The following is a 56751-nucleotide window of genomic DNA, read 5'->3' as shown; positions in this document are numbered from 1 at the left end:
ACGTGGCATCTGTAGGGGTGGCGTCAGGCCCAGCACCTCCTGGAATAGCGCGTGGGCAGCCGCTAGTTGAGTGGCGATATCATCCTGCCTGAGAGTATCCCTGGAGACCGGCGGCTCGGGCGCCTGTACGGCAAAATGGGTCACCGCACCCGACACATCTGGCATCTGCACCGCTTCCACTATCGACAAGGCAGGTTCGCGTGTCAGCGTATGACAAACACCCGCTTCCTGAGAAGGCTGTGCCAGGGCGGGAACAGCACTCACCAGCAAGGCGGCGAACGTCAACCAGCGGCGCTGGGTCGTCCACACGGCCTGCCTACCCATGGTTCGACGGTGCAAACAGCGAGGAAAGCCCCACGCCATGGGACGCTTTGACAAGCACATGATCACCTGGCTGCAGGTGCTTCACGAGGTCCGCCTTGAGCGCCTTGACCTCCGAGTAGTGATAAACGCCCTCTTCTTCACCGCCCAACGTCGCCAACAGCGTTTGGCTCAGCGGGCCACATAGCAGCACACGCCGTGTGGCCAAGGCGGCAATCAACGGCGACAACTCACGGTGCAGCACTTCTGCCTCCTCGCCCAGCTCCAGCATGTCGCCCATGATCAACAGCTTACTTTCCCCCTTGACCGGCAAGGCAGCAAAGGCTTCCAGCGCCATACGCATGGAAAGCGGGTTGGCATTGTAGGCTTCATCATGCAGAGTGATGTGCATCCCCTGGTAGTGCAGAGGAGTGACGGCACCTCGGCCCGGGACTGCCTGAAAAGTGCGCAACCGCTCGATGACCTTCGACAAAGGCAGCCGGTCATGCTGGGCGACGGCCAATATGGCGAGGGCATTCAACATCATATGGCGCCCTGCCGCGGCCAGCTCGACGGTATATGCATTGCCATCGATACAGACTTGTCCGACCTGCCCCTGATATTCCAGCAGTCGAACATCCGCTTCCTCATGCTCTCCAAAACTGATCACCGTCAAGCGGTAATGTCGTGCTTGCCCTGCAAGGTACGCGAAATGGGCACTGTCGCGATAGAGAATCGCCACTCCACCGGGCGCCATGCTCCTGAAGATGCGCGCTTTCTTTCGAGCAATTTCATCGAGAGAGTGGTGATAGACAAGATGCGACGCGGCAATGTTGGTGATGATGGCAAGGTCAGGCCGCGCCAGCGCTGTATTGACCGCCATGGAGCCAATGGCCATCTCGACGGCCCAATAGTTTGCCGTTTGCGGCATGGACGCCAGATTCCAGGCCACCCCGATGGGCAAGTTGGCACTCCCTCGACTCTGCCCCACGGGGCCGTCATCCAAAGCGTGTGCCAACATCGCTACCACGGTGGTCTTGCCCGCGCTTCCCGTGACTCCGACCACTCGCCCACGAAACTGGCGGCGCTGATGTTGCCCAATGGCGAGCACCGCGGCCCTGACATCCTCTACCTGCAGAATGGGCACCCCAAGCGCTTGGTAAACCTCGCCTTGTTCACATATGATGGCCGAGGCCCCCTGCTCCACCAGCACTTTTATGGCGGCTTCCGTAAAAAAGCCTTTATCAGCCCTGCCTCTCGCCACCACGAGATGACCTGGCTCGAAAAACGATTGTTTGCAACATAGCCCTGTGGCCTGCCAGCCCATTGGCGGCATCACATGCCAGCGCCCCTTGGTCATCGATGCCAGTGGTTCGGCCTCCAGCTTGCCCTCGCCCACCCTGAAACTCGCCTGCCGACCATGGCCAAGCAATTGCTGATAAGCCACCAAGCCAGAGAGATAGTGCTCGACATCGTCGATGCGCACGCGGAAGCCATGATGACGGATGAAAAAGGCATCTTGAACGGTATGCGGTGCCTTGAAGAACATGGCCACTTCCGGCCAGAAGAATCCATTCTGCAAGTAGTTCGCGCGGCTATGCAGCGCGTGATAGAACGCATCGATGTCCAGGCCATCGAGCACATCGGCAAGCTCCGGCATCTGCTCCAGCGTGAGCAGTGTCTTGTGGAACGCCATGGAGAGTTCCAGCAATGTCGGGAAAGTGGTGATCCGGTCGCGAATGAAGTCGATGTAACCTGCTACGTTGCGTACCGCAAATTCAAAATAGCGGCGCTCGGGGCGGTACATCACCAGCTCGTTGGTACAGTAGGCCAGCCAGTGATCGTGGGCCTGCTCATGACCGTTGTCGATAAAATAGTCAAAGGCTTTGACGACACACGCCAGCCACTGAGGGTTGCGGGTTTGGCCATATAGCCGCATGAGCGCAAAGGCTGCCTCGCCATCGTAATAGATGATCCGAGACTTTTCCTTGAGTGATAAATCTGGCGCATTCAGCACGTGCACGAAGCTGCCATTGGCTTCCTGCATGCGGACGATCCCCAGTGCCAGCGCATCGGCCAGCCCGACATAGCGGTCATCGTCCATCACCTGCCGATACTTGACCAACGCCAGGATAGCCACTGCATTGGCGCCCAGCTTGATGATGTTGCCCGTATCGACCACATAGGCCGCGCCATCACGCTGGAGGATATCGTGGGCACACAAACTTTCCACCGCACGCCCTATCTGGTCACGCAGCTGGCCTAGCGCTTCGTCGTCGAGCAGCCGTTGAGCAACGCAGCTTTCATAGCCTTCCAACAGTGCGTAGGTGCTGCTGGCATGGCGCAGTATGTTGTAGGTATCAATCTCACGATTGAAACAGGGAAAGTAGCCGTACACGTAGCGGCCATTCGCCTTGACCTGCCTACCCAGAAAGCGCGTCGAGCGGCCAATCAGTTCGGCGGTGGAGGCAGGTGTCAACGGCGGGGTTTCACGCCGCCCCCAGCAGCGGGGCTGCGTGCTCAGGGTATGGTGGCTCGGCGGTTCACTGCTGAATTCCAGGAACACCCCAGCCGTCGCAAAGCTCCATACCCTCATCTCATCGGCAAAGCTTGGCATCTGACTGGAGCCGTGGCGGGCTTTGAAGTAACGCTCCAGATGGGCCTGATTGATTTGCGCATGGCCCACCTGGTGCCCACCATAAAGGCAGGCATTGGCATTCAGCTCCATTTCACTGAGCAGCAGTCGGGGTTCGCGCTTGCCTTCAAACGCCAAACCGCTGCGAAAGTAGCTGCGTTTGTAGCGTTTGAGCTCTTGCTTGAGAGCAGCCCAGTGCCATGCCCGCACGGCAAAAGGCCACTCGATACGGCATCCGGTCAACGGATGCTCGAACTTGCCCTGCAGCCTGACCACGGCTTGTGTCAACGCAGGCACCACGGATGCCCAGTTGCCCGCTTCGAGTTCGTCGGTAGCCACCGTCACGGTAACTACCTGCGCACGTGAGTAACCATCACTCGCAGAGATCAGCAGGAGCGATGCAAACGATGCCTCGCGGGCGTGTCGGCTTTGCCAGAGCGGCATGGCTGTGTGGCCCATCACCTCTAGCGCCTTGGAAAAATCCATGCTTTGAGGGGCGCAGGTCATCGCGGCTGGCTGCACTGAATCCTTCGGCATGTCAGGGCTCTTCAAGGGCGTTGGACGCGCAGCATTGGCAGCGGAGTAGCACTGCTTCAATCCACGCTATTGGGAGCGTACTCCGTGGTGGGGGCCAGCTTGAGGATCAGTTGCAAGCGGTCACGCACCGACAGCTTTCTGAAAATGGCGCTGAGATGCGCCTTGACCGTGCGTTCCGTGATATCCAGCTGGCGAGCCGCCTCTTTATTGGTTGCCCCGCTGGCAATGGCCAAGGCAACGCCACGCTCTCGTTCGGTCAAGAGACTCAGATACTCGCTGTGCGCATAGCGCGAAGGCTCTACACGCTGTTGTAACGCCTTGAACGCTCCTCCCAAGACTTTCGACAGCAGTGATTGCCCTACCCAGACCCCCTGGTTGGCAACCACCACGGCCACCTGCTGCAGTACTTCGGAAGAAGCCAATGTATGTACATAGCCACGGGCACCCAAATCGAGTGCATGTAGCGCTTCTCGATCATCAGGCGCGTAGCTCATGACCACCACCACCGCCTCCAGATTGGCCAAGCGGGTCACTTGCTCTGGCCAACCCTCGACGCTGGTGGACAACCATACGATGTCATGGGCAGAGACACGCTGCACCACACTTTCCAGGGTCAGTTGCGCCGTGCCGGGAAATGCTTTTTTCCAGCGCGCTTTCAAACCGCCCTCTGTTGTTATGAACCAGTGTTTCATCAGCGCTCCCCCATGGAATCTCGCCACGCTCTCAAAACAGGTTTCAGCATGAACTGCATGACCGTGCGCTTACCGGTGACGATATCCACCTGAGCGGTCATCCCCGGTATGACCTGTAGCCGTTCGGCGACGCTTTCGTTTTCCAGGCTACGTACGCGAACCAGATAAAAAGTATTACCCTCATCATCGGTAATGGTGTCGGCACTGATATGCTCGAGTTCCGCCTGCAGGCCGCCATAAATCGCATAGTCGTAAGCCGTCAACTTGATGGTGGCGGGTTGTCCTGGGTGCAGGAAGGCAATGTCCTGCGGGGCAATACGCGCTTCCACCAGCAGTTGATCGTCACTGGGCACGATTTCCACGACTTCCTGCCCCGGCTGAGCAACACCGCCAATCGTATTGATGTGGATGCGCTGTACGATGCCATCTACCGGTGAGCGAATCTCAGTGAGCCGGACGCGATCCTGCAAACCGGTGCCTGACTGCTGCAATGCATTCAGATCACCCAGCGCCTGGGCCAGATCATTACGCCACTCGCTGCGACGCTCGGCCCCCAGCTCCCTCAGCTGGGTTTCGGCCTCTTCCACGGCAGCTTGCAAGCGTGATACCGAGGCATCTGCCTGACTGCGCTCGCCCGTGGCACGCGATACTTCCCGCTGCAAACGCAGCACCTCTACTTCCGATACCGCACCGGATGCCAGCAAAGGACGTGTCAGGTTCAGTTCCTGGCTGGCCATGTTCGCTTCGCGCTGGGCCGTATCTCGTCTTGCCTGCGCTTCACGAAGCTCCTCGCGACGCTGCCGGATACGGTCGTTGAGCACGTTTTCCTGTTCGCGCAGTTCTTCGCGGCGGCTGTCGTACACTTCGCGCTCTTGCATGACGATATTGGGTACTTCCTGGCGAAGCTCCTCGGAGGGCTCGAAAGGCGAGTTGGTGGCCAACGCCCTGAGACGCTCGGCACGAGCCTCCAGCGCAAAACGCTGGGCGCGGTTTTCCCTGAAATCCGAGACGAAGCGAGTCGGGTCGATCTGCATCAGCACGTCGCCAGCGCTGACCAGCTGCCCCTCGCGAATCATGATCTGATTGACCACCCCGCCATCGAAGGATTGGATACGCTGGAGCTGGCTGGCGGGAATGACGCGGCCCGTGCCACGGGTGACTTCATCGATGGCGGCGAAGTAGGACCACACCAGTAGCGCCACGATGGTCAACAGTACCGTGTAGAGAAACACCCGTGCTCGAATGGGCTCTTGCTGCATACGCGCCCAGTCGGTATCGCTTGCCCAATCCCGGTTGAGGTGAGCAGACGTGACCCGTTTGGCAAACAGTCGATCCATGAAAGGGCGAAACGGCTTTTGGCCTTTTTCGGAAAAACGGCCGATCGCGTCGAATCCTTTCTGTTCGGAGGTGGGAGCAGGTTTGCGTGCCATCAGGAAGCCCTCCCGATCTGACCTTGGCGCAAGGCCTCCACCACGGTATCGCGGGGGCCATCGGCCACCACTTTGCCCGCATCCATGACGATGATGCGATCGACCAGCGACAGCAACGATGTACGGTGCGTGACCACCAGAATGGTCTTGCCTGCCGATATCTGGGTCAGGTTCGCTTTGAAAGCTTCTTCACTGGCGTTGTCCATGGAGCTTGTGGGCTCGTCCAACAGCAAAATGGGCGGGTCCTGCACCAGCGCTCGGGCAATGGCCACCGACTGCTTTTGCCCGCCGGACAATGCCTGACCACGCTCGCCCACCTGCAAATCCACCCCATGAGGGTGGCCATTCACCAGTGCCTCCAGCCCGGCGAGCTCCAGCGCCCTGAGCAACGCTTCGTCATCCACGCGGTCATTCCCACCACCGGCCACGATGTTGTCGCGCAAAGAGCCCGAGAACAGACTGACATCCTGCGGCACATACCCTATGTGGCGGCGCAGGTGAAGCGGATCCAGCTGGCGAATATCGACGTTGTCGACCAGCACGGCCCCTGCCGTCGGCTGATAGAACCCCATGATCAGCTTGTTGAGAGATGATTTGCCACAGCCGATACGCCCCAGCAACGCCACCTTCTCCCCCGCCTTGATGTGGATCGACACCTCGCGCAGGGCATCGCGCTCTTCGTTGGGGTAACGCAGAGTGACTTTCTCGAGACGAATATTGCCCTCGAAGCTGGGCTTTTCGACGTAGGATTTACCCTCATGACGCTCGCTTTTCTTGTCCATGACATTATTGAGCGACTCGAGCGCCGTGGAAGATTGGTGGTACTGAGCCAGCAGCGCAGCCGCTTGGCTAATCGGTGCCATGGCCCTCGAAGAGAGCATGTAAGCGGCAATCAAGCCGCCCTGGGTCAGGTTGCCTTGAATGATCTGGTAAACGCCGACGATGATCACGCACACCGCAATGCTGTGCTGCGCCCACTGCGCCACGTTCGACACCGACGTACTGACCATTTTCAGCTGACTGCCGGTTTTGGCCAGAAATGCCGTGGCTTTCTCCCACTGACGCTGAATACGGCTTTCGGCTCGCAGGGCCTTGACGTTTTCGAGTTGGGAAATCGACTCTACCAACAGCGAGTTACGCTGTGCACCCACCTCCCACGTGGTCTGCGACAACTCGTGCAACTTGCCCTGAGCAGCCAGCGCGTAAAGCAGCACGAAGACGATGCCCACCAACACCGGCAGCACCAGCCAGGGGTTGATCAGCGCAATGATCGCCGCAAACATCAGCACGAACGGCAAATCGACGATGCCTAGAATGGTCGCGGAACCAATGAAAGCCCGCACCGACTCGAAGGATTGAAGCGTCGAGGTAAACGAGCCGGTGGACGCAGGCCGTTCCTCGAGCCGCAGCCCTAGCGATTTCGCCATAATGGATGATGAGAGTTTGACATCCGCACGGCTTGCCGCCAGATCAACGAAGCTGCTGCGCATCAGTCGCAGCGCCAAGTCGAAACACAAGACGATAAAAATACCGACAGCCAATACCCACAGGGTCTCGGTTGCCTGATTGGGTACGACACGGTCATACACGTTGAGCACGAAAAGCGGCATGGCCACCGCGAACAAGTTAATGGCCAGCGAACCCAACACGATGTCTCGGTATAGACGACGATTTTCGCGGATAACGCCCCAGAACCAGTGCTGGTCGCGACGCTTCTTGCTATTGACGCTTGGCTCTGAAGCATTGTCCGTCAGAAACTTCGGACGCACATAAATGGCATCGCCACTGTAACCCGCGTGAAGCTCCGCCAGCGGTATCTCGACCTCTGACTCTGCCAACTCAGGAAACAGAACGCGTGCTTTTTGCTGCTTGAGGTCAATGGCCAACAAGACGCATGCCCGCCCAGGTTCGAGCAGCAGTACGGCGGGTAGCAGCGCAGGATTGAGTGCCGAAAGACGACTTTTGACGATACGCGCCGTCAGCCCGGCCCTGGAAGCCGCACGCCCAAATACCGACGGCGTCAGCTTGCCTTGCTCCAGAGGAAGCCCTGCCCGCAATGCTTCGGCAGACACTTCATGCTGATGAAAGGAGGCAATCGCCTTGAGGCACTCCAGCAATTCATCGCCATTTGGCTGTTCACTGGACAGTGAGTTTACTGCGTCCGTCGTCGTTACCTTCGCTTGTGTCACACAGACCTCATATCCTCAGGTGAAGCGTCTACTGCTCATGAAAAGCACGCCAGGGTGGCCACTGAAACCAACCCGCCGCTTGCTGGCAGCGGGCATATCACTGGTTTTCAGTAGCCGGTGGCGGCTAGCCGTTGGTCACGAAGGCATCGGCGTAACCGAGGCCACGCAGGGTTTGCTGCAGTTGCTGGGCATCACTCATGGAAGCGACCGGCCCCAGCTGAACCCGAAAGTTGCCTGATGATGCATATACTCGCGACTGGCTGGTCAACTGCTCACCCAGCTGTGCGCTGAGCAGCTCGGCACGCTCAGCCACCCCCAGGGAGGCTACCTGAATGTACAGGTTACCCACGCTGGGCGCTGTGCTGACCGTCGGCATCGTCGGTTCGGCCCAGACGCTCTCTTGAACCTCTGCTTGCAGAGCGGGTTCACTCGAGGTGTAAGCCGTTTGCGGCGTGGTGGTATTCATCGGTAACCCGCTGATGCCACGGGTGAAGTCTTCCAGCGTAAACCCGCGTGGCCCTTCGGTACCGCACGCCATCTCGGGATTCTGCGCCATGCCTTCGTAGCCAAGTTCTGCCAGGCTGGGGATGTCGTCACGGGCGACCTCCAGCGTTTGCATCAGTTGGCCCATGGCAGCCAACGTGCGGGCTTGCGCCAGCGTCAGGTCAAACTCAGCATTGGCGTAGGCCCGGCTGGCCTCGAAGAACTCGTTTTCGCTGTCCAGCACATCCAGCAGGGTACGCTGCCCAATGTCGAACTGCTGCTGATAGGCACCCCGAACTCGGTCGATGGACTGACGATGGTCATTCAAATAGCGCAGCTGTTCACCAATGCGCTGGGTATCGTTGTAAGCAATTTGCGTGGTCTGACGCACGTTGGTACAGGCGACTTCGCGCTGGTTGACCGCCTGCTCGATACGTGTAGTGGCCGCATCGAAGGCAGCACTGTCAGAACCACCGCGGTAAAGATTCATGCTCGCGACCAGCTGAATGCTGTGCTCGTCGCGGCGCCCTGAAATGGCGTCGTCCTGATTATTGGTGCCGGTACGCCCCTGGATATCCAGACGCGGCATGAACGCAGCACGCTCTGCGCTCTGCACGGCACGCTGGGCAGCAATGTTCTCGATGGCCGCATGGAATTCAGGGTTACCCAGGAACGCCATCTGGATCGCTTGCCCCACATCGGCAGGCAAATCAGCCGCCAGCGAGGGCGCAGGCGTCATGTTTTGAGGCGGCAGTTGGCCGACCAGGCGCTGATAGCGCGCCGTCACGTCATGAAGGTTGGAGGCTTCGGTCATCAGGTTGGACTCGGCAAGCGCCAGACGACCACTGATTTGCGCCAGGTCTACCCCTCTACCCGCACCCGAAAGAGCGCGCTCTTCGATCTGCGAAAACACGCGGCGGTGTTCACGGTAGTTATCCTGCGCCAAACGCACCATTTCACGGAAACGCATGACATCCAGATACGCTTGGAACGTTTCCAACGCAATATTTTCACTGGCCCCCAGCAGCTCGAAATAGGCAATCAGTCGCGTACGATCCAGACGCTCCACTTCACTACGCGTCGCGAAGCCATCGAAGACCATCTGGGTCAGGGTCAGCTCGGCGAAGTCACTGTTGTAACTGCCCCGGCCATCGTTCTGCTGGTCCCTGCGACCGACCCCCGCCGAGACATCGATGGAAGGCAGATAATTGCCTTGGGCAACACGCACATCGCTGCCTGTCGCGCTGAAATTGGCCCACGCGGCATTGACTTGGGGGTTACTGACGATGCTTTGCTGAATGGTGCTGACCACATCTGTCGAGCCCGGCGCGTACAGCGTGGAAGGCAGGTTTTGAGCCAGTGCAGGCAGCGGCAGGCAACTGAGCGTTGCCACGGCTGCGGGGAGCAAGCCGCGTTGTAGAAAAGTGGGTGTTGTGAGTGTTGTCGCGTTGTTCTTCATGGCCATGGATCCCTTATGAACGTTTCTCGCTGCAGATGAGCAAGTAGCCTTTCCTTTGCAACAACGCGAACACTTTGCATTGTCACCCCCTTGGCTGCTTACCCGCCGACACTGACTCATCTATCGCGTTTTACTTTTGCCGCGCTCAATTGGCTAAGTACTGTCTAGCAAGAACGCCTTAGCAAATTGATATTAGCTTAAATTAATCGCCTGAGCGCCAGTGGCAAGCCATAAAAACAAAAGTCACAAAAATTTACAATAAAGTGCTGAAAAAAACGTTCAGCCCGTCTCGAGAGGCGCTTTTCTGGGCCATTGCTGGAAAGCCAGGCCCATCAATATCAGCAACAGGCCAATCAGCGTCGAGCCCAGCAGCGGCTCGCCTACCACGACATAAAGCAGCATCAGTGATACCGGTGGAGAGAGGAATATCAGCGTAGATACCTTGGCGGTTCGAGAAATTTTATGGATTGCCAACTGCCAAAGCACGAAGGCAATGCCCATCTCGAATAGTCCCACGTAAACCCCGGATGCCAGTGCCACCATGCCATGCCACTGAAAGCCAGGCCCCAAAAGTAACAGAACGGTTAAAACAGGTAACCCGACACTGAAATTTTGCCACTGCCCTACCAATGGCGGACGTACATCCCGCGCATTCAGCAACCAGTACAGTGCCCACAACAACGTTGACGCAAGGGCCAGCGCAACCCCTAACGCATCTTCGAACGCAACGTTCAATACGTGGCCTCGGGTCGCAATCACCCATACGCCCGCATAGGCAATGAGCCCTGCCACAATGTCTCTACGCGTCAACCGATGTCCTAGCAAGGGGACTGCCAAAAACGCCATGGCCAATGCCCAGGTGTAGTTCAAGGCCATGGCCTCTTGTCCCGGCAGGCGGTCGTAGGCTGCAAACAACACCAGATAATATGCTACGGGGTTCATCAGCCCCGCCCACAGGGCCGTACGCCATCCATGCCTGAGCGCCTGGAGCATGTGCCCCTGAACGGCCACCAGCCCCCCCATCAGCAGCCACGACACCAGCGCCGCCAGCCACATCAGCTCTATCGGGCTCATCCAGGAGAGCGCCAGCTTGAAGGCAGTCGCGACCGTTGACCATAGCGCCACGGCCCCCAGCCCATACAGGATGGCTGTTCTGTCCTGACTCATCGGTCTATGTGCCCAAGATCACGCTCGGGGTCGATATGATCACGCACCTGCTGCTTGAGGGTCTTGATGTCTGGAAAGCCGCCGTCACGTTTACGCTCCCAAAGCAGCGTATCATCGCACCAGATTTCAAAGCTGCCGCCATGGGAAGGCACCAACGCCACCTGATCGAGCTGCTCACCAAAGGTAGAAAGTAACTCTTGAGCGTACCAGCCGCTGCGCAGCAGCCATTGGCACTGGGTGCAGTAGCGAATCCGGATCTGCGGCATGACGTACTCCTTATCGGTCGATTCCCAGGCAAGCTAAATTATCGTGTTGCTTACGCTATGATGTTGATCAACCATTCTGTCATCTTATATTAGCAACTGCCAAGGAACCCCCATGGCCCAGCCGGATGTTACACAAACGCGTCTCTATGAGTGGCTGACGGGCGATGATGATAGCCGCATGTGCGCCGATATTCCTGACGGCGCCTGCCAAGAGCAGCCGCGCAATTTTTTTCATCATTTGTGGGCGGCATTGGGCAACAAGCTGGCGGATGAACTTTCCAGCGCGCGGCTGGTGCTGCCCTGGTTGATGGGCATTATTGGTGCGCCGGTCTGGATGGTGGGCATGCTGGTCCCCATCCGCGAGGCTGGTGCGCTGCTACCTCAGCTTTTCGTGGCAGGATTTATCCGCTTGAAACCTCAGCGCAAGTGGGTATGGGTCACCGGAGCGCTGCTTCAAGCCTTGGCCGCACTGTGCCTCGCGCTACTGGCGCTCTGGGGCAGCGGAACAGTGGGCGGATTTCTGGTGCTGGCGGTACTGGTGGTGCTGTCATTGGCGAGGGGGCTTTCGTCGATCGCCACCAAGGACGTATTGGGTAAGACCATTGCCAAGCGCCGGCGAGGGACCCTGATGGGTTGGAGTGGCAGCGTAGCAGGGGCCGCCACGCTGGCGGCGGGCGGTGTGTTGCTGTGGTTCGGTGATCGCCCAGGTAACGTGGCGCTGGCCCTGCTGCTATGTGTCGCGGCGGCGGGATGGTTGCTCAACGCGTTCAGCGCCGCGCGCATCAAGGAAATGCCGGGCGCCGTAGAAGGCGGTCAAAATGCCTGGGACAGCATCAAGCTCGGGGTCACCCTGATGCGCGAGGACCGTACCTTCCTGCACTTCAACCTGGCCAGAGCGCTGCTGCTCTCCAGTGCGCTCGCCCTGCCCTATCTGGCCTTGCTGGGTCAACAGCAGAGCGGCAGTGAGCTGGGCGGGCTAGGCATCATGGTGGTGGTGTCAGGGTTGTCAGCAATGATTGCCAGCCCCATCTGGGGTAAACGTGCGGACCACTCCAGCCGCCGCGTCATGCGTGATGCTGCCATCGGTACCGCACTGTGTTGCTGCCTAGGCGCGGGCATTGCCTGGCTACCGGGCGAGTGGACCCGCAGCGTACTGCCCTACGCCTGCGTTTATGCCCTGCTGATGATCATTCACCATGGGGTTCGCCTGGGCCGCAAAACCTACCTGGTCGATATAGCCAGTCAGGACAACCGAGCACTCTATGTGGCGCTGTCCAACACTTTCACAGGAGTGCTCATGCTGGCAGTGGGTGGCCTGATTGGCGGGCTGGCACAGTGGCTTGGCAGCAGCCTTCTGCTGCTGGTGCTGGCGGTCACTGCATTGGGTGCCATGGTAAGCGCTCAGCGCCTTCCAGAAGCAGAGTGATCTTCAAGGATTGCAAACCCGTGCAACGCTCGCCATGATGGGCGGGAATCACGGCGTAACGTGGTTTTTTTGCTATCCTAGCTGTAATCAGTGGTAAGTGGCATCGCCTACCCTGCCTATAACGAGCCTCGCGCTGACGAACAGCGACACGGCTAGAATGACGAGAAGCAACAGGAATCCATTGATGAAACGATCTCCCTTGATCAGCCCGGAGTTACTCGAACGCATTGTTGATGCTTCTGAAGATGGCATTGTCGTTGCAGAGCAGGAAGGTGACGAAAACATTCTGATTTACGTCAACAAGGGCTTCGAGCGTCTGACCGGCTACAGTGCAGACGAAATCCTTTATCGAGATTGTCGTTTCCTGCAGAACGAAGACCGCGACCAGGATGCCCTCGCGTCGATTCGTGATGCCCTGCAGGATGGCCGCCCCTCTCGCGAAGTGCTGCGCAACTATCGCAAGGACGGCACGATGTTCTGGAACGAGCTATCGATTACGCCCGTTTACGATGAGGCCGACAACCTGATGTACTTCATCGGCGTGCAGAAAGATGTCACCGAACGGGTCGAAGCCCAACTGGCCCTGGCGGCGTTGAAAAAGCAGCAGGAGCTGGCCGAATAGCGTCTATTGCCATTCCGCATTTGACAGCGATTGGTCACCTTGCTCGGCAGCTCGCAATTTTTAACGGCGGTCAATGCAAGTTGTACTTGAACTTCGCCTCAACTGACGTTATATAGCGCCTAGGCGCTTGTTTAGCGTTAGGTGCTTCCATTTGTCATGGCTCCTGGACAGCAAAAGGAGCCATGGTTGAAGGAAGCCGTTGTGATGCCGGTGCGCCGGCTTGGGTTGGAGGGCATACCATGAGCCGTGACCCCTTGAATCGCGAGACTTACACCAACGACGGGCTGGACGCTGACGACTTCGACAACCTTGACGCGGTCAACGACGACCAGTATGCCAAGAGCAAGCCCAGCAAAGCCGATACCCTGCGCGCTCGGCGCCAGGTAGAGGCCTGGTTAGAAGAACGACGCCTGCAACGCGCCATCGAAGATGACTGGGACGAAGAAGAGTAGCGCCTTACGGGCAGATGCTCTGTCGTTCGAACAAGGGGCAATCATTGGATTGCCCCTTTTCATTTAATTCAGCGCGTAATGGATTCAGGATAGCCTGGGTAGCCACCCAAACCTGCTTGTGGGAGGCCAATTCATTGGGCGACGGCCTGGGCAGGCACCGGTGCCTGAATCGTCGCGATCTAAAGCTCCCTCCCACAACAACCCCCTCCCGCAGCAGTGAGTGCCTCCAGGCCAGCCTGTGGGAGGCCAATTTCATTGGGCGACTGTCTGGGCAGGCACTGGTACCTGAATCGTCGCGAGCTAAAGCCCCCTCCCACAACAGCAAAGTGGCTGGGGTGGGGTCTGTGGATTCAGGATAGCCTGAGTAGCCACCCCAACCTGCCTGTGGGAGGCCAATTCATTGGGCGATTGCCTGGGCAGGCACCGGTGCCTGAATCGTCGCGAGCTAAAGCTCCCTCCCACAACAACCCCCTCCCGCAGCAGTGAGTGCCTCCAGGCCAGCCTGTGGGAGGCCAATTTCATTGGGCGACTGTCTGGGCAGGCACTGGTACCTGAATCGTCGCGAGCTAAAGCCCCCTCCCACAACAGCAAAGTGGCTGGGGTGGGGTCTGTGGATTCAGGATAGCCTGAGTAGCCACCCCAACCTGCCTGTGGGAGGCCAATTCATTGGGCGATTGCCTGGGCAGGCACCGGTGCCTGAATCGTCGCGAGCTAAAGCTCCCTCCCACAACAACCCCCTCCCGCAGCAGTGAGTGCCTCCAGGCCAGCCTGTGGGAGGCCAATTTCATTGGGCGACTGTCTGGGCAGGCACTGGTACCTGAATCGTCGCGAGCTAAAGCTCCCTCCCACAGCAGTGAGCGCCTCCAGGCCAGCCTGTGGGAGGCCAATTGATTCACGCCCGTCTGCATAGAATTTTTCATTTCCACACGTTTTTTCGTTTCATACTGCTCACCTGACTCAGTACCGTGCGGCTGGCCTTTAGCCGCGCTGGGCACTATCATCTGTACACCAAGCCAGCACCGCTGGCCCCGCTTTTACCACAACCTAACGGATTTCCATGGCGCAATACGTATTCACCATGAATCGGGTTGGCAAAGTCGTGCCGCCCAAGAAGCAAATTCTCAAGGATATCTCGCTATCGTTTTTCCCGGGGGCCAAGATTGGCGTACTGGGCTTGAACGGCGCCGGTAAATCCACGCTGCTGCGCATCATGGCCGGTGTCGATAAAGAGTTTGAAGGTGAAGCTCGTCCGATGCCCGGCATCAACGTGGGCTACTTGCCCCAAGAGCCGCAGTTGGACGACGAGAAAAACGTCCGGGATACCGTCGAGGAAGCGCTGGGTGCCCTCAAGGAAGCTCAGCAGAAACTGGATGCCGTGTACGCCGCGTACGCAGAACCGGATGCAGACTTCGATGCCCTCGCCAGCGAACAGGCGCGGCTCGAAAACATCATCGAAGCCGCCGACGCCCATAACATCGAGCGTAAGCTGGAAGTGGCCGCCGAAGCGCTGCGTCTGCCGCCCTGGGACGCCAAGGTAGGTAACCTTTCCGGAGGTGAGCGCCGCCGTGTTGCCCTCTGTCGCCTGCTGCTGTCCAGCCCGGACATGCTGCTGCTGGACGAGCCTACCAACCACCTGGATGCGGAATCGGTGGCCTGGCTGGAGCGCTTCCTGCACGACTACAACGGCACCGTCGTGGCCATCACTCACGACCGTTACTTCCTGGACAACGTGGCGGGCTGGATTCTCGAGCTGGACCGCGGCCAGGGTATCCCCTTCGAGGGCAACTACTCGCAGTGGCTGGAGCAGAAAGAGCAGCGCCTGACCCAGGAAGCCAAGCAGGAAGCCTCGCGCCAGAAGGCCATCAAGCAGGAGCTGGAGTGGGTACGCAGCAACGCCAAAGGCCGTCAGGCCAAAAGCAAGGCACGTCTCAATCGCTTTGAAGAGATGCAGTCCGGCGACTACCAGAAGCGCAACGAAACCAACGAAATCTACATTCCGCCTGGCCCGCGCCTGGGTGACAAGGTCATCGAATTCCACAACGTCACCAAGCGTTTCGATGACAAGCTGCTCTACCAGGACCTCTCCTTCACCATTCCCCAAGGTGCCATTGTCGGCATCGTCGGCGGTAACGGCGCGGGTAAATCGACGCTGTTCAAGCTGGTCACCGGCAAGGAGCAGCCGGATGCGGGCGACGTGGTAATCGGTGAAACCGTGGATATCGCCTACGTCGAGCAGTTGCGCGATGCGCTGGATGACAAGCAGACGGTCTGGGAAGCGGTGTCCGACGGCCAGGACATTCTCAACATCAACGGCTATGAAGTCTCTTCGCGTGCCTACGTGGGTCGCTTCAACTTCAAGGGCAACGACCAGCAGAAGCGCCTGGATGAGCTATCGGGCGGTGAGCGCGGGCGCCTGCAGCTGGCGCAAACCCTCAAGCAGGGTGCCAACGTATTGCTGCTGGACGAACCATCCAACGACCTGGACATCGAGACGCTGCGCGCCCTGGAAGAAGCGCTGCTGGCCTTCCCCGGCTGCGCCATGGTGATCTCCCACGACCGTTGGTTCCTGGATCGTATCGCCACGCACATCCTGGCCTTCGAGGGCGACTCGGAAGTGGTGTTCTTCGACGGCAATTACACGGAATACGAAGAAGATCACAAGAAACGAGTCGGCAACGACACGCCGAAGCGCATGAAGTACAAGCGCATCGACGCCTGACCGCAGGCGCCTTTCGCCCGCTAAAGCGACCTCCCACCAGTGCCTTTCAGGGCGGGTGTGGGAGGGAGCTTCAGCTCGCGATGGCTGACTTTGCCAGGGCGCATGACGGCGCCCTTAGCCCGCCAAAGCGAGCCTCCCGCGTTAGACTTAGCCTGCAGGCCAAGTGAACTGACGCCCGCCCATCAGGTGCATATGGATGTGGTAGACCGTCTGCCCGCCCATTTCGTTACAGTTCATGACCACCCGATAGCCGTCCTCGGCAAACCCCTGCTGTTTGGCCAACTGGGCAGCGGTATATTGCAAACGGCCGATCACCGGCAGGTCGTCAGGCGCAATGTCATTGAGCGTGGCAATGTGCTTTTTAGGGATGATGAGCTGATGCGTAGGCGCCTGAGGGCTAATATCGTTAAAGGCAAGCACATGCTCGTCTTCGAAGACGATATCCGCAGGAATCTCGCGGTTGATGATTTTACAAAACAGGCACTCCATCGCAGCCTCCTTGGTGTGGCGCGTTATTGTCAAAAGAGCTGGCTAAACGCGCCTATCGGAAACGGCGCTGAGCCAGCAGATGGCGAACCAACGGGGCGAGGATCAACTCCATCGCCAACGACATGCGTGCACCGGGCACCACCAGCGTGTGGGGCCGCGTCATGAACGCATCCTTGATCATGGCCAGCAGCCAGGGGAAATCCACGGTCGAGGGGTCGCGAAAGCGAATCACCACGAAAGACTCGGCATCGGTCGGGATATCCTGCACCTCGAAGGGGTTGGAGGTGTCGACGGTAGGCACGCGCTGAAAGTTGATATGGGTACGCGAAAACTGCGGCTGGATATAGCGCACGTAATCGTCCATGCGCCCCAAAATGGTGTCGATGACCGCTTCCTGTGAGTAGCCACGCAGCTTGGTGTCACGATCGATCTTCTGAATCCACTCCAGGTTCATGGTCGGCGCAACGCCCACCAGCAAATCCACGTGCCGGGCAATGTCGTACTCCTGAGTCACCAACCCGCCGTGCAGCCCTTCATAAAACAGCAGGTCGGTGCCACAGGGCAGTGCCTGCCATTCGGTAAAGGTGCCCACTCGGTAACCGGCTTCGATCTTCTGCTTGTCCTCTGCATGGATGTAGTGCCGATAGGTGCCAGTGCCATGTTCACCGTACTCGACGAACAGGCTTTCCAGACGATCCAGCAAGTTGGCCTCGACGGCAAAGTGAGAAAGCTCATCCTTGCGCTCGGGCTCTTCGCGGAAGATGCGCTTGAGGTCATCGCGGGTATAGCGATGGAAGGCATCGCCATCCACCATGGCCGCGTGGACGTCTTCTCTCAGGAACATGCGCTCGAAGCTGCGGCGCACCGTCGTGGTGCCAGCCCCGGAGGAGCCGGTGACGGCAATGATGGGGTACTCTCGGGACATCAGCTCCCCCTTGCCTCGGCGAGTGTCTGCTTCACCGCGTCAGGAATGGGCACCGGCTTGCCAGCCCCCAGATCCAGCAGCAGCTTGTTGATTCGGGCCGTGGCGACCACGGTCTCGCTGCCTTCCTTCAAGACACGCTGATAGACGGTCAATGCCTTGCCCTGAGGTTCAGGCACCGCCGTCTCGATAACCAGCACCTCCGGGAAGCGCGCTTCCTGCTGATACTGTATCGCCAGGTCCACCACGACGCTGGGATAGCCACCCATGTCCCACTCGGGTAAGTGCAGGCTACCCAGTGCTTGTGCCCTGGCTTCATGCAGCAGCGACACCAGGGCATCATGCCCCAGGTGGCGGCCGTAGTTCATGTCGGTCACCCGCACCGAGAGGGTATGGCGGTGGATCACCGCGTCTGCGGGAAATTCGATAGCAACGCGTTCCATGACGGCTCTCCTGCTTGGGTGACGAAAGGGGTCGTTAGTGATTCACTTCCCGGGCAATGGCGCGGAAGGCGATGTCACGGCGGAACTCGGCACCTTCCCACTGGATGGCCTTGACCCCCTGATAGGCCTGCTGCTGAGCAGCCGATACGCTGTCGCCCAGCGCCGTGACACACAGCACGCGCCCACCGGCCGTGGCGATCTCGCCTTCATCGGTCAGGGCAGTGCCGGCGTGGAACACCTTGCACTGAGCCTGCTCGGCATCGGTCAGACCGTGAATCACATCGCCTTTGCGATAGCTGCCGGGATAACCGCCCGCCGCCATGACCACGCCCACCGCCGCACGGCTGTCCCATTCACACTGCTTGCCTGCCAGCTCGCCTTTGGCACCTGCCAGACAAAGCTCCGCCAGATCCGACACCAGACGCATCATGATGGGCTGGGTTTCCGGGTCACCAAAGCGGCAGTTGTATTCGATCACTTTGGGTTGGCCCGCAGCGTCGATCATCAAACCGGCATACAGGAAGCCCGTGTACGCATTGCCCTCTTCGGCCATGCCTCGTACGGTAGGCAGGATCACCTGCTCCATGATGCGGGCATCCACCTCGGGCGTGACCACAGGCGCCGGTGAGTAAGCCCCCATGCCGCCGGTATTGGGGCCGGTATCACCATCGAAGGCACGCTTGTGATCCTGGCTGGTGGCCATGGGGACGACATGTTCACCGTCGACCATGACAATGAAGCTGGCTTCTTCGCCGTCCAGAAACTCTTCGATGACGACCCGGGCACCGGCATCGCCAAAGGCGTTGGCTTCCAGCATATCGCGAATGGCGGCTTCGGCTTCGGCTTCGCTCATGGCCACGATCACGCCCTTGCCGGCGGCCAGACCATCGGCCTTGATGACGATGGGCGCGCCCATGCGGGCCAGGTAGTCAAGCGCTGGCTCGACCGCCGTGAAGGTCTGGTAGTCGGCGGTGGGAATGGCGTGGCGGGCCAGGAAGTCCTTGGTGAAGGACTTGGAGCCTTCCAACTGAGCAGCCCCCTGGGTAGGGCCAAAGATGGTCAGGCCCGCTGCCTGAAATTGATCGACCACCCCTTCCACCAGCGGCGCTTCCGGGCCAACGACCGTCAGGGCGATCTGCTCTTGCTGAGCAAACGCCACCAGTGCCGGCAGGTCGGTTGCGGCTATGGCCACATTGCTCAGCTTGGGCTCCGTGGCCGTGCCTGCATTACCAGGCGCTACGAACACCTGCTCGACCTGGGGGGATTGGGCAAGCTTCCAGGCAAGGGCATGTTCACGGCCACCGCCACCGATCATCAAAACTTTCATGGGTATCCTTCTCAAAACAGGAGAGCATCGATGGGCGCATTATGCCATAACGCAGCCGCTAGCGGGGCGCCAAGCGCTGTCTGAAACCCAGCGCTGTTGTGAAGCTAAGGCTTGCCATCCGTTGGGTCGTCGTCTTCCTTGGTGGAAGGCTGGTTGAGCGTGTTCTGCCAAAAGCGCATGTTCTCCTCGGCCAGTTCACGCATGAACTCCATGGGCGTATGCCGCATGGCCTGCTGCCACTGGCTCTGGAGGCGCTTCTGCTGCTCCAGCATCAGCTGGGTGCCCTGTTCCAGATAGCGCGCCAGAGGCAGCGGTGACGACATGTCATACACGCGAATCAACTGGGCCAGCAGGTCGTTGGAGAACACTTCCGCTTCACTATCGGCCTGCTCCTGTTCGATAATGATCGACAGTAGAATCGTGCGCGTGAGGTCTTCGCCACTTTTGGCATCTTCGACACGAAAAGGCTCTTCGTCGATGATCAGACGGCGCAAATCTTCCAGCGTCACGTAGCGGCTTTGTTGTGTGTCGTACAACCTGCGGTTGGCATATTTACGAATGACGCGCACAGCGTATCTCCTTAAACGCGATAAAGGCTTTTGTCGCCATGGCTGCTATTGTGCCTGCAACACACGCCCATGCAAGCCAGCTTAACGGATTAGTGCCGCGATGCGCGGCCTGCCCACGACTAATAGACGACCATCATGAATCTGATTTTGCTCGACCCCAGTGAGGTGAACGGCCAACGAGCCCACCTGACCGACACCCGCCGCCTGACGCATCTGCGCGACGTACATCGCGCCCAGCCGGGGGACCAACTGAGCGTGGGCGTTCAGGGAGGCAACATGGGCAAGGCCGAGCTGGTCGAGCTGAGCGACAGCGTTGCCACCTTCCACCTGGGCCCGCTGGAAACGCCTCCACCGCCCCCGCTACCGGTGCATCTGGTGCTGGCCTTGCCGCGCCCGCGCATGCTGGCCCGCACGCTGGAACATGTCACTGCGCTAGGCGTGAAACAGATTACCCTACTGCACACCCAGCGGGTGGAGAAAAGCTACTGGCAATCGCCGGAGCTACGCCCGGAAAAGGTGCACCAGCATCTCCTGCTCGGGTTGGAGCAGGCACGCGACACGCAGCTCCCGCAGGTCACGCTGTGCAAGGGCTTTCGCCCTTTTCTGGAAGATCACCTGAACGGCGTACTACACGAGCGACGGGGGCTCGTCGCTCACCCCGGCATGCCCGACGCCTGCCCACGCGGCATCGACGAGCCCTGTGCACTTTTCGTGGGGCCAGAGGGTGGTTTTATCGAATGGGAAGTCGATCAACTGCTGGCAGCAGGATGCGAGGGCATGCACCTGGGCCCGCGCATCCTGAGAGTAGAAACCGCCGTGACGGCGCTGCTGGCACGGCTGTTCTGACTCACCCTATTGATCAGGTTTGATCGTCTTCGGGGTCGTGGGGAACGTACTCGGCATTCTCCCCACACTCCGGTGTCTGCAGGAACGTTCTGCGCACATCCAGCAATCCAAGGTGGCTGATCGTGCGACGCCCCAGCAGCAGCGGGTAAATCATTTCTTCACGGTCGCGCAGGCTGAACTGCTCTTCATAGATGGTATCGCCCATGCACACATCCATCAGCACCACGGGGCGTTCATCGCGCCCACCAGCGCCGCGCACGGTTTGCTCACGATAAAGCGGACGTTCGATTTCGTCGCTGAAGGTCTCACCGCTGGCCTGATCCTCCAGCTTTAAGCGAAAGCGCACCCAGTCTTCGCCATCCTTCTCGAAAATCTCGATGTCACGGGCGTCCAACGACGAGGTCAGCGCACCGCTGTCCAACTTGGCCTTGACGCCAATGCCCCAAGGCTCGATGAACGCATTCTCCACCCAGCCGAACACCTTGTCCTCAGCCTGTACGCTGGCACTCGCCATCAGCACACTCGCCAGAGCCGTCATGCCCATGGCCTTTCGCAGTCTATTCACCATCGCAACGCATCCTTGATAGTTGGATTAAAGGGGTAGTGGAATTATGGCAGTCGCTCGAGCAGCGATTGAGTGGCAAAGCCATCTGGCACCAGCCCTTGATCACGCTGGAAGGCTCGCACACCTGCCTGGGTATTGGGTCCCATGATGCCATCGGCGGTGCCCACCGAATAACCGGCGTTGTTCAACCGCTGTTGCAGCGTTCTGACATCGTCGCGCGTCAAAGGTGCCTCATGGGTGGGCCAGGACTGAGTTATGCCCTGACGCCCGGCAATAGCATCGGCCAATGTCGCCACCGCCAACGCATAGCTGGTCGCATTGTTGTAGCGCAAAATGGCACGGAAGTTGGGGCCTACGATGAATGCTGGGCCACTGGCGCCTGCTGGCACGATGACGGCAGCGCTATCGAAAGCAGGCAAATCGCCATTCACTGCTCGTACGCCCTGCGCGGCCCACTGGGCCGAGCTCAAACGCTCGGTTTGCGAGTAGTCGAATGTATCAGGCAGCACCACTTCGGCTCCCCAGGGCTGGCCTGCTTGCCAACCGGCGCGGGCCAGGTAGTTGGCCGTCGAGGCCATGACATCGGGAATACTGCCCCAGATGTCACGCCGTCCATCGTTGTCGCCGTCCACCGCATAGGCTTCGAAGCTGCTGGGGATGAACTGAGTATGCCCCATGGCCCCGGCCCAGGAGCCGCGCATCTCATCGGCGGCGATATCTCCCTGATCGATGATACGCAGCGCAGCCAGAAGCTCTCCGCGGGCAAAATCACGGCGACGGCCGTCGTAGGCCAGGGTGGCGAGTGACTCCAGCGTCGAAAAGTCACCAAAGTTGCTGCCGTAATTACTCTCGACACCCCAGATGGCAACGATGATTTCGGCAGGCACCCCATAGCGCTGCTGCATCTGTTGAGCAGTATCGCGATGCTGGGCATACTTTTCACGACCATTGGCAATGCGCGTACTGGACACTGCGCTATCGAGGTATTGCCAGATGGGCCTGACGAACTCAGGCTGATAACGATCCAGCTCGATCACGCGCTCGCGATAACGCACACCGTCCAGCGCTTTGGCCAGAGTAGCTTCACTGATCCCTTGATTGGCGGCGTAACGGCGGAAATCACTCAGCCACTGGTTGAAGCTGGCATATTGAACCTGCTCGGCGGCCCTCGCATCGACTTCGGTCATCAGTTGAGGGCTGGCTTGGGCAGATTGCCCCCCCAAAGCCAGCATCGTTGCCAGTATCAAGGCTGGCTTGAAGGTGGGCGCGAAAGCGGGTGATGCTTTGGATTTCAATAACATGTCATCGTCTCATGGCTGTCCTTGGCGTGGCTGTGATAATGGCTCAGAAACGGATCTGATGCCAGCCTCAGGCCATGAGCCGCCACAGCACCACCAGGTGGGCAGCCCCCACGATACCGGTCAGCACACAGCGTAACCCTGTGTACCAGCGAGGAAATCCTTCACGGCCATCGCGGCTGACATCGTAAAGACCAATGAGCACAAAGCCTGCCAACAGCACCCATAGCCCCGTCACCACATCGAACATCAGCGCAGGCCAGGCAATCAGGCTAGGCACCATGGCCAGCAGCAGGCGCCTACCGTTACCCAGCCGCGAGACCTGCAGCGCACTGCCCCAATGAACGCCACCCAGAAACGACAGAATCACCGCACTGTAGTAAGTAAACCCGTAAATCGCCGTGACCTGCCAGGCGGTAGGCGCCCACCATGCTGCGCCACTCGCCGCAATGAACGGGATCAGCCCGGCCAGACCCAAGCCCCATGCCAATCGACATTCGTTCATGACGCGTCCTGCTTCCTTACTCATCGGTCTCCTCGAACTCTTCGGCAGAAATCAGCCAGCGGTGCCATTCACTGGGCAGCACACAAGGCGCATCGAATCTGGAAGGCGCGACTCGCCAGGGCTGGTGCCGTTCGAGGCCAAAGGGCAAGGACTCGAGGGCGGGCAGCCAGTATGCGACATAGAGACCTTTGGGGTCGTAATGCCCCGCCTGCTTCAGCACATTGAAATAGCGGTCTTGCCGAGGGTCTCGCCCTACTCCGGCAATGTAGCGCCAATTACCCCAATTACTGGCCACGTCGTAATCGATCAGGCAATGCTCGAACCAGCCAGCGCCCAAGCGCCAATCAACGCCCAGGTCCTTGACCAGAAAACTGGCCACGTTCTGCCGTGCGCGGTTGGATATCCATCCGGTCCCTTTGAGCTCGACCATCGCCGCATCGATGAACGGGACCCCTGTCTTGCCATCACGCCAGCGATTGAACGCCTCGCTGGGTACGGGGAGTTGCTCGCGACCAAATAACGTGGCCCCTTCCAATTGCGCGGCACGATGGAAATAGTCACGCCACAACAGCTCGAACACGATCCAGTAGCTGGACTCGCAGCTACCGTTGATGGCTTCCCAGGCCTTGACCTCACGATGTATTTGCCGAGCAGAGAGGCAGCCTCTGGCCAGCCAAGGCGAAAACCGCGTCGAAAAATTGGCGCCCAGCAAGCCATTGCGGGTCTTCTTGTAAGACTCAGCGCCGTTCTGCCGCCACAGATAGTGCTGCAGCCGGTCTCGGGCGGCAGATTCACCGCCTACGAATACAAAGCCTTGGCGCTTGTCTGGCTGCCAGGCCGCGCTCTGCTGACACACATCCTTGAGCGGCGGGAAGCCACGGGGGGCGTCGTCTGGCCACCCAGGCAGCGTCACTGGCATGCTCAGCGGCTCGGGGATCTCGCAATGCTTTTCCACATGGCGACGAAACGCCGAAAAGCTGGCGGGCAAATCTTCCAGCGTAAACGGCAGCGCCGAGGCGTCAATCAGATAACCGCTATCGGAACGCACCAGTGAACAATACTCGGGCAGCGACTCGGCCACTTGATCGATGTGGGCACGCTCTTCGCAGCCTGAGTGCTCGGCAACCAACACTTGTCGAGCATTGAGACGCGTGGCCATGGCCACCACCTCTTCGGCAGGGTGACCGATACGTACCAGCAGATCGCTGCCCAATTGCAGCAGCTCGCCTCGCAGCTCCATCAGGCTTTGCCACAAGAAACGCAGGCGCGCCGGGCCAAGGCGGCAAGTCTCTTCGCCTGATATGTTGGAGCGCAACCATGCGCGGTCCAGTACATAAAGGCAAACCAGTTGATCAGGGGCGGATGTGAAATGTAACAAGGGGTTGTCCGCTACACGGAGATTATCCTGTAGCCAGACAATATCAGTCGTGCTGTTCATGCTCGTGCCTCCTCGGCGTGCTGTGCTGTCTGGCTTCGCGTCGGCAACGTTCGCTGCAAAAACGCACTTCCTCCCAACAGCGCGCCCATTTTTTCCGCCAAGTAAATGGGCGCTGGCATTGAACGCAGTCTTTTTCCGGTAGGTCTTGTTTTCGTCTCATCTGTCCATCTCGCTACGCGTCAATCACCGCGCCACGCTTTCATACATGGACACTATATCTTATACAGTACATATATTGTATATAATTTGGCGAGCATAGTGTGCCGCTACACGCATTGCGTAAAAGACAGCCCTCCGTTGGCACAGCCATAAAAAAAGCCACCCGAAGGTGGCCTTTAGCTAACTCGTTGATTAGCTGTCAATCAGGGTCTGTTGGTCGAGGTTGACGTTTGGCGTTTTCCTCGGTTTCCAGCCCACTCTTCAATTCATGGGTGAGCGGATCATAATTGGGCCTGAGCTCGTCCTTCACCGTACCGCTCCATAGACGGGAGCCCACGAAGTAACCCGCCCTGCCAATCACGTGAGCGGCAATGGGCGCTGTGATCAAAATAAAGACGATGATCGCGAACGCACGTGCGACCACCCCTACTTCGGCAAAGTGCATGGCCGCCGCCAGCATGATCAAGATAACGCCCAGCGCGGCGGCCTTGGTAGTGGCATGCATGCGGGTCAACAAGTCGGGCAGGCGCAGCAAACCGATGGAAGCCAGCAGCATGAAGCTGGCGCCAGTCAACACCAGCGTTCCTTTGACAAAATCAATCATCACGCGGTCCCCCACGTTCCAGAAAGCGAGCGAATCCTATGGCGGCCAAGAAGCCCATCAGCGCGATGACGATGGCGGCATCCAGAAAGCTCGATACACCTGACTGAATGGCGTACACCCCCACCAGCCCCACTACCGTGGTGGAAAACAGCTCCAGCGCCACCACTCGGTCCGGCAAGCTGGGGCCTCGCACCACGCGCACAAAGGTCAATATCAGGGCGCAGCCCATCAAGACCTGGCTAATCAAAATCACGGTATCCATCAGCGAAATAACTCCAGGGCTCGGTGCTCCATCTCTTTGAGGCTGCGTCTCAGCTCATCTTCATCGTCCAGGAACATGGCATGGATATAGAGCACTCGGCGATCATCGGAGACGTCCAGACTCAAGGTACCCGGCGTCAGCGAAATCAGGTTGGCCACCATGGTGATCTCCATTTCCGTGCGTGCCGCCAGCGGCAGTGCAATGACGCCTGGCTGCATGTGCCAGGGTGGCGTCAGGATGTCGAACGCGACACGTAGATTGGCCTGCACCAGCTCTTTCATGAAGAAACCGATGAAGCCGATGATGCGCGGCACTCGTAAAGGGTATCCCTTCAGCGCCTCGACCTGAGGCTCGATCAATACCAGCGCAATATAACCAAACACCATGCCTACCAGCAGGTTCAAGCCCGAGAAATCACCGCTCAGCAGTACCCAGGCCAGGCCGAGTAACAAGTTCCAAATTGCACCGGTCATGGAGCTTCCTCCTGAACTTCACTCGCCTGATCTACGCCCGCATCTGCCGCTTCCAGCAGTGCATCGATGACATTCGCTGACTCGCCGAGCACGGCTTCAATGTAGCCTGCCGGGTTCATCAATTGATCGCCAATCTGATTCATGACCTGCATGATGGGCTCGGCGAAAACACCCACCAGCAGCGACATCATGGCCAATACGATCACCGGCAGATACATCATCCACAGGCTCGGTTTGAGCATACGGCCATCATCGCCTGTGGGCGTTTGGGTTGCAGGCACCTTGTTCTCTTCCGGCAAGGCTTTCCAGAACACTTCGTTCCAGATCTTGACCATGGAGTAGAGGGTCATCAAGCCCACGGCCAAAGCAATCCCGGTGGCTACATAGGCGCCCGCTTCCAGACCTGCTCGCACCAGTACGAACTTGGCGAAGAAACCGGACAGCGGCGGTATGCCTGCCAACGAGAAAGCCGAAATGAAGAACGCGACGGCAAGCCAGGGGCGCTCGCGATAAAGCCCGCCCATCTTCTTGAGCTGATAGGTACCCTGCAAGCGGTGCGTGATACCACTGATCAGGAACAGGTTCGTTTTCACGATGATGTTGTGCATGATCGCAAACACGCCACCGGCGATGGCCAGCGGGGTATAGAGCGCCAGACCAAGAATCATGTAGCCAATCTGGCTGACGATGTGAAACGAGAGAATACGGCGGAATTCATACTGCGCCGCCGCCCCCAGCACGCCGGTCACCATGGTCAAGACTGCCCCCCACAACATGATGTCCTGGAGATAGCCCATAGTCTGATCGAAGATCAGCGTGAAAACGCGGAACAGCGAGTACACCCCGACCTTCGTCAGCAGCCCGGCAAACAGCGCCGATACCGCCACGGGCGGCGTGTGATAGGACGCGGGCAGCCAGAAAAACAGCGGAAACGCGGCCGCCTTGATACCAAAGGCCACCATGAACATCACGGCCAGCACTTCCACCATGCCACTGTGTTCGGCTTCGTCCATGCGCAGGGCGATATCGGCCATGTTCAGCGAACCGACCGTGCCATACAGCAGACCGACGGCGGTCAGAAAGATCACCGATGCCAACAGGTTCAGCGTCACATACTTGATGGCTCCTTCCATCTGGGCACGCTCGCCACCCAGAATCAGCAGCGCGAACGATGCCACCAGCATCACCTCGAACCACACGTAGAGGTTGAACATGTCGCCGGTCAGGAAGGCTCCGGCCACACCGGCCAGCAGCAGGTGCATCAGCGGGTAGTAGCCGAATTTTTCATGACCACGCCCGGTGGTGGCCAATGAGTAAATACCCATGGCCAGACCGATGATGCCGGTCAGCAGGATCATCACGGCACTGAGCATGTCCGCCACCAGCGTAATGCCGAATGGCGCGGGCCAGTTGCCCATCTGCATGGTGATATAGCCGTCGTTCAGTACCGCGACAAACAGCCAGAGACTGACCGCCAGCAGCGCAACGTTACCGGCAACGGCCACAAAACGCTGCATGGGCCGCGACCGCCAGAACAGCAGCGATATTGCCCCCGAAAGCAGAGGCAACAAAACGGGAAGTGCGACTTCAGGCCTCACGTGTCGGTATCCTTCATCTTGTCCAAATCATCCGCCTTGACGATTTCATAGGCGCGGCGAATCAGTACGACGGCAAACGCCAGCACGCCAAACGCGATGACGATGGCGGTCAGCACCACTGCCTGGGGCAGCGGGTCAGCCACGGGCCCCAATGGCTGCAGCATGCCCTCGGGAATCAGAGGGGGTGCGCCACGGGTCATGCCTGCGGTGGTAAAAATCAACAAGTTGGCGCCGTTGGAAAGCAGCAGCAAACCGATCACCAGCTTGACGATCGAACGTCGCAGCATCATGAATACGGCAGTGGCGTACAGCAAACCAATCGCCAGGGCCATTAACGGTTCCATGGGGAGCCTCCTGTGTTATCCGGGGTATGCAGCTCAAGGCTCATCCTTGTCCACCTCCATCAACGCCATGACCATGCCCATGACGGAACCCAACACCGCCAGATAGACGCCCACGTCGAAGATCAGCGGCGTAGAGGCCTTGAACTCGATACCGGGAATCGTCCACCACTGTGCGGTCAAGAAGGGCTCACCCATGAACCAGGCGGGCACCACCGAGATCATGCCCAACAGCAGCCCCGCCCCGACCAGGTCGCGGGGGTCGACCATGCGCAGCACTTCTCGGGTGGCGCTGGCACCAAAGGCGAACAGGTAAAGCGCAAACGCCCCCGCCGCCACCAGCCCGGCGATGAAGCCTCCGCCGGGCTCGTCATGGCCACGCAGCAACAGAAAAATAGAGAACATCAGTTGCAGCGGCATCAAAAAGCGTGCCGCCGTATTGAGAATGATCGTACCTGACTTAACCATCGTAGGGCTCCTTGACGCTGCTCTTCTCCGCCTCTACTGATTTGCCCTGGGGGCCATCGTGACGCAGTTTCAACATGGCAATGACACCAATGGCGGCCAGCGCCAGCACGAACATTTCGCCCAGCGTATCCAGGGCACGGTAGTCCACCAGAATCACGTTGACGATGTTGCGCCCATGAGCCAGCGGTGCGCTGTTCTCGACCATGTACGTGGAAATGGTTTCGAACTGGTCGATGCTCCATGCCGTCATGATCAACAGGAAGATCATGACCCCCATGGCAGCTGCCACGGCACCGTCACGCACGCGCTCGAGGCTGGTCGAGAGGTTGGAGTAACGCGGCAAGCGAAACAGCACCAGCACCAGCAGAATGACCGTCATGGTCTCTACCAGCAGCTGGGTGATGCCGAGATCGGGGGCACTGAACAGAATGAAGATCAGCGCAATCGAGAAGCCCATGATGCCAACCGACACCACGGCTCCCAGGCGCGAGCGCGAGATGGTGGCAAAAATTGCCCCCATGGCCATGGTACCGACCACGATGATTTCATGAAAACGTACGTCCAGCGTCAGCGCCAGCTGGGGCGAGTGGCGCAGCAGAATCGAATTACCGACCAGGCCGATCAACACCACCAGCATCACCAGAATGTAATTACGCATGTAGCCATTCTGCAGAATATGGGTCTGCCACTCGGAGAAGCGTACGACGCCATTCATGAAGCCTTCATAGCCTGCTTCCGGCCCATAGCGCATGACCGGTGCCAATCGCGCCAAATGGCTGCGCACCTCGTCCCAACGCTTGAACAGCAAAAAGCCCAGCGCCATGCTCACCAGCGACATGATCAGCGCCACGTTGATACCGTGCCACAGCGACAGGGTAACCGTCAGCGCATCGCCCACTACCGAAGTGGCCGCAGCGGTCAGCAGTGCATCCACCCCCAGCAGCGCGGGCGCCAGCCCCAGCAGTAGCGAGCCGCAGGCCAGCAGTGCAGGCCCCAACAGCATGCTAAACGGCGCTTCATGGGCGACCTTGGGAGTGGCATGCTGCGCGCCAAAGAAAGGGCGCAGCGCAATGATGGCCGCCACGGCAATGGTCAGAATGGCCGAGAAGAACGCAAACAGCACCAGCATCAGACGCACGCTGTCGGCGCCCAAGGCAGCCTCCAGCATCAGCTCCTTGCCAATGAAACCGAACAGCGGTGGAACCCCGGCCAACGACAGCGCCGCCACGAAGGCAATCGTCGCCGTCACGGGCATGGCTCTCCGCAAGCCCCCCATGGCCGTGACATCCTTGGTACCCGTTTCATGGTCCAGAATACCCGCCACCATGAAGAGCGCGCCTTTGTACATGGAGTGCGCCAGCAGGAAGGTGACGAACGCCGTCATGGCATAGTCGGAGCCAATGCCCAGCAGCATGGTCAAGGTGCCCAGCGCCATGATCGTCGAGTAGGCCAGCAGCTTCTTGATATTGGTGTGGTGGATCGCCAGGAAGGCGCCCGTCAGCATGGTGGTCGCACCCACCACCGAGAGAATGCCCACCCACATGCCGGTACCGCCCAGTTCGGGCTGCAGGCGCGCCAGCAGGTAGATACCCGCCTTGACCATGGTGGCCGAGTGCAGGTAAGCCGAGACCGGCGTTGGCGCCGCCATGGCATTCGGCAGCCAGAAATGAAACGGGAACTGCGCCGACTTGGTGAACGCCCCGAGCAGCAGGCAGATCAACATGGGCGTATAGAGCGCATGCTCGCGCAGGTTGTCGTCGGACTGCAGAATCTCGCTCAGCGACCAGCTGCCGCTGGCCACACCCAGCAGGACCAGTCCCGCCATCAGCGCAAGGCCACCGGAAACGGTCACGAACAAGCCCTGGCGAGCCGACTTTCTGGCCTCGATATCGTTATGGTTGAAGCCGATCAACAGATACGAGGTGATACTGGTCAGTTCCCAGAACACGAACAGGGTCAACAGGCCATCGGCCATGACCAGCCCCATCATGGAGGCCATGAAGGCCACCAGCGCCAGATGGAAGCGGGCAATATCCGGATGGCCTTTCAAGTACCCGCCAGCATAGATCAGTACGCAAGTACCGATGACGGAAATCAGCAGGCCAAACAGCAGCGACAGGCCATCCAGCAAAAAGCTCAGGCTGATCCCCAGCGAGGGCACCCACGCCCACTCCAGCAGCTGCGGCCCTTCAGTCAGCACCACCGGCGCTTGGCCAATCAGCCACGCGGCCATCAGCGCTGGAAACAGCGCAAGCACCAAACTGGTTCGTTCCCTACACCAGAGGTTGAGCAGCGGTGACGACGCTGCCAGCACGAAGCCTATTAAAACGGCAAATTGCATCCGGCGTTCTCTCCCTAAAATAAGCGCAAACTATTCCCGTGAGCGGCGCATGGTACGACATGTGCCGCTTAAACGTTGAATAAATGTGATTTTATATGCACAAACCTTATACCAGCCCTTCGAAAAACTCCAGCCACCTCGCTGGCATAAAAAAGCCGCTCGGCCAGTGGCCAAAGCGGCGTCAGCGCGAGCAGAAATCTTACTGAGCGGGCACGGGCAACCAGCCCAACAGCTCATTGTTGACCACGGCCAACAGGGCATCGATATGGTCATCGCGATCATTCAGGCAAGGAATATAGCTGAACGTCTCGCCACCGGCCTCCATGAAGCTGTCGTGAATTTCCTCCTTGATCTCTTCGAGGGTTTCCACACAGTCGGAGGAGAAGGCAGGTGACAGAATGGCAATGTGCTTGTGGCCCTGCCTGGCCAGCTCGGCCACATGGTCCACGGTTTGCGGGCCTACCCACTTTTCCGGGCCAAACTGTGACTGGAAGGCGGTATCGACCTCCTCCTTGCTCAACCCCAGACGCTCACGCATCAAGCGCGTGGTTTTCTGGCACTGGCAGTGGTAGGGGTCGCCTTCCATCAGATAGCGTTCCGGCACACCGTGGTAGCTGGCCACGAGCTTGGTGGGACGGCTTTCAAAGCCGTCGTACGCCTCTTGCACCGAGTTGGCCAGCGCCTGGATGTAAGCCGGATGTTCAAAGTAGGCCGGCACCGTACGCAGGTAGGGCTGCCACTTCATCTTCATCAGCGTGCGAAAGGCCTGATCGTTGGCAGTAGCCGTGGTGGGCGAGCCGTACTGCGGGTAGAGGGGGAAGAATACGATGCGTTCGCAGCCCTTCTCTTTCATGCGATTCAGCACGCTTTCCGTGGAAGGGTTGCCATAGCGCATGCAGAAATCGACCTCGACACTGTCGCCATACAGCGCTTTTAGCCGGGCGGTCATCTTTTCCGTTTGTGCACGGGTAATGGTCAGCAACGGGCTCTCGTCTTTTTCGGTGTTCCAGATGCTTTTGTAGGCATGGCCCGACGTAAAGGGGCGCTTGGTCAGAATGATGAGCTGCAGCAGCGGCTGCCATTTCCAACCCGCATAGTCCACGACCCGCTTATCCGACAGGAATTCGTTGAGATAGCGCCGCATGGACCAGTAGTCAGTCGCATCGGGAGTCCCCAGATTGGCCAGCACCACGCCCACCTTGGCGGGGGCAACCGGAGGATGACTGCTTGGCGCGTGGGCCAAGCGCCCTTCACCTGGTTGATCCTTTACAACGCTGTCGGCCATCTCACTTACTCCTGGGGGCTGTCGATCATTCACAATGGTCTAAATCTTATCACTTTTCAGCAAAGACGCGGGATAAAGTTATACTATCAACATAATTTGTATAACTGTAGGCCAACCCATGTCCAAGCCTTTGCTACTCATTCTGGGCGACCAGCTTAGCCCGTCGCTTCCGACACTTCGCCAGGCCCCTGAAGGCGCAGTAGTGGCGTTCTGTGAGGTCGCTGAAGAAGCACGCTACGTCCCTCACCATATACACAAGATCGGCCTCTTTCTGGCCGCCATGCGACATTTTGCCCAACAACTGCGCGACCAAGGCTTCAACGTTCATTACAGCCGCATGGACGATGCGGATAACACCCAATCATTGATCGATGAAGCCGAGCGGCTGGCAAGACAGTACCAGTGCGATGAAATTCGTGTGACGCGCCCCGGCGAGTGGCGGCTGTGGAACGCCATGCAGCAGCGTCAGGCCGCTTCACTGCCCTGGAAAATCCTGGAAGACGACCGCTTCTTCACCACCCCAGACGACTTTGCCCAATGGGCCAAGGGGCGTGAGCAAATCCGCCTCGAATACTTCTACCGGGAACAGCGTAAACGTACCAGGCTACTGATGGAAGGCGACGCCCCCATGGGCGGACAGTGGAATTTCGACCACGATAACAGAGAACCCTTACAGCCTGGGCTGAGCTTCCCCCAACTGCCCATGCACGGGCAGGATGAAACCACTCAGGAAGCGCTGGCCAATGCCGCCGAGTGGTTCCCCGAGCACATGGGCGAGATCGAGACCTTCAACTTGCCGGTCACCCGACGTCAAGCACTGGTAGACCTGAAGCACTTCATCACCCACGGGCTGGCCGACTTTGGCCGCTATCAGGATGCCATCAGCGACCAGTCACCCTACCTGTACCACTCGCGCCTCTCTGCTGCCATGAACATTGGCCTGCTCACGCCCTTCGAAGTATGCGAAGAAGCGGCTGCGCAATATCAGGCAGGCAAGGCACCGATCAACGCCGTGGAAGGGTTCATACGGCAGATTCTCGGGTGGCGTGAGTACGTGCGCGACCTCTACTGGACGCGCATGCCGGATTACAAACGTGAGAACCAGCTGGGTTTTCAGCGCGACTTGCCCGCCTTCTACTGGGATGCGAAGACCGACATGCGCTGCCTGCAACGCGCCATCCAGATGACCATCGACCACAGCTACGCGCATCATATTCAGCGCCTGATGGTCACGGGCAACTTCGCCCTGCTCTGCGGGGTCAAGCCAGAGGCGCTGTGCGACTGGTACCTGGCCGTTTACGCCGACGCCTGCGAGTGGGTCGAGCTACCCAACACCTTGGGTATGGTGCTGCACGCGGACGGCGGCTTGATGGGCTCCAAGCCCTACTGCGCTTCCGGCAAATACATCGACAAAATGTCCGACCACTGCCAGCACTGTCGCTACTCCCCCAAGCAGGTCACCGGCCCCAAGGCCTGTCCGCTCAACAGTCTCTACTGGCATTTTCTGGAGACCCATGCCGAACAGCTCAATCGGAATCCACGCATGAAACTGATCTACGGCTCGCTGGCACGCATGAAAGAGGAAAAACGCGACGCCATGCGCCAGCAGGCAGAGCAGTTCCTGGCATCGCTCCCCACTGCCGCCGATTACGGGCAAGCCGTTCACACCCAGGGATACACCCACGAGGAGCGCTCCTCATGAGCCGTTTCGCCACGCTGCATGCCGAACCACCGGTCACGCTCTACCACGATGGACACTGCCCCTTTTGTCGCGTCGAAGTGGCCTGGCTGGCCAAACACCGACACCAGCAGCGCATTCGTCTGGTCGATATTCAGCACGAGGATTTCGACCCCGGCGCATTGGGGCTCAGCTTCGAAGCCATGATGGGGCAACTGCATCTTCAGGATCAGCAGGGAAATTGGTATGTCGGGATGGATGCCAGCCGGGCCCTGTATGCCGTGTTGGGCTACAGGCGGCTGGTAAGACTGTCTTGCTTGCCTGGCCTGCGCGCCGTCATGGATGCAGGCTATCGGTTCTTTGCCCGTCGCCGAATTCGGCTGGGCCAATGGTGGGAAAAATGCGGGTCACGCTCGCGCAATCAGTGATGCCTGGGCGTCAGAATACCAGCGGCATACGCGAGGTCAGCGGCGCGCTGTAGTGGGCGTCGCGACCAATGACTTCATCCTGAGGCACGTGCTGAACGAGGTAAGCCCGGTGGATACCGGCCCGCTTGAGTTCGAGGTACACATCGTCCAGCGCTCGAAACAGCATAGGCTTGCCACGTTGGGTCAGCATATGACGCTCACCCTCGACGTCTTCGAGCTCGACCTGATAGAAACGGCTGCCCGAATGCGTGATTACCCGGATTTCAAAATTGTCATGACGTTCGACGAACTGTTTAAGCTCTTTAAGTTCCATGGTTCCCTCCTGTTATTGGTCATCGCCATGGAGCACAGCATGCCTTTGCCCCATGACAATAGTATTACCTTGGCACTATCCCCCTAAGAGGGCAATAACAGAAAAGAGTTCCTGACCGAAACGTCAAGATGTGTGTCGTATTACTGATATTCCGAGGGGTCGATGGCCTTGCCAAGCGAGTTGCGATCGATCCAGTTGCCCCCTTTGGTTTCCTTGTAACGGAACACGACCTTGTCGCCAATGGTGACAGGTAATTCCGCATCTTCTGTTTGGTAGCTGTACTGCTCCCCTTCCACTACCAGGTGGTAGCGATAGAGATCGGGCATGCCCAACCACTCTTTGAAGGGACCTTCACGCTCTAACGACTGGAGCTCACCCCGACCTTCCAGCTTGGGAAGCCGCTTACGGTTACCGCGCCTAAAACCACCTGCCATGCGTTACTCCTGTCTATCTACCAATGCGATTGACCCACGCTTCTCATCCCGCCCTTCCAGTGAGGGTTACCCAGACGACTCAGCCAACGGGGAGCGCATTATACGTGCTCCCCTCTCAGCCTCAAGTCAATCGCCGAAGGCTTCACCGTAACTATCCGGCGCCAGGTCTTCGAAGCGCGTGTATTTGCCTATGAAGGCCATGTGTACCGTCCCGATGGGACCATTACGCTGTTTACCAATGATCAACTCGGCCAGGCCCTGGTTGTCCGGGTTATCGCGGTTATACACTTCGTCGCGATACACGAAGGCAATGACGTCTGCGTCCTGCTCGATCGCGCCCGATTCGCGAAGGTCCGACATGACTGGACGCTTGTTGGGACGCTGCTCCAGCGAGCGGTTCAGCTGGGAAAGCGCCACCACCGGGCACTGGAACTCCTTGGCCAGGCCTTTCAGCGAACGCGAAATTTCCGAGATCTCGCCCGTGCGGTTTTCGTTAAAGCCAGGAATCTGCATCAACTGCAGATAGTCGATCATGATCAAGGCGATATTGCCGTGCTCACGCACCACCCGACGTAGCCGTGAGCGCATCTCATTGGGTGACAAGGCTGCCGTGTCATCGATGAACAGCTGCTTGTCTTTCAGCAGGTTCACCGCCGAGGTCAGCCGCGGCCAATCTTCGTCTTCCAACTGACCCGAACGCACGCGGGTCTGATCGATACGTCCCAATGACGAGAGCACACGCAGCATCAGCGATTCGGCGGGCATCTCCATGGAAAACACCATTACCGGCTTGTCACTGGAAATGACCGCATGCTCGACCAGGTTCATGGCGAAGGTGGTCTTGCCCATCGAGGGCCGCCCGGCAATGATGACCAGATCGGAAGGCTGCAGGCCCGAAGTCATCTCATCCAGATCACGAAAGCCGGTGGAAAGGCCGGTCATTTCCCCTTTCAGGTTGAACAGCTCATCGATCCGATCCACGGCCTTGGTGAGCAGGTCACTCATGCCAATGGGGCCACCGGTCTTGGGCCGCTCTTCGGCAATCTGGAACACCAGCCGCTCGGCCTCGTTGAGCAGCTCGTCGGCGGGCCTGCCCTGAGGCGAAAAAGCCCCTTCGGCAATCTGGTTGGCCGCCCGAATGAGCTTACGCAGCGTGGCACGCTCACGGACGATATCGGCATAGGCGCGTATGTTGCTGGCCGAAGGCGTGTTGCGCGCCAGCTCGGCCAGGAAACTCAGCCCGCCCACCGTATCCAGCTGGTCGCGGGCTTCCAGCGCTTCGGAAAGGGTCACGACGTCCAGCGGCTGGCCCGACTCGGCCAGATGCGTCATCACATTGAACACCAGCCGGTGTTCATAGCGGTAAAAATCGTCAGCCACCAGACGCTCGGAGACGTTGTCCCACGCCTGGTTGTCCAGCATGAGCCCGCCTAACACCGACTGCTCCGCTTCCAATGAATGCGGTGGCAGTTTTAACGCTGCCGTTTCCTGATCAGCAGAAGGCTGGTCCTGCATTGCGAGCTCCTTAACAATTACCCGATAGCCAACGGCGCTTATCTTAGCCGTGCGGCTCGGATAACACCACTGGCCCCCACGTAAAGGGAGGGCTTTATAAGCCTGCTGTGTCGCCCCTTGCCAAAAGAGCCCCAGGGCCTAAAAAGACAAAGTACCTATAAAGACAAAGTACCTAAAAAGACAAAGGGCGCGGGAGAACCCGCGCCCTTTGAGGCGTCAGCGTTGGCGAGTATGATTACTCGGCGACAACGACCACGCGTACAACGGCGTCCACTTCTGCATGCAGGTGGAGGTCGATGTCGTATTCACCAGTTTGACGAATCGGGCCTTGCGGCATGCGTACTTCGCTCTTGGCGACGTCGATTCCCGCAGAGGAGATCGCGTCGGCCAGGTCACGAGGACCGATAGAGCCGAACAGCTTGCCTTCGTCGCCTGCCTTGGACACCAACGACAGTTCGATGTCGTTGAGTTGCTCGGCACGCGCCTGGGCTTCTGCCTTACGCTCAGCGGCTTGCGCTTCGAGCTCGGCACGCTGCGCTTCGAACGCTTCGATGTTGTCCTTGGTGGCCGGTACGGCTAAGCCGTAAGGCACCAGGTAGTTACGACCATAACCAGGCTTGACAGTGACCTTGTCACCCAGGCCGCCCAGCTTACCAATCTTGTCGAGCAGAATGACTTCCATCTCGTAAACCTCTTGTCAGTTGCTGCGGGCAAGGCGTGCGCGAACGTTCGCAAATGTATCGATCAGCCCCAACAGCAGCACAATGAGAATCGTGGGCCAGGTCGTGATCAGCAGCACATAAAATGCCACCAGCCACAGCCCGTTCATCCCCTTTATTCCAATAAAACCATGCACCAACGCAATACCGGCAATCAGCAGCGGAACCCAACACAGCATCGCCAGTGCCTGCGCACCAAGCGCCATGCCTGCCACTCCCAGCACCACCAGAACGACAAGCTCACGGGGGGTCAGGCGCAACGCATGAAACTCTTCGCGAAAGCCACCGGGGTTGTACAGCCCGGCTTGCCAGCTGCGGGCCAGCGCCAGGCAGATAATGGCGGCCAGCAACACGACCAAGCCCGTCACACCACCGATGACCATGGCAGCCAAGGCCGTCGTGTCGACGCCCTGGTTGGCAAACTCGGTGAGCATGCGGTCGATCTCGGTAGAGCTCTCCCGCAGCTGCTCCAGCATGAGCTGGGTACCCCCCGGCGGGCTGAAGATGCCCAGCTGAACCATGACGGCGGCAGCCAATGTGCCCACAATCAAGGCTTCGCTCCAGCGCATCCGCTCGCGCAGGATGACGGACATCAGCGTGACCAGCAGAACGCTGGCCAGTGGTATCACATCACCTTGTGCCCACCAGAAACCGGCAGGCAGAGCAGCGGCGATGATGACCGGCAGCGCAGGAGCGAACCCCTTGCGCAAGGTCACCAGCGCGGCAATGGCGGCGCCTAGCCAAAACAGCCAGGGCACCAGCGATGCCAGGGCCGCCCCGCCTACGGCATAGGGCGTTCCGCGCATCAGCCATCTTGCCAGTGCCAGCATCACGTTAAACGCTTACTGATGGCTATCGGAGTAGGGCAGCAGTGCCAGGTAGCGTGAACGCTTGATAGCGGTCGCCAGCTGACGCTGATAGCGTGCTTTGGTGCCGGTGATACGGCTCGGAACGATCTTGCCGGTTTCCGTGATGTAAGCCTTCAGCGTGTCGAGATCTTTGTAGTCGATCTGCTTGACGCCTTCAGCAGTGAAGCGGCAAAACTTGCGGCGACGGAAAAAACGTGCCATGGACTAGCTCCTTAAAACGTGCAGTGGATAGAATCAGGCAGTTTCTTCAGCTTCAGCGCGCGGCTTTTCTTCGCGACGCGGACGCTTTTCTTCTGCCGGCTTCATCATCGGAGAAGCTTCGGTAACGGCTTCCTTGCAGCGCACAACCAGGCTGCGGATGATGGCGTCGTTGAAGCGGAAGATGTTCTCGATTTCTTCGAGAGTCTCGCCGGTGCACTCAACGTTCATCAGCACGTAGTGGGCTTTGTGGATCTTGTTGATCGGGTAAGCCAGGTGACGACGGCCCCAATCTTCCAGACGATGCACGGTACCGCCGCTTTCGGTGACGATGCTGGTGTAGCGCTCGACCATTGCCGGTACTTGCTCGCTCTGATCCGGGTGGACCATGAACACGATTTCATAATGACGCATGGAATCTCCTTGCGGTTTGGCAGCTTCCTGAGTGTGCCGGAGCATATGCTCTGACAGCGACTGGGAAGCAAGGAGTTGACTGAAATGCCCTTGGCAAGCCACGTATGGCTGAAAAGAACATCAAGCAGATAAAACCAGTGTCGTAGAGGGGTTACCAATACGAACGCCCGCTTATGTATAAACGGGCGCAAGCATTCTAGTGGGACGGAGGCTAACTTGCAAGCTGCCGCTGACGCACCGCTTCAAACAGACAGATTCCGGCAGCCACCGAGACATTCAGGCTAGATACCTGCCCCGCCATGGGCAGCTTGGCCAGATGATCACACGCTTCCCGCGTCAACCGGCGCAACCCCTTGCCTTCGGCCCCCATCACCAGCGCGGTCGGGCCGGTGAAGTCGATATCGAATACGCTGGCCTGTGCTTCACCGGCGGTGCCGGTGATCCACACGCCCTCTTCCTTGAGCCTGGCCAGCGTGCGCGCCAGATTGGTGACCTGATAGACCGGCACCACCTCTGCGGCACCACAGGCGACTTTTCTGACCGTGGCGTTGAGCGGCGCCGCCTTGTCCTTGGCCACGATCACTCCATGGGCACCCGAGGCATCGGCACTGCGCAGGCACGCGCCAAAGTTATGCACGTCGGTGACGCCATCCAGCACCAGCAGCAAAGGAGGCGTATCCGACGGCCAGGCGCGGAGCTTGAGCCACAAGGACTCCTCTCCTTCTGCCGTCAAGGGCGCACAGAAAGCAACCACCCCCTGATGCGCCGCCCCTTGGGTCAACTGATCGAGCACGTCACGCGGCTGCTCCTTGACCGCCGCACCGCTGGCTCGGGCATCGGCCACCAGCGTTTGCAAACGCTGACCTGCGCCCTGTTGCACCCACAGCTCCTTGGGCGACTCGCCCCGTGCCAGCAGGCTCTCCAGGGCATGCACTCCATAGACGTGATCCAGGCCATCAGGCGTACGGACAGGAGTGCCCGTAGCCGGGCGCGGGCTACGTCGAGACGACGCCGATTTCATGCTCAACCCTTTTTCGAAGATGGTTTACGCGACCCGCTGCGCGTACGGCGCGGGCCACGACGGGCGGGCTGCTCACCGGCAGCCGCCTTTGCTCCTGCTCCTGCTCCAGCGCCTTTTTCACCAGAGCTTTCACTACGACGCTTGCGCGGCTGACGCTGCGGGCGCGGCTTGTCATCGGCAAGACCAAAGTCGATCTTGCGATCATCCATGTCCACCCGCGCCACTTGCACGGTCAGGCCATCGCCCAGGCGATACGTGGTGCCGGTGCGCTCACCCTTGAGACGATGCTTCTCGGCTTCGTAGTGGTAGTAGTCGGAAGGCAGCGACGTGACGTGCACCAGCCCTTCCACAAAGAAGTCATCGAGACGCACGAAGAGCCCGAACTGGGTCACCGAGGCGATGGTGCCCTCAAAGGTTTCGCCCAGCTTGTCCGACATGAATTCGCACTTGAGCCAGCTCTCCACGTCACGGGTGGCTTCATCGGCCCGCCGCTCGGTCATGGAGCAGTGTTCACCCAGCTCCAGCATCTGCTCGAAGGTGTAGGGGCACCACTTGCTCGGCGGATCCACCGGCGCACCCTCTACCCGCACCACGGTGGCGGTCTGACGCGGCCCGCGAATCACCGAGCGAATGGCCCGATGCACCAGCAGGTCAGGATAGCGCCGAATGGGCGACGTGAAATGGGCATAGGCCTGGTAAGCAAGACCGAAGTGCCCCTCGTTCTGCGGCGAATAGACCGCCTGATTCATCGAGCGCAGCATCACGGTCTGGATGATGTCGGCATCCGGGCGGTCGGCAATCGCTTCCCGCAGTGCCTGGTAATCCTGAGGCGTCGGCTCGTCGCCGCCGCCCACCGAAAGCCCCAGCTCACTCAGGAACAGGCGCAGCTTGTCGAGCCGCTCAGGCGTTGGACGCTCGTGGATACGATACAGCGCCGGCAGGTCGTGCTTGTCGAGGAAACGCGCCGTCGCCACGTTGGCGGCCAGCATGCACTCCTCGATCAGCTTGTGGGCATCATTACGGCTGCGCGGCACGATCTTCTCGATCTTGCGCTCTTCATTGAAGATGATCGCCGTTTCCGTGGTATCGAAGTCGATCGCCCCACGCTCTTCCCGGGCAGCGCGCAGCAGGCCGTACAGCTCATGCAGGTTCTTGAGCGGCTTGACCAGCTCGGCGTGCTCCCGACGCAGCGCCTCCCCTTCTTCACTCTCGCCGTCCAGCATGGCCGCCACCTTGTTATAGGTGAGTCGGGCATGGGAATTCATCACGGCTTCATAGAAGGAGTAGCGGCTGATGGCACCGGTCTTGGAAATGTTCATTTCGCACACCATCACCAGCCGGTCGACGTGCGGATTCAATGAACAAAGACCGTTGGAAAGCAGCTCGGGCAGCATGGGCACCACTTGCCCCGGGAAGTAGACCGAGTTGCCGCGGGTGCGCGCTTCGTCATCCAGCGCGGTACCAGGGCGCACATAATGAGAAACGTCGGCAATCGCGACGACCAGCTTCCAGCTACCGGACTTGGTCTTCCAGGCACACACCGCATCGTCGAAATCCTTGGCGGATTCGTCGTCGATGGTCACCAGCGGCAGGTCGCGCAGATCGACGCGGTGCTGCTTGTCGGCTTCCAGCACTTCAGCGGAGATTTCGCTGATCTGATCCAATACCTCCGGCGGAAACTCGGCGGGAATGTCGTAGCTGCGGATGGCGATGTCGATTTCCATGCCGGGGTCCATACGCTCCCCCAGCACTTCGATCACTTCACCCACTGGCTGAACCCGAGTGGCGGGCTGCTGGACGATCCTGGCTGAGATCACCTGACCATCCTTGGCACCACCGCTGGCGGTGTGCGGGATGATCACTTCCTGGGTAATCCGCGGGTTTTCGGGAATGAGAATCCCGAATTCCGGCGTATTGCTGCGGTATACGCCCACCATGGTCTCGGTATTGCGGGCAATCACTTCGGCAATCGTGGCTTCGTCGCGGCCGCGACGGTCTCGCCCACTGATGCGCACCAGCACATGGTCTCCGTGGAAGACGCGGCGCATCTGACGAGGCGGCAGCAGCAGGTCCGGCTTCTTGCCGTCATCACGCAGCACGAAGCCAAACCCATCCCGATGGCCCAGCACCTTGCCCTTGATCAGGTCGAGCTTGTCGATCAGTGCATAGGCGCCTCGACGGTCGCGCAGCACCTGGCCGTCGCGCTCCATGGCCGCCATACGCCGACGCACCGCTTCCAGATGGTCTTCGTCTTCGATGCCCAGCATGCGGCTCATGTTTTCATGGGTAATCGGCTTGCCATAGCTTTCCAGGGCAGCCAACAGGTATTCACGGCTGGGAGCCGGGTTATCGTAATTCTTCGCCTCGCGCTCGGCGTGCGGATCATCACTCAACGTCCAGTACTTCATGCGATCAACATCCTTGATAACGGTTGCGGGAGGCGAACAAAAAGCGCGGGCAGCGTGCACTGCGGGCGAAAGGCATGTGCGCCTCGAAGGGCGTCGTGTTCAACTAACGATGAGTTGAAATAAGTCATGTTTTGTTTGGTCATGGGCGCAGTATAGCGCCGCCCGTTCAATCACCCAACCACTTGGGGCTGCAAACCCAGGTTTTTTACATTAAAAAAAACACCCAGGGGCTTGCATTTAGCCACAGCCTCGGTATCATACGCGCCACTTGCCCAGATGGCGGAATTGGTAGACGCGCTAGCTTCAGGTGCTAGTGACCGTATGGTCGTGGAGGTTCAAGTCCTCTTCTGGGCACCAAGTGTTTCATGTTATCCCCTTTCATGAATCAGAACGGTGCAGCGGCAAGTAAAGCAGTGAAAGAAAGGCAGTACGTTCGTGTTCGCCCAGGTGGCGGAATTGGTAGACGCGCTAGCTTCAGGTGCTAGTGACCGTATGGTCGTGGAGGTTCAAGTCCTCTCCTGGGCACCATGCGAACACCGACGTAGTGGCTGAATGTATTGTGAAAGCAGTACAGCAGTGAAAGAGTCGATACGCCCAGGTGGCGGAATTGGTAGACGCGCTAGCTTCAGGTGCTAGTGTCCGTACGGACGTGGAGGTTCAAGTCCTCTCCTGGGCACCATCGATGCCCCCGTATCGCTCTTGCTTTCGTATTATCCCCTCTGATGTCTTTCTATCTGTTTGTTATCCCTCATCAGTCGCCCTCTTTTGGCGCACTCTCATCTGTATGCTTTTATTCTCTGATACCCTTTTGCTCTGATATTTTTTCTTCCCCACTATTTCTCTTCTGCCTGCCTTCTCTTCTGCCTGTCTATTTCATGCATATCGAGCCCATGTCGTTCGAGCATGGCCGTGTCTGCGCTCAAGCGGCAGGCCAGGGCAACGCCTTGGCCTGCCAGCATGCAGCGTATCGTACTACTGGAACCGGCCTGGGCGACGAGATACCTCCTCCAGCGCCCACCCCTGGGTGCGCAGCTCGCCTTCCAGCACGGCTTCAAGCTGAGGTGAGAGATTCGGGAAAAAATTCAGCCCGGTGCGGGCTTCGATCTCATCGATGGTCACCAGGTAGTCGTTCAGCGGCTCATTGCCCTGCACGTCCTGGGGCATGATGAAGGCCAGCGCCAAGGGCGCCTCATCATGGGGTGCCACGATGATCTTGTAAAAGGCTTCGGGTATTTCCACCCACCCCACGCGGTTGAAGACGTTATCCATGAAGCGCTCGGGGTAGACCGGCCCGGTAATCACCTGCAAGCGATCGAAACGCGGCGCAAAGTGATCCATGACGGAGGCTTCGAGCCGCTGCCAGAGCTGACGATTCAGATTCGGCCGCTGGGGCAGCATGTTGCTCATCAAGAACGTGTCCACCTGCGCGCTGCGCCCATGCACGGCAGCAATGGCGTAGTTGGGCGCCAGATGTCCTCTGTCGTAGCCACTGCCGGAATAGCTATCGGTACTCACCGGCCACAGCATGCGCCAGTCTGGCTGAAAATTGGGCCTGGGCCCAATGCGCATATCCTCAGGCACGGCCTCTACCTGGTAGCTGACCCACAACGCCCCCACCCGTACATCCGACCACCCCACTAAAAAGCCATCGTTACGCAGTACACGGTGCAGGCTGGTAGGGTGCAATGTTTCCCAGGTGGGTACGCCCATCCAGGTATAAGCCTGCTGGTGCTGGCGCCCTTGATACTCCCACAAGCCCGTACCGACCAGCACGAACAGCACGGCAATGCCCAGGCGTCGCCCCTGACGACGCCAGCGCAAAAGTGATTTAGCCAACGGAGGACTCCCCTGCTACCCTTCAAGACGCCTTGTCAGCGGCGTTTCATCATTCGTTTCATTGGCTTTGCAAAGCCAGGGCGTTACCAACCAACGGAAAACATGGTTTCCAGGTCATGGCGTGAGTGAACCTGCATGGCGTTCAGCGTCTCGGTATCGCTGATGCCTTCCACGGCATTCAACCGCTCGGTCACCAGCTCGGCCAGGCTTTCGAAATCGCGGGTGCGCGCAATGGCCACCAGATCGTAACGGCCGCAGGTGGAGTACACCTCACTGATACCTTCCACATCGGCCAGGCGTTCGGCCACGGCCTTGATCTGGCCTTTTTCGGTATTGATCAGGATGACTGCGCTTTGCATGGCGTCCTCGCAAATGAGTGGCGGTAAGATGAATACTGCACGACGCAGCGAGTATAGCAGCCTGCCCGGCGGGGCCAAGCCTTGCCGGCCAGCGTGGCCAATTGTCGCGCTTTTCATAAGGTTATTCGCACTAATTTTACGCTTGCGCTAGCATGTACTAGAGATCTCCAGCAGCGTTTCGCTGTCGGAGTTTTATAGAGGTGGCCCACCACCCGATCACCGTAGCACACCGTCAGACCGTGACGATAAGGAGACACCATGGCTAATCAGAGCCGTCGTAAGTTCATGCGTAACAGCGTGCTGGGGCTTGCTGCCCTGCCGTTTGGTGCGGGTATCCTGTCGAAAACTGCTTTTGCTCAGGAGCTGCCCCGTCTGGACCCGTCCTCACCGACGGCCCAGGCACTGAACTACGTTGAAAATGCCAGCGACGCCAGCGACCACCCGGCTTTCGAAGAGGGTGAACTGTGCTCCAACTGCATGTTTTTCGTGGAAGGCACCGAAGGCTGCCAGCTGTTCCCGGAAAACAGTGTCGAGCCGGACGGCTGGTGCCAGTCCTGGACCGCACAAGGCTGATACCCTGGACCCCGCGCTCGCCGCGGGGTCACTGTTTTCAGGGATGGTTATCCTTGTTCTCTTCTTCTACCGGCCACTGGTAGCGGCGAGTCACCCGCCCCTCGTCCAGCGACACCAGGTGCACCGGAAACCCCCACAGCTGCTGAAGGTGACGAATCACCGGATACACGCTTCTGGCCAGCGGACGACGATGGTCCTGAACGTGATGCAGTGTCAGGGAACGATCCCCCCGAATGGCGGCCTCCACCACTTGAATGTTGGGCTCGCGTACCGATAGCGCATACTGGGTCGATAGCGCTTCGCGCACCCGCCGATACCCCCGCTCGTCATGAATCGCCGCCACTTCCAACATTTCCGACTGGTCGTCGTCGACGATCATGAACAGCTTCAGGTCACGCATCACCTTGGGTGATAGAAACTGCTGAATGAACGACTCGTCCTTGAAGTTACGCATGGCGAACTCCAGCGTTTCCCGCCAGGGGCTGCCGGCAATGTCCGGAAACCATTCGCGATCTTCGGCAGTGGGGTCTTCGCAGATACGCTTGATATCCATGAACATCGCAAAGCCCAACGCATAGGGGTTCAGGCCGCTGTAGTAAGGGCTATCGAACCCCGGCTGATTGATGACCGCCGCGTGGGACTGCAGAAACTCCAGCATCAGCCCTTCGTCCACCTTGCCCTCGTCATAGAGCCGATTCATCAGGGTGTAGTGCCAGAAGCACGCCCAGCCCTCATTCATTACCTGAGTTTGCCGCTGAGGGTAGAAGTACTGCGCCAGCTTGCGCACGATGCGCACGATCTCCCGCTGCCAGGGGGCCAGCAGCGGCGCGTTCTTCTCGATGAAGTAGAGCAGGTTCTCCTGGGGCTCCGAGGGGTAGCGCCCGCCACTGTGCAGCCCTAGCGGGTCATCGTCGCTGTGCAGCGCCCCGGGTAGCGGTACGGCACCCGTCGGCGGCTCGGGAATGGTACGCCAGAGCATGTTGACCTGGGTTTGCAGATAGGCCTCTCGCTCCTCCTGGCGCTTGGCCTCTTCCTCGGCCGACATGGGCGAAGGCCGCTTGTAACGGTCGACCCCGTAGTTCTGCAGGGCGTGGCAAGCGTCCAGCAGTTGCTCCACGGCGTGGGAACCGTGTCGCTCTTCGCACTGGGCAATGTACTTGCGGGCAAATACCAGATAATCGACGATGGACTCGGCATCGGTCCAGGTACGAAACAGGTAGTTGCCTTTGAAGAACGAGTTATGGCCGTAGCAGGCGTGGGCAATCACCAGCACCTGCATCATCAACGTGTTCTCCTCCATCAGGTAAGCGATACAGGGGTTGGAGTTGATCACCAATTCGTAGGCCAGGCCCATCTGGCCCCGCTTGTAGGCCTGTTCCACGGCCAGAAACTGCTTGCCAAACGACCAATGATGGTAGCCCACCGGCATCCCCACGCTGGCGTAGGCATCCATCATCTGCTCGGTGGTGATCACTTCTATCTGATTGGGATAGGTATCCAGCCGATACTCGTCAGCCAGCCGCGCCAGCTCTTCGTCAAAGCGCTCCAGAATCCCGAAGTTCCAGTCGGAACCCGTCGCGATGGGGTTGCGGTCGACACTCATGGCCCACTCCTTAACGCGCGCTAGCGCTCCTGGCTCAAGCGGCGCTTGAACAACTCACGGAAGACGGGATAGATATCCCCGGCATTGACGATCTGGCGCATGGCAAAACGCTCGGGAAACTGGGCAGCCACGGTTTCATACTCATGCCACAGCGACTGATGATCATGGGGAGTGATCTCCACGTAGGCGTAATACTGCAGCTGCGGCATCAGCTGCTTGACCAGCAGGTCGCGGCAGATATTGGAGTCATCGTCCCAGTTGTCGCCGTCGGAGGCCTGGGCCACGTATAGATTCCACTGGCCTGCCGGGTAGCGCTTTTCGATGATCTTGTTCACCAGCGTCAGCGCGCTGGAGACGATGGTTCCGCCGGTTTCGCGGGAGTAGAAGAACTCCTCCTCGTTGACCTCCCGAGCGGCAGTATGGTGGCGCACGAACACCAGCTCGACCTTTTCGTAGTGCTTCTCCAGAAACAGGTAGAGCAGCAGGAAAAACCGCTTGGCGATATCCTTGTGGTTCTGGGTCATCGAGCCGGAAACGTCCATCACGCAAAACATCACCGCCTGGCTCGAGGGCTGTGGCTGGGCGGCGAGTTGATGATAGCGCAGGTCGTAGGTATCGATGAACGGAATCGCCTCGATGCGCTTCTCCAGCCGCTCCACCTCGGCCTTGAGCTCCGCCACCCGGGCCGGGTTGCGCAGCACGGGGTCCTTGCGCTCTTCCGCCGCCAGCGCCTCTTCGGCCTCTTTCAAGGCCCGTTTGATGGGGGCGCGCATGGCAATGCGGCGGGCGTAGGCTTCGCGCATGGAGCGGGTAATGCTGATGCGCGAAGGCACGCCGTCACGGGCCAGCCCGGCCCGCACCATCTTGATCTCTTCCAGCGACTTCAAGGGCTTGCGCTGCAAATGTGGCAGCTCCAGGCCGTCGAAGACGAATTCCAGAAACTCCTCGCGGCTGAGGGTGAAGGCAAACTCGTCGTTGCCCTCCCCCTGGTTGGACGCCCCGCCTTCTCCCGCGCCGCCACCGCCGCCGCCGCCCTGCCCACCGGGGCGACGAATCTTGTCCCCCTGCAGAAACTCCTTGTTGCCGGGAGAAACGATGGTGCGGGCGCCGCCGCTGCCGTGCTGGAACACCGGCTCGGAGATGTCTCGGGCAGGAATCGAGATTTTCTCGCCGCGCTCCATGTCGGTGATGGAGCGACGGTTCACGGCTTCCTCGACCGAACGCTTGATGTGCTTGCGGTAACGCTCCAGAAAGCGCTGCCGATTGACCGCGCTCTTGTGCTTGGCGTTAGGTCTGCGATCAATGAAGTAGGTCATTCGACCTCCTTGATACCTCAGGCGGGAGCGCTGAACATCCGCGCCCGCCCATCGTGAGGGTCACCCCTGCAACCTGCTGGTTACTGGGACTTGCGAACGCGCAGATACCACTCGGAAAGCAACCGCACCTGCTTTTCGGTATAGCCGCGGTCCACCATGCGCGCCACGAAATCCTCGTGTTTCTTCTGATCAGACCTGGATGCCTTGGCGTTGAACGAGATGACCGGCAAAAGCTCCTCGGTATTGGCAAACATCTTGTGCTCGATGACGCCCTTGAGCTTCTCGTAGGACTGCCAGCTGGGGTTCATGCCGTTGTTCTGCGCCCGCGCCCGCAGCACGAAGTTGACCACTTCATGACGGAAGTCCTTGGGATTGGAGATCCCGGCCGGTTTTTCGATCTTCTCCAGCTCTTCGTTCAGCGACTGGCGATTCAACAGCTCGCCGGTTTCGGGGTCGCGGTACTCCTGATCCTGAATCCAGAAGTCGGCATAGGTCACATAGCGGTCGAAAATGTTCTGACCATACTCGCTGTAGGACTCCAGGTACGCGGTCTGGATCTCCTTGCCGATGAAATCCACGTAACGCGGGGCCAGAAACTCCTTGATGAAGCCCAGGTAGCGCTCGAACACCTCCGATGGCAGCTGCTCCCGCTCCAGCGCCTGCTCCAGCACGTACAGCAGATGGACCGGGTTGGCTGCCACTTCCTGGCTGTCGAAGTTGAATACCCGCGAAAGGATCTTGAAGGCAAAGCGGGTAGACAGCCCCTGCATGCCTTCATCGACGCCTGCCGCGTCGCGGTACTCCTGGATGGACTTGGCGCGGGGGTCGGTATCCTTGAGATTGTCGCCGTCATAGACCCGCATCTTGGAGTAGATACTGGAGTTTTCGGGCACTTTCAGCCGGGACAGCACGGAGAACTGGGCCAGCATGCGCAGCGTATCCGGGGCGCAAGGCGCGGCATTCAGGGACGAGTCTTCCAGCAGTTTCTGGTAGATCTTGATCTCTTCGGAGACGCGCAGGCAGTAAGGCACCTTGACGATGTACACACGGTCGAGGAACGCCTCGTTATTGCGGTTGTTGCGGAAGGCCTGCCATTCGGATTCGTTGGAGTGGGCCAGAATGACGCCATCGAAAGGGATCGCGCCCATGCCTTCGGTGGGGTTGTAGTTCCCCTCCTGGGTGGCGGTCAGCAGCGGATGCAGCACCTTGATGGGTGCCTTGAACATCTCCACGAACTCCATCAGGCCCTGGTTGGCGCGGCACAGCCCGCCCGAGAAGCTGTAGGCATCCGGGTCGTCCTGAGAGTAGAGCTCCAGCTGGCGGATATCCACCTTGCCCACCAGCGAGGAGATATCCTGGTTGTTCTCGTCACCGGGTTCGGTCTTGGAGATGGCGATCTGGTTCAAGCGCGACGGATAGAGCCGCACCACGCGGAATTGGGAGATATCACCACCGTACTCCTTCAAGCGCTTGGCGGCCCAAGGTGACATGACGCTGCGCAAGTAGCGGCTGGCAATACCGTACTCCTGCTCCAGCAGCTTGCCGTCCTCTTCCGGTGAAAACAGCCCCAGCGGGGATTCGTACACCGGCGAGCCCTTGATGGCGTAAAACGGGATACGCTCCATGAGAAGCTTCAGACGCTCGGCCAGCGACGATTTGCCGCCGCCCACCGGCCCCAGCAGATAGAGGATCTGCTTGCGCTCTTCCAGGCCCTGGGCCGCGTGGCGGAAGTAGGCCACGATCTGCTCGATGGCCTCTTCCATGCCATGAAATTCGGCAAACGCAGGGTAACGGCGAATCACCTTGTTGGAAAAGATACGTGACAGACGCGGGTCTTTCGCCGTGTCGATCACTTCAGGCTCGCCTATGGCTTCCAGCATGCGCTCGGCGGCGCTGGCATACACCTTGGGATCACGGCGGCACAGCGCCAGATACTCCTCCAGGCTCATGTCCTCTTGCTGAACGCGGGCAAAACGGTCTTGAACGTGATCAAAGATGCTCATGGAACTCTCCTGTGGCCCATCCCCGGCAGCCATCGCCTGACCCAAATTCCCAGGCCGCCTGCCGTGCGAAGTGTCGCTCTATCAGCGTAGTCAGCATTAGCAAAATGTGATGACGAAACCTTCAACGCAGCGCAACTTTCCGCGTCTTATATGGCTATGAGCAAAGGCGAGGCAAAATAGTTGCGTTGAAAACACCGGGCTGACAAGAATCCTCTCCAACAACGCAACGCGCCGCCTGAACAGGCGGCGCGACGACCACGAACGAGCCTCGCTGGCGGCTTACTCCAGCACGGATTTGACGTCGGCCAGCAGTTGATCCAGCAGCTCGATGGTGGTGTTCCAGGCGCACACGAAGCGTGCGCCGCCCGCGCCAATGAAGGTATAGAAGGTCCATCCGCGCGCTTTCAACGCTTCGATGGCATGAGGAGGCAATTCAACGAAAACGCTGTTGGCTTCGGTGGGGAACATCAGCGAGACGCCAGGCAGCGCCTGCAACCCTTCCGACAGATAGCGGGCCATGGCGTTGGCGTGCTCGGCATTGGTCAACCAGGCGCCGCTTTCCAGCAGGCCCAGCCAGGGCGCCGAGACATAGCGCATCTTGGAGGCGAGCTGGCCCGCCTGCTTGCAGCGGTAGGAGAAATCCTCGGCCAGTTCCCGATTGAAAAACAGGATGGCTTCACCAAACGCCAGGCCGTTCTTGGTGCCTGAAAAGCACAGCGCATCCACCCCGACCTGCCAGGTCAGCTCGGCAGGTGACGCCTTCAGGCTGGCGCAGGCATTGGCAAAGCGCGCGCCATCCATGTGCAGGCGCAGGTCATGCTTGTCGGCCATGGCGCGAATCGCCAACAGCTCTTCACGGGAGTAGACCGTACCCACTTCGGTGGCCTGGGTCAGCGACACGACCTTGGGTTTGGGGTAGTGGATGTCGCTGCGCTTGGTGACCAGCGCTTCGATTCCCTTGGGGGTCAGCTTGCCATTGGCACCCGGGGAGGTGAGCAGCTTGGCTCCGTTGGAGAAGAACTCCGGGCCGCCACACTCGTCGGTTTCGATATGCGCCAACTCATGACAAATCACGCTGTGGTAGCTGCGCCCCATCGCGGAAAGCGCCAGTGAATTGGCAGCGGTGCCGTTGAACACGAAGAACACATCGCAATCGTAGTCGAACATCTGACGAAAGCGGTCGGCGGCACGGGCAGTCCAGCGGTCATTGCCGTAGGCCAGGTCATCGGCCTGATTGGCTTCCATCAGGTACTGCATCGCTTCCGGGCAAATACCCGAGGTGTTGTCACTGGCTAAAAATCGTGGGGTACACTCCGAGGGCATGACGATTATCCTTTTTCTCTGGCGGTCGTGCAGCGCAGGCCGGGTGCCACCTGCGCCTTAATTCCCTAACAGGGCTTAGTCGTTAGGGTTGACCTTCAGTCTATCGCCATTTCAACGTCAACGTCACGCGCTCAATATGGCTACAGCGTGGCAGCCAGACGGGTGCCCTGGTCAATCGCCCGCTTGGCATCCAGCTCGGCCGCTTCGTCTGCGCCACCAATCACATGCACGCGTTTGCCCGCCTGCTCCAGGGGCGTCAGCAGGTCCCGCACCGACTCCTGACCCGCACACACCACGATGGTGTCCACCGCCAGCACCTGCGCCTCTTCACCCTGACGAACATGCAGCCCGGCATCGTCGATTTTCAGGTACTCGCAGCCAGTCAGGGTACGCACCCCGCGCTGCTTGAGCGACGCGCGATGCACCCAGCCAGACGTCTTGCCCAGGTTTTTACCGGGCTTAGAGCTTTTGCGTTGCAACATCACGATACTGCGTGGTGAAGCGGGCGGTGTGGGAGCTTTCAGCCCGCCTGGCTCACTCACCGTGAGGTCCACGCCCCACTCTTCACACCAGGACTGCAGATCCAGGGCCGGGTGGCCATGATGCGCCAGCAGTTCCGATACATCGAAGCCGATGCCTCCGGCACCAATCACGGCCACCCGGCGGCCCACTCGCTCGGGCTGCGCAATGGCTTCGGCGTAACTCAACACGCTGGGATGGTCGGCGCCGGGCAGGGTCAGCCCACGGGGCGTCACGCCGGTCGCCAGCACCACGTCGTCGAAGGCAGCCAGCGCCTCCAGCGTGGCGTCGGTATTCAAGCGCACCTCCACGCCGTGCTTGTCGAGCATGACGCGGAAGTAGCGCAGCGTTTCGTTGAACTCTTCCTTGCCCGGAATCTTGCGGGCAAAGTTGAATTGCCCGCCCAGCTCGCTGTGCCGTTCGAACAGCACCACCCGATGACCTCGGCGGGCGGCTTCCACGGCGGTGGCAAGCCCGGCAGGCCCGCCGCCGACCACGGCCACTCGCTTGGGAGACTCGGCAGCCACCAAAGGCAGCTCGGTTTCGTGGCATGCACGCGGGTTGACCAGGCAAGAGGTCAGCTTGCCCATGAAGGTATGGTCGAGGCACGCCTGATTACAGGCGATACAGGTATTGATCTCCTCGGCCTTGCCGAGCTCGGCTTTCTGCACCCATTCAGGGTCTGCCAGGAAAGGCCGCGCCATGGAGACCATGTCCGCGTGCCCTGACGCCAGCAGGCGCTCGGCCACGTCGGGCATATTGATGCGGTTGGTGGTGATCAGCGGGATCGACAGCGCGCTGCGAATCCGTTTGGTCACCTCGCTGAAGGCTGCCCGAGGCACGCTGGTGACGATGGTGGGCACCCGCGCTTCGTGCCAGCCGATGCCGGTATTGATCAGGTTGGCGCCCGCCGCTTCGATGGCCTGGCCAAGCTGCACGACCTCTTCCCAGGTGCTGCCCTCCTCCACCAGGTCGATCATCGACAGCCGGAAGATGATCAGGAAGCGGTTGCCCACGGCTTCACGAATGCGTCTGACGATCTCCACCGCAAAGCGTATACGCCCTGCGAAGTCGCCGCCCCACTCATCGTCCCGGTGGTTGGTGCGGCGACAAATGAACTGATTGATCAGGTACCCCTCGGAGCCCATCACTTCGACCCCATCGTAGCCCGCCTGCTGGGCCAGCGTGGCACAGCGCACGTAGTCGGCAATTTGCTGCTCGACCTCGTCGCTGGTCAGCGCACGGGGCACGAACGGATTGATGGGCGCCTGCAATGCCGAAGGCGCCACCAGCTCAGGGGAGTAAGCGTAGCGACCGGCGTGCAGAATCTGCATGCACAGATGCCCGCCCGCCTGGTGAACGGCATCCACCACCTGGCGGTGCTCTTCCAGCTGGCTGGCCTCGGTGAGCGCATGTGCCCCCTGGAACACCGCACCCTCGGCATTCGGCGCAATGCCGCCAGTGACGATCAAGCTGACCCCGGCCCGCGCCCGCTCGGCATAGAACGCCGCCAAGCGTGCAAAGCCGTTGGGGGCCTCTTCCAGGTTGGTGTGCATGGAGCCCATCAGCACCCGGTTGGGCAGCGTCAAATGGCCCACGGTCAACGGGCGAAAAAGGTGCGGATAAGCGTGCATCACGGCGCTCCTTTGGAGTTGTTAGAACGACAAGCCTCTCATATTCAAACAAGCGTATGACATAGTTCCTTCGGCGTACAGCCTTTTACCGCCGTTGCCCCCTTGCTCATCATGGAAAAGAAGGTCACATTAACCGGCTAACGATAAGGGATTGTTTTAAGGGAATGCGCTATGCCATTGATCTACTTCTTGCCCCCACTGGCCACCGTGCTGATCTGGTCGGGGAACATGACCATCAACCAGTTGACGGTCGGCGCCATCGCGCCCAGCAGTATCGCCTTTTTACGCTGGCTGCTGGCGCTGGCGGTCATGACCCCTTTCGTGCTGCCTGCGGTATTGCGTCACCGCGACGAGATTCGCCGCAACTGGCTGAAGCTGGCGCTGCTTGGGCTGCTGGGCATGGGCCTGTGGCAGGGGCTTGCCTACGTGGCAGCCGAAACCACCACCGCCACCAACATGGGCATTCTGGCGGCCATGGTGCCCCTGCTGACGGTACTGCTCAGCGCGCTGATTCTGCGTGAGCCCCCCACGATGGGCGGCGTGGCAGGCGGCGTGCTGGCCTTCATTGGCGTGACGGTACTGCTGGGGCGTGGCAACCCGCTGTCGTTGCTGCAACTGCAGGTGGCCCAGGGCGACGCGCTGATGGTGGTGGCAGCCACCTGCTATGCGCTGTATGGCGTCATGCTGAAACGCTGGGCCATGAACCTTCCGCCCTGGGTGATGCTTTACGCCCAGGTCTGTTTTGCCGTGCTGTTCCTGCTGCCCTCGTACCTGATGGGCCCCATGACCCCAGTGGATAGCAGCAACGTCTGGCTGATTCTCTACGCGGGCATTCCGGCCTCGGTGATCACTACCTTCCTGTGGATGCGGGCCGTCCGTCAGATCGGGGCCAACCAGTCGAGTATTTTCATCAACCTGATGCCCTTGTTCAGCGCCCTGATTGCCATGGCGTTTTTGGGTGAGCGGGTAGCGGGCTTCCACTTTATTGGCGGGCTGCTGATCCTGGCAGGCGTGATCATGGCACAGACCTTGACCCGCCCTCTGGTCAGCCGCGTGGCGGCCAGTAAAACGAGCAGCGCCCAGCAATGATACAATAGGCTAACTTCATTCGCTGAATGGGAACCCCTGACCTATGTCCCTGGAAGAACTGCACCTTAATCTGCGTAACCTGAGTAGCGACGATTACGAGCAACTGAAGTCGCTGATGGACGCGGTGTATCATGATATTGGTGGCGCCTGGCCCGAGCACACCATCGCCAAGCTGATCCAGGAGTTTCCTGACGGTCAGATTGCCATCGAAGACGACGGCGTGCTGGTGGGCGTGGCCTTGACGGTACAAGTGGATTACGACGAGTTCTCCAACCCGCACAAGTACGACGACCTGATCGGCCATCGGGAAATCATCCTCAACAATCAGGACGGCGATGCCATGTACGGGCTGGATGTCCTGATCCACCCCGACTACCGTGGCTACCGCCTGGGTCGCCGCTTGTACGAAGCGCGCAAAGAGCTGTGCCGCTCCCACAACCTGCGCGCTATCCTGGCCGGTGGGCGCATTCCCGAATATCACCAGCATGCAAGCGAGCTGACCCCAGCCCAGTACATCGACAAGGTCTCTCGCAAGGAGATTTACGACCCGATCCTCTCCTTCCAGTTGGCCAACGACTTTCAGGTCAAGCGCCTGCTGCGCAAATATCTGCCGGAAGACGAGCAGTCGCGTGGCTACGCCACGCTGCTGGAGTGGAACAACATCCTCTTCGAACCCGCCGACAGCGTGCTGGATACCCGCCCGACGCAGGTTCGAGTGGGGGCAGTGCAGTGGCAAATGCGTGAGTTTGCCTCGGTGGAAGCAGCGCTTCAGCAGATCGAGTATTTCGTCGATGCGCTCTCGGACTACCAAAGTGACTTTGCCGTTTTCCCGGAGCTGTTCACCACGCCACTGATGGGCCTGCAGGATCGCGCCGCGCAGAAAGACCAGACCGCTGCCATCCGCTTTTTGGCGGGCTTCACCGACCGTTTCAAGAGCGAGCTGTCGCGGATGGCGGTGTCCTACAACATCAACATCGTCGGCGGTTCGATGATCGAGGTGGGCGAGGACGACCGTCTTTATAACGTGGCTTACCTGTTCCATCGGGACGGCGAGGTGGAGAAACAGTCGAAGCTGCATATCACCCCGCAGGAGCGGCGCGACTGGGTGATCGAAGGCGGCGACGATCTGCAGGTGTTCGATACCGATGCAGGCCGTGTCGGCATCCTGATCTGCTACGACGTGGAATTCCCGGAGCTGGGCCGACTGCTGGCCGACCAGGACATGGATATTCTGTTCGTGCCGTTCTGGGTCGACACCAAAAATGGCTACCTGCGTGTGCGCCACTGCGCTCAGGCGCGGGCCATCGAAAACGAGTGCTACGTGGTCATCTGCGGAAGCGTCGGCAACCTGCCGTCCATCGAGAACCTGGATATCCAGTATGCCCAGTCGGCGGTATTCACCCCCTCCGACTTCGCCTTCCCCCATGACGCGGTGCTGGCCGAGACCACGCCCAACACCGAGATGATCATCTTCTCGGACCTGGACTTGACCCGCCTGACCGTAGTGCGTGCAGAAGGCTCGGTGACCAACCTCAAGGACCGCCGCAAGGATCTCTTCGACCTGCGCTGGCGGGACTGGTCGCTGAAGTCCGGCGCCAAACGGGAAGAGTAAGCCCTACGGGAAGAGTAAGCCCTCGGCCGCCGTGATGGCTGGATAAAAAAAGCCGCTCCCTCGAGAGAACCTCAGGGAGCGGCTTTTTATTGAGCATCTTGCTTCGCGTCGCACCTGGCATGAGATGCCAAAACGGCTGTGCTAATCCGGCCATACCAGATGGGCGGGCACCCTGCCCTTGGCATCGAACACTACGCCCTCGTCACGCAACTTCTGATGCTGGCGCGCCGCGCCGCCATGGTCGGCCAGCGTCAGCGATGCCGCAATCACTCGGTGCCAGGGCACCTGGTGCCCCTCGGGCAAGTGTCGCATGGCAGACCCCACCATACGCGGCGTGGCCCCTTCGGTCATGCTGGCCACGCGCCCATAAGTGGTCACCCGCCCCGCCGGGATCTGATCGACGATGGTATAGATCTGTTCCAACAGTTCGGGACGTGGCATGGCTACCTCGAATGCGTGAACTCCAAGGTGAGATGGCTTACAGGCCATCCACCAGTTGATCGATGGCCTGGAAGGCTTCTTTCAGTGCGCTATCACGCTGGGCATCACCCATGTTGAGGCCTTCCGCGAACACCAC

The 56751-nt window shown here is 59.4% G+C and carries 54 protein-coding genes and 3 tRNA genes (2 of these 57 running past the window's edge); 13 read left to right on the top strand and 44 right to left on the bottom strand.

Annotation, left to right across the window (positions count from 1 at the left end; translation table 11 throughout):
- The 8 genes from LG409_RS05710 to LG409_RS05675 form a co-directional block, all read right to left on the bottom strand.
- Positions 1-309, bottom strand: partial view of a hypothetical protein gene (locus LG409_RS05710; RefSeq protein ID WP_227407791.1) — the beginning only. It extends 690 nt beyond the left edge of the window; 309 of the gene's 999 nt are visible here — the first part of the coding sequence; its start codon is at positions 307-309; its stop codon lies off the left edge, out of view.
- A gap of 7 nt (positions 310-316) precedes the next feature.
- Positions 317-3472 (bottom strand): UDP-N-acetylmuramoyl-tripeptide--D-alanyl-D-alanine ligase, encoded by a 3156-nt coding sequence (locus LG409_RS05705; protein ID WP_227407790.1) that lies wholly within the window; start codon positions 3470-3472, stop codon positions 317-319.
- 56 nt (positions 3473-3528) lie between these two features.
- The gene (locus LG409_RS05700; RefSeq protein ID WP_227407789.1) at positions 3529-4164 is read right to left on the bottom strand and encodes a response regulator transcription factor; all 636 of its coding nucleotides are present in this window, start codon (positions 4162-4164) and stop codon (positions 3529-3531) included.
- The gene (locus tag LG409_RS05695) at positions 4164-5594 is read right to left on the bottom strand and encodes an HlyD family type I secretion periplasmic adaptor subunit (protein WP_039182083.1); all 1431 of its coding nucleotides are present in this window, start codon (positions 5592-5594) and stop codon (positions 4164-4166) included. Before LG409_RS05695 ends, LG409_RS05700 begins: the two co-directional genes overlap by 1 nt.
- A complete protein-coding gene (locus LG409_RS05690; RefSeq protein WP_446718792.1) occupies positions 5594-7711 on the bottom strand; it encodes a type I secretion system permease/ATPase in 2118 nt (705 codons plus the stop codon). Before LG409_RS05690 ends, LG409_RS05695 begins: the two co-directional genes overlap by 1 nt.
- A gap of 196 nt (positions 7712-7907) precedes the next feature.
- Positions 7908-9725: a TolC family outer membrane protein gene (locus LG409_RS05685; RefSeq protein ID WP_227407788.1), complete on the bottom strand. Its 1818-nt coding sequence runs from the start codon at positions 9723-9725 to the stop codon at positions 7908-7910.
- A 279-nt stretch (positions 9726-10004) separates the two neighbouring features.
- Complete coding sequence (locus LG409_RS05680) at positions 10005-10892, bottom strand: DMT family transporter (protein ID WP_227407787.1); 888 nt, start codon at positions 10890-10892, stop codon at positions 10005-10007.
- Positions 10889-11158 (bottom strand): SelT/SelW/SelH family protein, encoded by a 270-nt coding sequence (locus LG409_RS05675; protein ID WP_039182071.1) that lies wholly within the window; start codon positions 11156-11158, stop codon positions 10889-10891. The genes LG409_RS05680 and LG409_RS05675 overlap by 4 nt, the downstream gene beginning before the upstream one ends.
- A gap of 112 nt (positions 11159-11270) precedes the next feature.
- Between LG409_RS05675 and LG409_RS05670 the strand changes: the two genes are divergently transcribed.
- The 4 genes from LG409_RS05670 to ettA all read left to right on the top strand — a co-directional run bounded on the left by LG409_RS05670 (position 11271) and on the right by ettA (position 16377).
- Positions 11271-12584, top strand: coding sequence for an MFS transporter (locus tag LG409_RS05670; RefSeq protein ID WP_227407786.1), 1314 nt, complete (start codon positions 11271-11273; stop codon positions 12582-12584).
- A 184-nt stretch (positions 12585-12768) separates the two neighbouring features.
- On the top strand, positions 12769-13206 hold the full coding sequence (locus tag LG409_RS05665; RefSeq protein ID WP_039182065.1) for a PAS domain S-box protein: 438 nt from the start codon (positions 12769-12771) through the stop codon (positions 13204-13206).
- A gap of 239 nt (positions 13207-13445) precedes the next feature.
- The gene (locus LG409_RS05660) at positions 13446-13658 is read left to right on the top strand and encodes a PA3496 family putative envelope integrity protein (RefSeq protein WP_039182061.1); all 213 of its coding nucleotides are present in this window, start codon (positions 13446-13448) and stop codon (positions 13656-13658) included.
- Positions 13659-14715: 1057 nt separating this feature from the next.
- Positions 14716-16377 (top strand): energy-dependent translational throttle protein EttA, encoded by a 1662-nt coding sequence (gene ettA / locus LG409_RS05655; RefSeq protein WP_016916580.1) that lies wholly within the window; start codon positions 14716-14718, stop codon positions 16375-16377.
- A 147-nt stretch (positions 16378-16524) separates the two neighbouring features.
- On the opposite strand, the gene LG409_RS05650 is transcribed toward ettA, so the two are convergent.
- The 5 genes from LG409_RS05650 to phaR all read right to left on the bottom strand — a co-directional run bounded on the left by LG409_RS05650 (position 16525) and on the right by phaR (position 20127).
- A complete protein-coding gene (locus LG409_RS05650) occupies positions 16525-16866 on the bottom strand; it encodes a histidine triad nucleotide-binding protein (protein WP_039182057.1) in 342 nt (113 codons plus the stop codon).
- A 52-nt stretch (positions 16867-16918) separates the two neighbouring features.
- Complete coding sequence (locus LG409_RS05645) at positions 16919-17791, bottom strand: phosphoribulokinase (protein WP_039182055.1); 873 nt, start codon at positions 17789-17791, stop codon at positions 16919-16921.
- Positions 17791-18231 (bottom strand): acyl-CoA thioesterase, encoded by a 441-nt coding sequence (locus tag LG409_RS05640; RefSeq protein WP_016916577.1) that lies wholly within the window; start codon positions 18229-18231, stop codon positions 17791-17793. Before LG409_RS05640 ends, LG409_RS05645 begins: the two co-directional genes overlap by 1 nt.
- A gap of 34 nt (positions 18232-18265) precedes the next feature.
- Positions 18266-19558 (bottom strand): phosphoribosylamine--glycine ligase, encoded by a 1293-nt coding sequence (gene purD, locus LG409_RS05635; protein ID WP_039182052.1) that lies wholly within the window; start codon positions 19556-19558, stop codon positions 18266-18268.
- Positions 19559-19662: 104 nt separating this feature from the next.
- Positions 19663-20127: a polyhydroxyalkanoate synthesis repressor PhaR gene (phaR, locus tag LG409_RS05630; protein WP_016916575.1), complete on the bottom strand. Its 465-nt coding sequence runs from the start codon at positions 20125-20127 to the stop codon at positions 19663-19665.
- Between the two features lie 135 nt (positions 20128-20262).
- Between phaR and LG409_RS05625 the strand changes: the two genes are divergently transcribed.
- Positions 20263-20973 (top strand): 16S rRNA (uracil(1498)-N(3))-methyltransferase, encoded by a 711-nt coding sequence (locus LG409_RS05625; RefSeq protein ID WP_096921223.1) that lies wholly within the window; start codon positions 20263-20265, stop codon positions 20971-20973.
- A gap of 13 nt (positions 20974-20986) precedes the next feature.
- On the opposite strand, the gene rloA3 is transcribed toward LG409_RS05625, so the two are convergent.
- The 13 genes from rloA3 to hemH form a co-directional block, all read right to left on the bottom strand.
- Positions 20987-21517 (bottom strand): retropepsin-like aspartic peptidase RloA3, encoded by a 531-nt coding sequence (gene rloA3, locus LG409_RS05620; RefSeq protein ID WP_016916573.1) that lies wholly within the window; start codon positions 21515-21517, stop codon positions 20987-20989.
- A gap of 65 nt (positions 21518-21582) precedes the next feature.
- Positions 21583-22839, bottom strand: coding sequence for a lytic murein transglycosylase (locus tag LG409_RS05615; RefSeq protein ID WP_039182046.1), 1257 nt, complete (start codon positions 22837-22839; stop codon positions 21583-21585).
- A 67-nt stretch (positions 22840-22906) separates the two neighbouring features.
- Positions 22907-23365, bottom strand: coding sequence for a DUF3429 domain-containing protein (locus tag LG409_RS05610; RefSeq protein WP_227407785.1), 459 nt, complete (start codon positions 23363-23365; stop codon positions 22907-22909).
- Positions 23358-24779: a DASH family cryptochrome gene (locus LG409_RS05605; protein WP_144980139.1), complete on the bottom strand. Its 1422-nt coding sequence runs from the start codon at positions 24777-24779 to the stop codon at positions 23358-23360. The genes LG409_RS05610 and LG409_RS05605 overlap by 8 nt, the downstream gene beginning before the upstream one ends.
- The gene (locus LG409_RS05600) at positions 24763-24939 is read right to left on the bottom strand and encodes a DUF2256 domain-containing protein (RefSeq protein ID WP_081135361.1); all 177 of its coding nucleotides are present in this window, start codon (positions 24937-24939) and stop codon (positions 24763-24765) included. The genes LG409_RS05605 and LG409_RS05600 overlap by 17 nt, the downstream gene beginning before the upstream one ends.
- 198 nt (positions 24940-25137) lie before the next feature.
- A complete protein-coding gene (gene mnhG / locus LG409_RS05595) occupies positions 25138-25542 on the bottom strand; it encodes a monovalent cation/H(+) antiporter subunit G (RefSeq protein ID WP_039182037.1) in 405 nt (134 codons plus the stop codon).
- Positions 25535-25804, bottom strand: coding sequence for a monovalent cation/H+ antiporter complex subunit F (locus LG409_RS05590; RefSeq protein WP_039182034.1), 270 nt, complete (start codon positions 25802-25804; stop codon positions 25535-25537). Before LG409_RS05590 ends, mnhG begins: the two co-directional genes overlap by 8 nt.
- A complete protein-coding gene (locus LG409_RS05585; protein WP_039182030.1) occupies positions 25804-26277 on the bottom strand; it encodes a Na+/H+ antiporter subunit E in 474 nt (157 codons plus the stop codon). Before LG409_RS05585 ends, LG409_RS05590 begins: the two co-directional genes overlap by 1 nt.
- Positions 26274-27875, bottom strand: coding sequence for a Na+/H+ antiporter subunit D (locus LG409_RS05580; RefSeq protein WP_039182026.1), 1602 nt, complete (start codon positions 27873-27875; stop codon positions 26274-26276). The genes LG409_RS05585 and LG409_RS05580 overlap by 4 nt, the downstream gene beginning before the upstream one ends.
- Positions 27872-28219: a Na+/H+ antiporter subunit C gene (locus LG409_RS05575; protein WP_039182023.1), complete on the bottom strand. Its 348-nt coding sequence runs from the start codon at positions 28217-28219 to the stop codon at positions 27872-27874. Before LG409_RS05575 ends, LG409_RS05580 begins: the two co-directional genes overlap by 4 nt.
- A 33-nt stretch (positions 28220-28252) precedes the next feature.
- A complete protein-coding gene (locus LG409_RS05570) occupies positions 28253-28684 on the bottom strand; it encodes a Na+/H+ antiporter subunit B (RefSeq protein ID WP_016916564.1) in 432 nt (143 codons plus the stop codon).
- Positions 28677-31025, bottom strand: coding sequence for a putative monovalent cation/H+ antiporter subunit A (locus LG409_RS05565; protein ID WP_096921227.1), 2349 nt, complete (start codon positions 31023-31025; stop codon positions 28677-28679). The genes LG409_RS05570 and LG409_RS05565 overlap by 8 nt, the downstream gene beginning before the upstream one ends.
- 199 nt (positions 31026-31224) lie before the next feature.
- Complete coding sequence (gene hemH / locus LG409_RS05560) at positions 31225-32310, bottom strand: ferrochelatase (protein ID WP_096921228.1); 1086 nt, start codon at positions 32308-32310, stop codon at positions 31225-31227.
- A gap of 118 nt (positions 32311-32428) precedes the next feature.
- On the opposite strand from hemH, the gene LG409_RS05555 reads away from it, so the two are divergent.
- Both LG409_RS05555 and LG409_RS05550 read left to right on the top strand, forming a co-directional pair.
- Positions 32429-34012 (top strand): cryptochrome/photolyase family protein, encoded by a 1584-nt coding sequence (locus tag LG409_RS05555; RefSeq protein ID WP_227407784.1) that lies wholly within the window; start codon positions 32429-32431, stop codon positions 34010-34012.
- Positions 34009-34416, top strand: coding sequence for a thiol-disulfide oxidoreductase DCC family protein (locus LG409_RS05550; RefSeq protein ID WP_039182008.1), 408 nt, complete (start codon positions 34009-34011; stop codon positions 34414-34416). Before LG409_RS05555 ends, LG409_RS05550 begins: the two co-directional genes overlap by 4 nt.
- Positions 34417-34426: 10 nt before the next feature.
- Here LG409_RS05550 and LG409_RS05545 read toward each other — a convergent pair whose 3' ends face one another.
- The 9 genes from LG409_RS05545 to rnr form a co-directional block, all read right to left on the bottom strand.
- Positions 34427-34729, bottom strand: a complete 303-nt coding sequence (locus LG409_RS05545) for a DUF6482 family protein (RefSeq protein WP_039182006.1) — start codon at positions 34727-34729, stop codon at positions 34427-34429.
- 140 nt (positions 34730-34869) lie between these two features.
- Positions 34870-35163: a hypothetical protein gene (locus LG409_RS05540; RefSeq protein WP_039182003.1), complete on the bottom strand. Its 294-nt coding sequence runs from the start codon at positions 35161-35163 to the stop codon at positions 34870-34872.
- Positions 35164-35289: 126 nt separating this feature from the next.
- Positions 35290-36678, bottom strand: coding sequence for a replicative DNA helicase (gene dnaB, locus LG409_RS05535; RefSeq protein WP_039182000.1), 1389 nt, complete (start codon positions 36676-36678; stop codon positions 35290-35292).
- A gap of 235 nt (positions 36679-36913) precedes the next feature.
- Positions 36914-37360, bottom strand: coding sequence for a 50S ribosomal protein L9 (gene rplI / locus LG409_RS05530; protein ID WP_016916556.1), 447 nt, complete (start codon positions 37358-37360; stop codon positions 36914-36916).
- A gap of 15 nt (positions 37361-37375) precedes the next feature.
- Positions 37376-38227 (bottom strand): hypothetical protein, encoded by an 852-nt coding sequence (locus LG409_RS05525; RefSeq protein WP_096921231.1) that lies wholly within the window; start codon positions 38225-38227, stop codon positions 37376-37378.
- A gap of 12 nt (positions 38228-38239) precedes the next feature.
- On the bottom strand, positions 38240-38467 hold the full coding sequence (rpsR, locus tag LG409_RS05520; RefSeq protein ID WP_009097135.1) for a 30S ribosomal protein S18: 228 nt from the start codon (positions 38465-38467) through the stop codon (positions 38240-38242).
- A gap of 33 nt (positions 38468-38500) precedes the next feature.
- Positions 38501-38878 (bottom strand): 30S ribosomal protein S6, encoded by a 378-nt coding sequence (rpsF, locus tag LG409_RS05515; RefSeq protein ID WP_016916554.1) that lies wholly within the window; start codon positions 38876-38878, stop codon positions 38501-38503.
- Between the two features lie 211 nt (positions 38879-39089).
- Positions 39090-39899 carry a 23S rRNA (guanosine(2251)-2'-O)-methyltransferase RlmB gene (gene rlmB / locus LG409_RS05510; RefSeq protein ID WP_227407783.1) on the bottom strand — a complete coding sequence of 270 codons (810 nt, stop codon included), beginning with the start codon at positions 39897-39899 and terminating at the stop codon, positions 39090-39092.
- Between the two features lie 2 nt (positions 39900-39901).
- Positions 39902-42307, bottom strand: coding sequence for a ribonuclease R (rnr, locus tag LG409_RS05505; protein ID WP_227407782.1), 2406 nt, complete (start codon positions 42305-42307; stop codon positions 39902-39904).
- A 270-nt stretch (positions 42308-42577) separates the two neighbouring features.
- Here rnr and LG409_RS05500 point away from each other — a divergent pair.
- The 3 genes from LG409_RS05500 (at position 42578) to LG409_RS05490 (ending at position 42986) form a co-directional block, all read left to right on the top strand.
- Positions 42578-42664 (top strand) — tRNA-Leu (locus LG409_RS05500).
- Between the two features lie 84 nt (positions 42665-42748).
- A tRNA-Leu gene (locus LG409_RS05495) sits at positions 42749-42835 on the top strand.
- Between the two features lie 64 nt (positions 42836-42899).
- A tRNA-Leu gene (locus LG409_RS05490) sits at positions 42900-42986 on the top strand.
- A gap of 293 nt (positions 42987-43279) precedes the next feature.
- On the opposite strand, the gene LG409_RS05485 is transcribed toward LG409_RS05490, so the two are convergent.
- Both LG409_RS05485 and LG409_RS05480 read right to left on the bottom strand, forming a co-directional pair.
- Positions 43280-44143 (bottom strand): DNA/RNA non-specific endonuclease, encoded by an 864-nt coding sequence (locus tag LG409_RS05485; protein ID WP_227407781.1) that lies wholly within the window; start codon positions 44141-44143, stop codon positions 43280-43282.
- A gap of 83 nt (positions 44144-44226) precedes the next feature.
- Positions 44227-44502, bottom strand: coding sequence for an Lrp/AsnC family transcriptional regulator (locus tag LG409_RS05480; protein ID WP_026002022.1), 276 nt, complete (start codon positions 44500-44502; stop codon positions 44227-44229).
- Positions 44503-44760: 258 nt separating this feature from the next.
- Between LG409_RS05480 and LG409_RS05475 the strand changes: the two genes are divergently transcribed.
- Positions 44761-45075 (top strand): high-potential iron-sulfur protein, encoded by a 315-nt coding sequence (locus tag LG409_RS05475; protein ID WP_039181982.1) that lies wholly within the window; start codon positions 44761-44763, stop codon positions 45073-45075.
- Positions 45076-45112: 37 nt separating this feature from the next.
- Here LG409_RS05475 and LG409_RS05470 read toward each other — a convergent pair whose 3' ends face one another.
- From LG409_RS05470 to LG409_RS05450, 5 genes are all read right to left on the bottom strand, one after another.
- On the bottom strand, positions 45113-46678 hold the full coding sequence (locus tag LG409_RS05470; RefSeq protein WP_227407780.1) for a SpoVR family protein: 1566 nt from the start codon (positions 46676-46678) through the stop codon (positions 45113-45115).
- 20 nt (positions 46679-46698) lie between these two features.
- A complete protein-coding gene (locus LG409_RS05465; protein ID WP_096921233.1) occupies positions 46699-47994 on the bottom strand; it encodes a YeaH/YhbH family protein in 1296 nt (431 codons plus the stop codon).
- An 80-nt stretch (positions 47995-48074) separates the two neighbouring features.
- Positions 48075-49997 carry a PrkA family serine protein kinase gene (locus LG409_RS05460; RefSeq protein ID WP_039181971.1) on the bottom strand — a complete coding sequence of 641 codons (1923 nt, stop codon included), beginning with the start codon at positions 49995-49997 and terminating at the stop codon, positions 48075-48077.
- Positions 49998-50276: 279 nt separating this feature from the next.
- The gene (locus LG409_RS05455) at positions 50277-51320 is read right to left on the bottom strand and encodes a threonine aldolase family protein (protein ID WP_039181968.1); all 1044 of its coding nucleotides are present in this window, start codon (positions 51318-51320) and stop codon (positions 50277-50279) included.
- A 140-nt stretch (positions 51321-51460) separates the two neighbouring features.
- Positions 51461-53473: an NADPH-dependent 2,4-dienoyl-CoA reductase gene (locus LG409_RS05450; RefSeq protein ID WP_227407779.1), complete on the bottom strand. Its 2013-nt coding sequence runs from the start codon at positions 53471-53473 to the stop codon at positions 51461-51463.
- Between the two features lie 171 nt (positions 53474-53644).
- Here LG409_RS05450 and LG409_RS05445 point away from each other — a divergent pair, with 171 nt between their 5' ends.
- Together LG409_RS05445 and LG409_RS05440 are read left to right on the top strand one after the other, a co-directional pair.
- On the top strand, positions 53645-54562 hold the full coding sequence (locus LG409_RS05445; protein WP_039181961.1) for a DMT family transporter: 918 nt from the start codon (positions 53645-53647) through the stop codon (positions 54560-54562).
- Positions 54563-54605: 43 nt separating this feature from the next.
- The gene (locus LG409_RS05440; protein WP_039181958.1) at positions 54606-56174 is read left to right on the top strand and encodes a bifunctional GNAT family N-acetyltransferase/carbon-nitrogen hydrolase family protein; all 1569 of its coding nucleotides are present in this window, start codon (positions 54606-54608) and stop codon (positions 56172-56174) included.
- A gap of 141 nt (positions 56175-56315) precedes the next feature.
- Here LG409_RS05440 and LG409_RS05435 read toward each other — a convergent pair whose 3' ends face one another.
- Together LG409_RS05435 and LG409_RS05430 are read right to left on the bottom strand one after the other, a co-directional pair.
- Positions 56316-56615 (bottom strand): MGMT family protein, encoded by a 300-nt coding sequence (locus LG409_RS05435; RefSeq protein ID WP_016916542.1) that lies wholly within the window; start codon positions 56613-56615, stop codon positions 56316-56318.
- Between the two features lie 37 nt (positions 56616-56652).
- Positions 56653-56751: the final stretch of an FMN-dependent NADH-azoreductase gene (locus LG409_RS05430; RefSeq protein WP_227407778.1), read on the bottom strand. The gene runs 510 nt beyond the window's last position; only the last 99 of its 609 coding nucleotides appear in the window; its start codon lies beyond the right edge, outside the window; its stop codon occupies positions 56653-56655.

This window comes from Halomonas sp. NyZ770 (assembly GCF_020616575.1).
Lineage (GTDB): Bacteria > Pseudomonadota > Gammaproteobacteria > Pseudomonadales > Halomonadaceae > Vreelandella > Vreelandella hamiltonii.
The sequence above is the reverse complement of the archived record's forward strand: the minus strand, read 5'-3'. Positions and strand labels throughout refer to the sequence as shown.

What these genes read in the sequence shown, in the direction of transcription:
- rloA3 (WP_016916573.1), bottom strand. Translation starts at nt 21,517, where the DNA reads ATGGGCATGACGGCTCTGGCGAGTGTGCTGATGGCGAGTGCCAGCGTA.
- LG409_RS05615 (WP_039182046.1), bottom strand. Translation starts at nt 22,839, where the DNA reads ATGTTATTGAAATCCAAAGCATCACCCGCTTTCGCGCCCACCTTCAAG.
- LG409_RS05670 (WP_227407786.1), top strand. Translation starts at nt 11,271, where the DNA reads ATGGCCCAGCCGGATGTTACACAAACGCGTCTCTATGAGTGGCTGACG.
- purD (WP_039182052.1), bottom strand. Translation starts at nt 19,558, where the DNA reads ATGAAAGTTTTGATGATCGGTGGCGGTGGCCGTGAACATGCCCTTGCC.
- LG409_RS05435 (WP_016916542.1), bottom strand. Translation starts at nt 56,615, where the DNA reads ATGCCACGTCCCGAACTGTTGGAACAGATCTATACCATCGTCGATCAG.
- LG409_RS05665 (WP_039182065.1), top strand. Translation starts at nt 12,769, where the DNA reads ATGAAACGATCTCCCTTGATCAGCCCGGAGTTACTCGAACGCATTGTT.
- LG409_RS05470 (WP_227407780.1), bottom strand. Translation starts at nt 46,678, where the DNA reads ATGAGTGTCGACCGCAACCCCATCGCGACGGGTTCCGACTGGAACTTC.
- mnhG (WP_039182037.1), bottom strand. Translation starts at nt 25,542, where the DNA reads ATGATTGATTTTGTCAAAGGAACGCTGGTGTTGACTGGCGCCAGCTTC.
- LG409_RS05525 (WP_096921231.1), bottom strand. Translation starts at nt 38,227, where the DNA reads ATGCTGGCACTGGCAAGATGGCTGATGCGCGGAACGCCCTATGCCGTA.
- LG409_RS05645 (WP_039182055.1), bottom strand. Translation starts at nt 17,791, where the DNA reads ATGTCCCGAGAGTACCCCATCATTGCCGTCACCGGCTCCTCCGGGGCT.
- LG409_RS05550 (WP_039182008.1), top strand. Translation starts at nt 34,009, where the DNA reads ATGAGCCGTTTCGCCACGCTGCATGCCGAACCACCGGTCACGCTCTAC.
- LG409_RS05465 (WP_096921233.1), bottom strand. Translation starts at nt 47,994, where the DNA reads ATGACCTACTTCATTGATCGCAGACCTAACGCCAAGCACAAGAGCGCG.
- LG409_RS05445 (WP_039181961.1), top strand. Translation starts at nt 53,645, where the DNA reads ATGCCATTGATCTACTTCTTGCCCCCACTGGCCACCGTGCTGATCTGG.
- ettA (WP_016916580.1), top strand. Translation starts at nt 14,716, where the DNA reads ATGGCGCAATACGTATTCACCATGAATCGGGTTGGCAAAGTCGTGCCG.
- LG409_RS05600 (WP_081135361.1), bottom strand. Translation starts at nt 24,939, where the DNA reads ATGAGACGAAAACAAGACCTACCGGAAAAAGACTGCGTTCAATGCCAG.
- LG409_RS05610 (WP_227407785.1), bottom strand. Translation starts at nt 23,365, where the DNA reads ATGAGTAAGGAAGCAGGACGCGTCATGAACGAATGTCGATTGGCATGG.
- rpsR (WP_009097135.1), bottom strand. Translation starts at nt 38,467, where the DNA reads ATGGCACGTTTTTTCCGTCGCCGCAAGTTTTGCCGCTTCACTGCTGAA.
- LG409_RS05705 (WP_227407790.1), bottom strand. Translation starts at nt 3,472, where the DNA reads ATGCCGAAGGATTCAGTGCAGCCAGCCGCGATGACCTGCGCCCCTCAA.
- LG409_RS05450 (WP_227407779.1), bottom strand. Translation starts at nt 53,473, where the DNA reads ATGCACGCTTATCCGCACCTTTTTCGCCCGTTGACCGTGGGCCATTTG.
- LG409_RS05700 (WP_227407789.1), bottom strand. Translation starts at nt 4,164, where the DNA reads ATGAAACACTGGTTCATAACAACAGAGGGCGGTTTGAAAGCGCGCTGG.
- LG409_RS05650 (WP_039182057.1), bottom strand. Translation starts at nt 16,866, where the DNA reads ATGGAGTGCCTGTTTTGTAAAATCATCAACCGCGAGATTCCTGCGGAT.
- LG409_RS05660 (WP_039182061.1), top strand. Translation starts at nt 13,446, where the DNA reads ATGAGCCGTGACCCCTTGAATCGCGAGACTTACACCAACGACGGGCTG.
- LG409_RS05585 (WP_039182030.1), bottom strand. Translation starts at nt 26,277, where the DNA reads ATGACCGGTGCAATTTGGAACTTGTTACTCGGCCTGGCCTGGGTACTG.
- LG409_RS05605 (WP_144980139.1), bottom strand. Translation starts at nt 24,779, where the DNA reads ATGAACAGCACGACTGATATTGTCTGGCTACAGGATAATCTCCGTGTA.
- LG409_RS05695 (WP_039182083.1), bottom strand. Translation starts at nt 5,594, where the DNA reads ATGGCACGCAAACCTGCTCCCACCTCCGAACAGAAAGGATTCGACGCG.
- rpsF (WP_016916554.1), bottom strand. Translation starts at nt 38,878, where the DNA reads ATGCGTCATTATGAAATCGTGTTCATGGTCCACCCGGATCAGAGCGAG.
- LG409_RS05460 (WP_039181971.1), bottom strand. Translation starts at nt 49,997, where the DNA reads ATGAGCATCTTTGATCACGTTCAAGACCGTTTTGCCCGCGTTCAGCAA.
- LG409_RS05540 (WP_039182003.1), bottom strand. Translation starts at nt 35,163, where the DNA reads ATGGCAGGTGGTTTTAGGCGCGGTAACCGTAAGCGGCTTCCCAAGCTG.
- LG409_RS05565 (WP_096921227.1), bottom strand. Translation starts at nt 31,025, where the DNA reads ATGCAATTTGCCGTTTTAATAGGCTTCGTGCTGGCAGCGTCGTCACCG.
- rplI (WP_016916556.1), bottom strand. Translation starts at nt 37,360, where the DNA reads ATGGAAGTCATTCTGCTCGACAAGATTGGTAAGCTGGGCGGCCTGGGT.
- LG409_RS05685 (WP_227407788.1), bottom strand. Translation starts at nt 9,725, where the DNA reads ATGAAGAACAACGCGACAACACTCACAACACCCACTTTTCTACAACGC.
- hemH (WP_096921228.1), bottom strand. Translation starts at nt 32,310, where the DNA reads ATGGCCGACAGCGTTGTAAAGGATCAACCAGGTGAAGGGCGCTTGGCC.
- LG409_RS05640 (WP_016916577.1), bottom strand. Translation starts at nt 18,231, where the DNA reads ATGGAACGCGTTGCTATCGAATTTCCCGCAGACGCGGTGATCCACCGC.
- LG409_RS05545 (WP_039182006.1), bottom strand. Translation starts at nt 34,729, where the DNA reads ATGGAACTTAAAGAGCTTAAACAGTTCGTCGAACGTCATGACAATTTT.
- LG409_RS05440 (WP_039181958.1), top strand. Translation starts at nt 54,606, where the DNA reads ATGTCCCTGGAAGAACTGCACCTTAATCTGCGTAACCTGAGTAGCGAC.
- rlmB (WP_227407783.1), bottom strand. Translation starts at nt 39,899, where the DNA reads ATGAAATCGGCGTCGTCTCGACGTAGCCCGCGCCCGGCTACGGGCACT.
- LG409_RS05625 (WP_096921223.1), top strand. Translation starts at nt 20,263, where the DNA reads ATGAATCTGATTTTGCTCGACCCCAGTGAGGTGAACGGCCAACGAGCC.
- rnr (WP_227407782.1), bottom strand. Translation starts at nt 42,307, where the DNA reads ATGAAGTACTGGACGTTGAGTGATGATCCGCACGCCGAGCGCGAGGCG.
- LG409_RS05680 (WP_227407787.1), bottom strand. Translation starts at nt 10,892, where the DNA reads ATGAGTCAGGACAGAACAGCCATCCTGTATGGGCTGGGGGCCGTGGCG.
- LG409_RS05475 (WP_039181982.1), top strand. Translation starts at nt 44,761, where the DNA reads ATGGCTAATCAGAGCCGTCGTAAGTTCATGCGTAACAGCGTGCTGGGG.
- LG409_RS05555 (WP_227407784.1), top strand. Translation starts at nt 32,429, where the DNA reads ATGTCCAAGCCTTTGCTACTCATTCTGGGCGACCAGCTTAGCCCGTCG.
- dnaB (WP_039182000.1), bottom strand. Translation starts at nt 36,678, where the DNA reads ATGCAGGACCAGCCTTCTGCTGATCAGGAAACGGCAGCGTTAAAACTG.
- LG409_RS05570 (WP_016916564.1), bottom strand. Translation starts at nt 28,684, where the DNA reads ATGGTTAAGTCAGGTACGATCATTCTCAATACGGCGGCACGCTTTTTG.
- LG409_RS05590 (WP_039182034.1), bottom strand. Translation starts at nt 25,804, where the DNA reads ATGGATACCGTGATTTTGATTAGCCAGGTCTTGATGGGCTGCGCCCTG.
- LG409_RS05675 (WP_039182071.1), bottom strand. Translation starts at nt 11,158, where the DNA reads ATGCCGCAGATCCGGATTCGCTACTGCACCCAGTGCCAATGGCTGCTG.
- LG409_RS05575 (WP_039182023.1), bottom strand. Translation starts at nt 28,219, where the DNA reads ATGGAACCGTTAATGGCCCTGGCGATTGGTTTGCTGTACGCCACTGCC.
- LG409_RS05480 (WP_026002022.1), bottom strand. Translation starts at nt 44,502, where the DNA reads ATGCAAAGCGCAGTCATCCTGATCAATACCGAAAAAGGCCAGATCAAG.
- LG409_RS05455 (WP_039181968.1), bottom strand. Translation starts at nt 51,320, where the DNA reads ATGCCCTCGGAGTGTACCCCACGATTTTTAGCCAGTGACAACACCTCG.